At 37.6% G+C, this 57,671-nt stretch carries 47 protein-coding genes, 1 tRNA gene and 1 pseudogene (2 of these 49 only partly in view); 17 read left to right on the forward strand and 32 right to left on the reverse strand.

Annotated features, from left to right (window positions below; all coding sequences use genetic code 11):
- A protein-coding gene (aspS, locus tag DCC35_RS20145; RefSeq protein ID WP_137092504.1) for an aspartate--tRNA ligase crosses the window boundary here: on the reverse strand, positions 1–1,270 show its 5' portion. Its footprint begins 485 nt before the window's first position; only the first 1,270 of its 1,755 coding nucleotides appear in the window; its start codon is at positions 1,268–1,270; its stop codon lies off the left edge, out of view.
- A 175-nt stretch (positions 1,271–1,445) separates the two neighbouring features.
- Here aspS and DCC35_RS20150 point away from each other — a divergent pair, with 175 nt between their 5' ends.
- From DCC35_RS20150 to DCC35_RS20160, 3 genes are all read left to right on the forward strand, one after another.
- Positions 1,446–2,024 (forward strand): hypothetical protein, encoded by a 579-nt coding sequence (locus DCC35_RS20150; protein ID WP_137092505.1) that lies wholly within the window; start codon positions 1,446–1,448, stop codon positions 2,022–2,024.
- A 1-nt stretch (position 2,025) separates the two neighbouring features.
- On the forward strand, positions 2,026–2,475 hold the full coding sequence (locus tag DCC35_RS20155) for a nucleoside deaminase (RefSeq protein WP_137092506.1): 450 nt from the start codon (positions 2,026–2,028) through the stop codon (positions 2,473–2,475).
- Positions 2,476–2,648: 173 nt separating this feature from the next.
- Positions 2,649–3,254 (forward strand): superoxide dismutase, encoded by a 606-nt coding sequence (locus DCC35_RS20160; protein WP_137092507.1) that lies wholly within the window; start codon positions 2,649–2,651, stop codon positions 3,252–3,254.
- A gap of 74 nt (positions 3,255–3,328) precedes the next feature.
- Here the strand turns inward: DCC35_RS20160 and DCC35_RS20165 are convergent, their stop codons facing one another.
- From DCC35_RS20165 to clpB, 5 genes are all read right to left on the reverse strand, one after another.
- Positions 3,329–5,347, reverse strand: a complete 2,019-nt coding sequence (locus tag DCC35_RS20165; RefSeq protein WP_137092508.1) for a M56 family metallopeptidase — start codon at positions 5,345–5,347, stop codon at positions 3,329–3,331.
- A 2-nt stretch (positions 5,348–5,349) separates the two neighbouring features.
- Positions 5,350–5,733 (reverse strand): BlaI/MecI/CopY family transcriptional regulator, encoded by a 384-nt coding sequence (locus tag DCC35_RS20170; protein WP_137092509.1) that lies wholly within the window; start codon positions 5,731–5,733, stop codon positions 5,350–5,352.
- Positions 5,734–5,867: 134 nt separating this feature from the next.
- Positions 5,868–6,239 (reverse strand): DUF1801 domain-containing protein, encoded by a 372-nt coding sequence (locus tag DCC35_RS20175; RefSeq protein ID WP_137092510.1) that lies wholly within the window; start codon positions 6,237–6,239, stop codon positions 5,868–5,870.
- A complete protein-coding gene (locus DCC35_RS20180) occupies positions 6,223–6,855 on the reverse strand; it encodes a trimeric intracellular cation channel family protein (RefSeq protein WP_137092511.1) in 633 nt (210 codons plus the stop codon). Before DCC35_RS20180 ends, DCC35_RS20175 begins: the two co-directional genes overlap by 17 nt.
- 86 nt (positions 6,856–6,941) lie before the next feature.
- Positions 6,942–9,557 carry an ATP-dependent chaperone ClpB gene (gene clpB, locus DCC35_RS20185; protein ID WP_137092512.1) on the reverse strand — a complete coding sequence of 872 codons (2,616 nt, stop codon included), beginning with the start codon at positions 9,555–9,557 and terminating at the stop codon, positions 6,942–6,944.
- Between the two features lie 771 nt (positions 9,558–10,328).
- Here clpB and DCC35_RS20190 point away from each other — a divergent pair.
- Positions 10,329–11,873 carry a T9SS type A sorting domain-containing protein gene (locus DCC35_RS20190; protein ID WP_137092513.1) on the forward strand — a complete coding sequence of 515 codons (1,545 nt, stop codon included), beginning with the start codon at positions 10,329–10,331 and terminating at the stop codon, positions 11,871–11,873.
- A 218-nt stretch (positions 11,874–12,091) separates the two neighbouring features.
- Here the strand turns inward: DCC35_RS20190 and DCC35_RS20195 are convergent.
- From DCC35_RS20195 to DCC35_RS20205, 3 genes and pseudogenes are all read right to left on the reverse strand, one after another.
- Positions 12,092–12,289: pseudogene (locus DCC35_RS20195) on the reverse strand (Txe/YoeB family addiction module toxin); the annotation flags it as partial.
- Positions 12,290–12,342: 53 nt separating this feature from the next.
- Positions 12,343–12,594 (reverse strand): type II toxin-antitoxin system Phd/YefM family antitoxin, encoded by a 252-nt coding sequence (locus DCC35_RS20200; RefSeq protein ID WP_137092514.1) that lies wholly within the window; start codon positions 12,592–12,594, stop codon positions 12,343–12,345.
- Between the two features lie 329 nt (positions 12,595–12,923).
- Positions 12,924–13,523: a DUF2179 domain-containing protein gene (locus DCC35_RS20205; RefSeq protein ID WP_137092515.1), complete on the reverse strand. Its 600-nt coding sequence runs from the start codon at positions 13,521–13,523 to the stop codon at positions 12,924–12,926.
- Between the two features lie 123 nt (positions 13,524–13,646).
- Here DCC35_RS20205 and rlmN point away from each other — a divergent pair, with 123 nt between their 5' ends.
- On the forward strand, positions 13,647–14,705 hold the full coding sequence (gene rlmN / locus DCC35_RS20210) for a 23S rRNA (adenine(2503)-C(2))-methyltransferase RlmN (RefSeq protein WP_175402886.1): 1,059 nt from the start codon (positions 13,647–13,649) through the stop codon (positions 14,703–14,705).
- A 4-nt stretch (positions 14,706–14,709) separates the two neighbouring features.
- Here rlmN and DCC35_RS20215 read toward each other — a convergent pair whose 3' ends face one another.
- Complete coding sequence (locus DCC35_RS20215) at positions 14,710–15,705, reverse strand: membrane dipeptidase (protein ID WP_137092517.1); 996 nt, start codon at positions 15,703–15,705, stop codon at positions 14,710–14,712.
- Between the two features lie 103 nt (positions 15,706–15,808).
- The gene (locus DCC35_RS20220; RefSeq protein ID WP_137092518.1) at positions 15,809–16,651 is read right to left on the reverse strand and encodes a 1,4-dihydroxy-2-naphthoyl-CoA synthase; all 843 of its coding nucleotides are present in this window, start codon (positions 16,649–16,651) and stop codon (positions 15,809–15,811) included.
- Between the two features lie 163 nt (positions 16,652–16,814).
- On the opposite strand from DCC35_RS20220, the gene kynU reads away from it, so the two are divergent.
- Positions 16,815–18,095, forward strand: a complete 1,281-nt coding sequence (gene kynU / locus DCC35_RS20225) for a kynureninase (RefSeq protein ID WP_137092519.1) — start codon at positions 16,815–16,817, stop codon at positions 18,093–18,095.
- Here the strand turns inward: kynU and DCC35_RS20230 are convergent.
- From DCC35_RS20230 to DCC35_RS20240, 3 genes are all read right to left on the reverse strand, one after another.
- Positions 18,092–19,579, reverse strand: coding sequence for an MltF family protein (locus DCC35_RS20230; protein ID WP_137092520.1), 1,488 nt, complete (start codon positions 19,577–19,579; stop codon positions 18,092–18,094). The two genes, kynU and DCC35_RS20230, sit on opposite strands and share 4 nt — an antisense overlap.
- 36 nt (positions 19,580–19,615) lie before the next feature.
- On the reverse strand, positions 19,616–20,839 hold the full coding sequence (locus DCC35_RS20235; protein ID WP_137092521.1) for an alkaline phosphatase family protein: 1,224 nt from the start codon (positions 20,837–20,839) through the stop codon (positions 19,616–19,618).
- Positions 20,840–20,920: 81 nt separating this feature from the next.
- The gene (locus tag DCC35_RS20240; RefSeq protein WP_137092522.1) at positions 20,921–23,611 is read right to left on the reverse strand and encodes a TonB-dependent receptor; all 2,691 of its coding nucleotides are present in this window, start codon (positions 23,609–23,611) and stop codon (positions 20,921–20,923) included.
- A 547-nt stretch (positions 23,612–24,158) separates the two neighbouring features.
- On the opposite strand from DCC35_RS20240, the gene DCC35_RS20245 reads away from it, so the two are divergent.
- A complete protein-coding gene (locus DCC35_RS20245; RefSeq protein ID WP_137092523.1) occupies positions 24,159–24,374 on the forward strand; it encodes a hypothetical protein in 216 nt (71 codons plus the stop codon).
- A 290-nt stretch (positions 24,375–24,664) separates the two neighbouring features.
- Here the strand turns inward: DCC35_RS20245 and DCC35_RS20250 are convergent, their stop codons facing one another.
- From DCC35_RS20250 to DCC35_RS20260, 3 genes are read right to left on the reverse strand one after another with little or no spacing between them, the layout of a single operon-like run.
- Positions 24,665–27,208: a TonB-dependent receptor gene (locus tag DCC35_RS20250; RefSeq protein WP_137092524.1), complete on the reverse strand. Its 2,544-nt coding sequence runs from the start codon at positions 27,206–27,208 to the stop codon at positions 24,665–24,667.
- A complete protein-coding gene (locus DCC35_RS20255) occupies positions 27,208–28,113 on the reverse strand; it encodes a FecR family protein (RefSeq protein ID WP_137092525.1) in 906 nt (301 codons plus the stop codon). The genes DCC35_RS20250 and DCC35_RS20255 overlap by 1 nt, the downstream gene beginning before the upstream one ends.
- A 38-nt stretch (positions 28,114–28,151) precedes the next feature.
- Positions 28,152–28,682, reverse strand: a complete 531-nt coding sequence (locus DCC35_RS20260) for an RNA polymerase sigma factor (protein ID WP_137092526.1) — start codon at positions 28,680–28,682, stop codon at positions 28,152–28,154.
- 148 nt (positions 28,683–28,830) lie between these two features.
- Between DCC35_RS20260 and DCC35_RS20265 the strand changes: the two genes are divergently transcribed.
- Both DCC35_RS20265 and DCC35_RS20270 read left to right on the forward strand, forming a co-directional pair.
- The gene (locus DCC35_RS20265) at positions 28,831–29,823 is read left to right on the forward strand and encodes a hypothetical protein (protein ID WP_137092527.1); all 993 of its coding nucleotides are present in this window, start codon (positions 28,831–28,833) and stop codon (positions 29,821–29,823) included.
- 114 nt (positions 29,824–29,937) lie between these two features.
- Positions 29,938–31,101, forward strand: a complete 1,164-nt coding sequence (locus tag DCC35_RS20270; RefSeq protein ID WP_137092528.1) for a hypothetical protein — start codon at positions 29,938–29,940, stop codon at positions 31,099–31,101.
- Positions 31,102–31,151: 50 nt separating this feature from the next.
- Here DCC35_RS20270 and DCC35_RS20275 read toward each other — a convergent pair whose 3' ends face one another.
- Positions 31,152–32,555, reverse strand: coding sequence for a sugar porter family MFS transporter (locus DCC35_RS20275; RefSeq protein ID WP_137092529.1), 1,404 nt, complete (start codon positions 32,553–32,555; stop codon positions 31,152–31,154).
- 409 nt (positions 32,556–32,964) lie between these two features.
- Here DCC35_RS20275 and DCC35_RS20280 point away from each other — a divergent pair, with 409 nt between their 5' ends.
- From DCC35_RS20280 to DCC35_RS20305, 6 genes are all read left to right on the forward strand, one after another.
- Positions 32,965–35,040, forward strand: a complete 2,076-nt coding sequence (locus DCC35_RS20280) for an HYR domain-containing protein (protein WP_175402887.1) — start codon at positions 32,965–32,967, stop codon at positions 35,038–35,040.
- The gene (locus DCC35_RS20285) at positions 35,021–35,965 is read left to right on the forward strand and encodes a PorP/SprF family type IX secretion system membrane protein (protein WP_137092531.1); all 945 of its coding nucleotides are present in this window, start codon (positions 35,021–35,023) and stop codon (positions 35,963–35,965) included. The genes DCC35_RS20280 and DCC35_RS20285 overlap by 20 nt, the downstream gene beginning before the upstream one ends.
- Complete coding sequence (locus DCC35_RS20290; protein WP_137092532.1) at positions 35,965–37,572, forward strand: tetratricopeptide repeat protein; 1,608 nt, start codon at positions 35,965–35,967, stop codon at positions 37,570–37,572. The genes DCC35_RS20285 and DCC35_RS20290 overlap by 1 nt, the downstream gene beginning before the upstream one ends.
- Positions 37,573–39,639: a sensor histidine kinase gene (locus tag DCC35_RS20295; RefSeq protein ID WP_137092533.1), complete on the forward strand. Its 2,067-nt coding sequence runs from the start codon at positions 37,573–37,575 to the stop codon at positions 39,637–39,639.
- Between the two features lie 217 nt (positions 39,640–39,856).
- The gene (locus DCC35_RS20300) at positions 39,857–40,522 is read left to right on the forward strand and encodes an OmpA family protein (RefSeq protein ID WP_137092534.1); all 666 of its coding nucleotides are present in this window, start codon (positions 39,857–39,859) and stop codon (positions 40,520–40,522) included.
- Positions 40,523–40,559: 37 nt separating this feature from the next.
- Positions 40,560–41,171, forward strand: coding sequence for a porin family protein (locus DCC35_RS20305; protein ID WP_137092535.1), 612 nt, complete (start codon positions 40,560–40,562; stop codon positions 41,169–41,171).
- Between the two features lie 153 nt (positions 41,172–41,324).
- Here the strand turns inward: DCC35_RS20305 and DCC35_RS20310 are convergent.
- A tRNA-Arg gene (locus DCC35_RS20310) sits at positions 41,325–41,398 on the reverse strand.
- 147 nt (positions 41,399–41,545) lie between these two features.
- On the opposite strand from DCC35_RS20310, the gene DCC35_RS20315 reads away from it, so the two are divergent.
- Positions 41,546–42,256 (forward strand): outer membrane beta-barrel protein, encoded by a 711-nt coding sequence (locus tag DCC35_RS20315; protein WP_137092536.1) that lies wholly within the window; start codon positions 41,546–41,548, stop codon positions 42,254–42,256.
- Between the two features lie 50 nt (positions 42,257–42,306).
- Here DCC35_RS20315 and DCC35_RS20320 read toward each other — a convergent pair whose 3' ends face one another.
- Together DCC35_RS20320 and rpoN are read right to left on the reverse strand one after the other, a co-directional pair.
- Entirely contained in the window at positions 42,307–43,035 is a 729-nt protein-coding gene (locus DCC35_RS20320; RefSeq protein WP_137092537.1) for a hypothetical protein, read from the reverse strand.
- On the reverse strand, positions 43,032–44,474 hold the full coding sequence (gene rpoN / locus DCC35_RS20325) for an RNA polymerase factor sigma-54 (protein WP_137092538.1): 1,443 nt from the start codon (positions 44,472–44,474) through the stop codon (positions 43,032–43,034). Before rpoN ends, DCC35_RS20320 begins: the two co-directional genes overlap by 4 nt.
- A 245-nt stretch (positions 44,475–44,719) precedes the next feature.
- On the opposite strand from rpoN, the gene asnS reads away from it, so the two are divergent.
- The gene (gene asnS, locus DCC35_RS20330; protein ID WP_137092539.1) at positions 44,720–46,162 is read left to right on the forward strand and encodes an asparagine--tRNA ligase; all 1,443 of its coding nucleotides are present in this window, start codon (positions 44,720–44,722) and stop codon (positions 46,160–46,162) included.
- Positions 46,163–46,215: 53 nt separating this feature from the next.
- Here the strand turns inward: asnS and DCC35_RS20335 are convergent, their stop codons facing one another.
- From DCC35_RS20335 to DCC35_RS20385, 11 genes are all read right to left on the reverse strand, one after another.
- Complete coding sequence (locus DCC35_RS20335) at positions 46,216–47,706, reverse strand: NAD(P)H-hydrate dehydratase (RefSeq protein WP_246070100.1); 1,491 nt, start codon at positions 47,704–47,706, stop codon at positions 46,216–46,218.
- Positions 47,707–47,753: 47 nt separating this feature from the next.
- Positions 47,754–49,652, reverse strand: coding sequence for an ATP-binding protein (locus tag DCC35_RS20340; protein ID WP_137092540.1), 1,899 nt, complete (start codon positions 49,650–49,652; stop codon positions 47,754–47,756).
- A 232-nt stretch (positions 49,653–49,884) separates the two neighbouring features.
- Positions 49,885–50,970, reverse strand: a complete 1,086-nt coding sequence (gene leuB / locus DCC35_RS20345) for a 3-isopropylmalate dehydrogenase (protein ID WP_137092541.1) — start codon at positions 50,968–50,970, stop codon at positions 49,885–49,887.
- Complete coding sequence (gene leuD / locus DCC35_RS20350) at positions 50,967–51,563, reverse strand: 3-isopropylmalate dehydratase small subunit (RefSeq protein WP_137092542.1); 597 nt, start codon at positions 51,561–51,563, stop codon at positions 50,967–50,969. The genes leuB and leuD overlap by 4 nt, the downstream gene beginning before the upstream one ends.
- A 14-nt stretch (positions 51,564–51,577) precedes the next feature.
- Positions 51,578–52,969, reverse strand: a complete 1,392-nt coding sequence (gene leuC / locus DCC35_RS20355; RefSeq protein WP_137092543.1) for a 3-isopropylmalate dehydratase large subunit — start codon at positions 52,967–52,969, stop codon at positions 51,578–51,580.
- A gap of 10 nt (positions 52,970–52,979) precedes the next feature.
- Complete coding sequence (locus DCC35_RS20360; RefSeq protein ID WP_137092544.1) at positions 52,980–54,143, reverse strand: 2-isopropylmalate synthase; 1,164 nt, start codon at positions 54,141–54,143, stop codon at positions 52,980–52,982.
- A 234-nt stretch (positions 54,144–54,377) separates the two neighbouring features.
- Complete coding sequence (locus DCC35_RS20365; protein WP_394347713.1) at positions 54,378–55,601, reverse strand: NADH-quinone oxidoreductase subunit D; 1,224 nt, start codon at positions 55,599–55,601, stop codon at positions 54,378–54,380.
- Positions 55,573–56,097, reverse strand: coding sequence for an NADH-quinone oxidoreductase subunit C (locus DCC35_RS20370; protein WP_137092545.1), 525 nt, complete (start codon positions 56,095–56,097; stop codon positions 55,573–55,575). The genes DCC35_RS20365 and DCC35_RS20370 overlap by 29 nt, the downstream gene beginning before the upstream one ends.
- Entirely contained in the window at positions 56,097–56,621 is a 525-nt protein-coding gene (locus DCC35_RS20375; RefSeq protein ID WP_137092546.1) for an NADH-quinone oxidoreductase subunit B, read from the reverse strand. The genes DCC35_RS20370 and DCC35_RS20375 overlap by 1 nt, the downstream gene beginning before the upstream one ends.
- Positions 56,605–57,108 carry an NADH-quinone oxidoreductase subunit A gene (locus tag DCC35_RS20380; RefSeq protein WP_137092547.1) on the reverse strand — a complete coding sequence of 168 codons (504 nt, stop codon included), beginning with the start codon at positions 57,106–57,108 and terminating at the stop codon, positions 56,605–56,607. Before DCC35_RS20380 ends, DCC35_RS20375 begins: the two co-directional genes overlap by 17 nt.
- 50 nt (positions 57,109–57,158) lie before the next feature.
- On the reverse strand, positions 57,159–57,671 hold the 3' portion of the coding sequence (locus DCC35_RS20385; protein ID WP_137092548.1) for an LON peptidase substrate-binding domain-containing protein. It continues 120 nt past the right edge of the window; only the last 513 of its 633 coding nucleotides appear in the window; its start codon lies beyond the right edge, outside the window; its stop codon occupies positions 57,159–57,161.

A 57,671-nucleotide genomic window follows, 5' to 3' on the forward strand; every position in this document is an offset into this window, starting at 1 on the left:
GTGGAGCAAACACTTTATTATCTCTAAGGCCAAGACGTTTACCCATTTCCAGTCTCAACTCATTTAATTGTTTTCTTACCGTATTAGTATCTCCGGAAAGAATCAACAATAAATCACCAGCGGAAGCATTCATTTTTTCAGCCCATCCTTTCAGGTCATCCTGGCTAAAGAATTTATCTACTGAAGATTTAAACGATCCGTCTTCATTACATTTTACATATACTAATCCTTTCGCACCTATCTGTGGACGTTGAACCCATTTGGTCAACTCATCAACTTGTTTTCTGGAATAGTCCCCACAACCCTCTGCAACAATTCCAACTACAAGCTCTGCACTATCAAAAACTTTGAATCCTTTATTCTGGGCTACTTCGTTCAATTCAACAAACTTCATATCGAACCTTGTATCCGGTTTGTCAGAACCATAATACTTCATCGCTTCTGAATATGGCATGCGTTTAAAATCTTCCACATCCACATTAAGCACCTCTTTGAAAAGAGATTTTGTCATTCCCTCGAAGGTATCAAGAATATCTTCCTGTTCTACAAATGCCATTTCGCAGTCTATTTGAGTAAACTCCGGCTGGCGATCTGCTCTCAGGTCCTCATCTCTAAAACATTTTACAATCTGAAAGTATCTGTCATAACCTGAAACCATCAGCAACTGCTTGAAAGTTTGAGGTGACTGAGGAAGTGCATAAAACTCTCCGGCATTCATTCTTGAAGGCACAACAAAATCTCGTGCTCCCTCAGGAGTAGATTTTATTAATACAGGGGTTTCCACTTCTAAAAAGTCCTGACCATCAAGATAGCGGCGTGTAGCCTGGGCCAACTTGTGTCTTAAAACAAGATTTTTTCTAACTACGTTTCTTCTTAAATCAAGGTAGCGGTATTTCATTCTCAATTCCTCACCTCCATCAGTATCATCCTCAATAGTAAATGGAGGAACTTTGGAGGAATTAAGTATTTCTATGTCTTCAACGAACACTTCAACATCACCGGTTGGGATCTTGTCATTTTTAGAATAACGTTCTTTTACTTCTCCTTTTGCATTTATAACAAACTCCCGTCCCATTTCGCGAACCTTCTCAATAACTTCAGAATTAGTTTCGCCTTCCTGGAAGATCAATTGTGTAATACCATATCGATCGCGAAGATCAATCCAGATCATTCCTCCTTTATCACGAATTCTCTGTACCCATCCACTTAATTCAACCTTCTGTCCGGTATGTTCAATGCGCAATTCACCGCAAGTATGTGTTCGTAACATTTCAACTTTATTTTTATATTGGCTACAAATTTATAAAAGGAAATGACAAAATCTCCAATGGTTTTTAATTTCAGCTACAAACAAGTAAAATATATCATAGATTTGCAGTGTATTTTTCTCGTATATAAGAAATAAGAGAAAATATCGTTTAAATGCCTGAATAACTTTATAAAGAATGAAGAATCAATTTTTTGCCCTTATATTATTTTTCTTTTCTGTAGCTATAAGCTTCGCACAGGAAGGACTTAGCCTGGAAAAAGCTACAGTTAGTGAAAGCTTTCAGATAAAAATCCCTGAAGGTTTTACAAAAATGACTGACGATGAACTCTATGCAAAATACAGATCTGCAGATCCTGCAGCATTTGCATATATCAGTGCTGACAAACAATCTGAATTCATTATTAATAAATCAGAAACTCCATGGCCAGAAGAGGATATTGAATTATTATATGGCTTTTACAAAGCAACTATCTACGACCTTTTTGACGAAATAAATATTCTGAAGGAAGAGATAATTGACCTTGAAGGGAAAAAAGTCGCCGTTCTTGAAATGGAAACAGTGGTTTATCCACCGAAAAATTCGATGATCCCTCGTCCGACTATCCGAAAATACAACTACATACAATACCTTATTCATGATGGTAAATTATGGATCATGAGTTTTTCTTCACCTCAGGGAGCAAAGCAAAACTGGAAAGAGATCATTGAAATAAGTATGGAAAGCATAAAACTCAAAAAGCCAAAACAAAAATAATATGGGGCTAAGCGTACATTCGGATGAGCATTTCATGAAAGAGGCTTTAAAGCAGGCACAAATTGCTTACGAAGAAGGAGAAATCCCTGTCGGAGCTGTCATTGTTTGTAACAACAGAATTATTGCCAGAGCATACAATCAAACAGAAATACTCACCGATGTTACAGCCCATGCAGAAATGATCGCAATTACCTCGGCAGCCGAAAATCTTGGAGGAAAATATCTTACTGATTGCCGATTATTTGTCACTCTTGAGCCTTGTACAATGTGTGCAGGAGCATTGGCCTGGTCGCAAATCAGTGAAATTGTCTATGGTGCTCCCGATCTGCAGCGAGGGTTTCGTCGTTTAAACCCTTCACCCCTCCATCCAAAAACGAAAATTAAATTCGGTGTATTAGAAACCGAATGCAAATCTCTCATTCAGGATTTTTTTTCAGATCTGAGAAAATAGCGTCCATAAACAGGATTGGTTTATAAAAAAACAGTTAATTTTATAACACACATGCCAAACCACCCGGCATTCGCCTTGACCGTATTATAAAATCAATGTAACATTACATTGAATAAACAGTTTATATTATTATAAATAGTATTTGTTTAACCAATAATAAACCACGATTAATTATGGCATTCGAATTACCAAGTTTACCGTATGAATATGATGCGTTAGAACCAAATATTGACGCTCAAACTATGGAGATCCATCACTCCAAACACCATGCGGGATATACAAAAAAATTGAACGGAGCTGTGGAAGGTTCTGATATGGAAGGCAAAAGTATCGAAGACCTTTTAAAAAATCATTCAGATAACACAGCAGTAAGAAATAATGGTGGTGGTTTTTACAATCACAACCTATTCTGGGAAGTAATGAGTCCTAATGGCGGCGGCCAACCTTCCGGAGAGCTAGGGGATGCAATCAATGATGCTTACGGATCATACGACAAGTTCAAAGAGGAATTCTCTAGTGCAGCAGCTGGAAGATTCGGATCTGGATGGGCATGGCTTTGCGTTCACCCGGGTGGAAAAGTTGAGATCTGCTCTTCTCCAAACCAGGACAATCCATTAATGCCAGGAGTAGGATGTGGTGGATTCCCAATTTTAGGTCTGGATGTATGGGAACATGCTTACTACCTGAAATATCAAAATAAACGCCCAGACTATATTTCTAATTTCTTTAACATTATTAACTGGGACAAAGTAGCAGAACTTTACGCTGCTAATAAATAATATTATTTTAAACAGGTGAACAACGAAAAAGGCCGGAGTTAATTCCGGCCTTTTTCATTTATCTATACATGTGATCAATCAATATCTATATCCGGATCAATATCAATCATATCGTTTAATATTTTCTGATACTTCTTCTGATGTTGAGGTTTGATCTTCTTACCATTTACTTTTATCTCTTCATCATCTCTGACCTCTATTGTAGTTAGTTCATCTTTAGAATTTAAATACCCATCTTTTATAAGCTCTGCTTTAAGCCTGGCATTTCTTTCTTCCATCTCTTTTTCGAACTCTTCCATTTCAATTTTAAGCTCAGCCATCTCTCTTTTTAGTTCTCTTTGAGCTTTCTCTAACTCACGCTTTACATCTCTGTTAATTTTTTCCTGGTCGATCTCCACTTTGATCTCTTCCATCTCTCTTCTAATCTCCTCTTTTGCCTGGATTATTTCTTCTCTGGCCTGCTCCAGTTCCTGTCTCATTTGAGCTTTTTCTTCAGGAGTTAACATTGAGTCATTTTCAAAAGTAAAATCAAAATTCATTTTACTTAAATCCAGACTTTCCATTGCTATTTTCAAGCTCTTTTGAATATGCTCCTGGTCTATCTGTGCATCAGCCATGATTTTCTCAAAGTCAATGTTTTTCATGCTTGAGTAAGCGGCTTCCATAGAGCGCTTCACATTTTCAGAGATATCATTAGCATTGACAATTACAACCTTTTCGTTGTCGCCACTTCTGAATATATATTTCACTCCCTCCTCAGAACTTGGTATTGTATCAGGACTTACAAAATATACCTTATCACCTTGCTTATAAACCCGTGCAACATCATATATTCTAAATTTCCGCGGCTTAACTGGTGAGGTTAATGTTACCTCAGAAATCGCTTCAGGCGATTCTGGTTGCTCTGAAGGCTCTACCGGTTGAACAGGCACGATTTCTTTAACAGGCGAAGGATTTTCAGGCACCTCGGGTACTTGAGCCACCTCAGCCTCTTCAGGAAATTCTATTATTTTATTCTCCTTCGTAGTATCGAGCAATTCACTCATCTTTTGCTCGGCTTCTAATAATTTTTTCTTGCCGACATCCATAAAACTCATTGCCACTACAGCAACAACCAGGATTACTAAAGGTATTATTTTATCTTTCATCGTCTTTTTTTGCATTTTAGGTTGAACAATTCGTTGAATTCTAAGTAGCAAACTGTGTTTCGACTGCCCACCTAACTGCATCGCAGGACTCTGTTGATTTATTGCATATTCTTCAAGTTTAGTTAATAATTTCGCGTATTGTATTGATGATGGCTGGTAATTTAAAGCTACCGAATCACAGCAAACCTCTCTTTCATGGCGCAGGATATCACTCAGATACCACACCATTGGATGATAGAAAAATATCACTTCTACAAGCGACTGAACAAAGTTCACCAGGTAATCACTTCTTTTTATATGAGCAAGTTCATGAGCTAAGATAGCTTCGATTTGCTGAGAAGGAAGTCCTGTAGCCAATCCGACGGGAATTAGAATTACCGGCTTTAAGTGCCCCATGACCATCGGCCCGTAAATAGCCGCCGATTTCAAAATTTTAATATCCTTATTAATGTTAAGCGACTTCTTTAATTTATCTAGTACATCATTCCATTGACTATCGACTAATTCTGTTGCTTTATTTTTTAATATCCTCAGGTAAGCATAACTTCCAATCAATCTAAAACCAAGTAAAAATGCCCCTGCACTCCATACTATTACCAGCTCAGGTAAAAATGGGCGAATACGGTTAGCCAAACCTTCCCAAAAATTCATAACACCGGGATCATTCGCGGTGATTAAATACTCTACCTTGTTATCAAAAAGACTTAATGACTCAGATGTAGCTCCTGCCAAATCATTCCAGTGCATTATAAAAGTTTGAACGCTCCATCCAAGTCCGCCAAGTAGGGCTCCAAAGGTCAGCCAATACATAACTTTTGGTTTATTCCTTACTAATGGCCTGATCAGTAAAAATAAAATTCCAATCAGGGCAAATTGCCATAAAGCATGGACGAGGGTCCATCCAATCGATTCAATGATGCGATTATATGATTCGAATGTCAGCATTTTTAATTTTGTTGAGAATCTTCAATGTCGTCGAGGTATTTCTTGATCTTTTCCAGCTCTGCTTTATCAGTTTTATTATTTCCTAATAAATGCATCACAAGTTTTGCTGCCGACCCTTGAAAGGTCGTCTCCAGTAAACGGTCTATAAGCTTATCGCTTGTCTGCTTACGATCTATTTCTGCTTTATAAATATGTGTTTTTCCGTGCTTCTCTCTGGAAAGATACTTTTTCTCATGCATTAGTTGCATGATCTTCAAAGTTGTTGTGTATCCCGTATCTTTTTGCCTGGACAATTCATCATGTACTTCGCGTACAGTCGATGGGCCTTTGTCCCATAAGACACGTAAAACATCTAATTCAGATTCAGTGGGTTTTGAAACACTCATAATTTGCTACTACGATTAATTTCGTATTACAATTATATACGATTTTATTCGTAGTTAAAAATTATCTACGAAAATATTCGTAAAAAAGTGTTAAATGGTGGGTTAAATTGATGAGTGGCAGATAATTCCATCTATTACTTTTTAAGAATTTTATTGATCCTGATGGCCTCATCTATATAAAATGGTAGGGTTTCCCTGAAATCAACTATATCGTCAAGCATGAAATGACGAATCTGTTTTTGATCTCCTATTAGTAATCCAAAGGGATCTTCTATTCTGGTTCCTTTAGTAAAACCAATAATCAAATGATCTTTCTGAGGATTGAAATAAATTAGTGGACCGTGGAAATCGTAAAAGGGAATCTTATATTTAACTGCTTCTGAAATACCCGGAGTATCAAGAAGCCATTGCCTTATTTCTTCAGCTTTTATATATAATGATTTCTCCAGGTTATCTGCCAGGAGACTGGTAACATGATCCGATTTCTGATTAGGTGTTGCTTTCATCTGGTTGATCTGCCTGGATAACTGGTAATCCCAGTTGATATTTAATTGCGACAGTTCTAATTACAATAACAGTGGTAACACAGGCAACATCAGCCCAGTTACTTGTGATGGCAAATTTATCAAATAAAGCATATGCTAACCCGCCGATTATACAAGCGCCAGCATATATCTCCTTCCTGAATATCAGGGGCACTTCATTGATCAAAATATCCCTTGTGATACCACCTGCAATTCCTGTGATCATTCCGAGGATCATAGCTACCCAATAGGGATGACCATATAAAAGTGTCTTTTCAATTCCAATAAGGGTAAACATTCCTAATCCAATGGTATCGAAAATAAAGAAGGTATTTTCAAGCCTGACTAACCTGTTCCTGAAAATCACCACTGAAGCTGTACCTACTAATATGGTTATAAAGTATTTTGGATCATCCATCCAGAAAGGAGTGGCATTCAGCAGAAGATCCCTGATCGTTCCTCCTCCAACTGACGTAACAATTCCAATTACCACTGCACCAAAAAGGTCAACTTTGGCAGCAGCAGCAAGTCGAATTCCACTTATTGCAAGCACATAAGTTCCTGCGTACTCTATAAATTCAGGAAAAGTTAACATCATCGAGGCAATCTTTAAATTCGGCGCTAAACTAACAAAAAAAAACCGCTGCCTCATGGCAACGGTTAACTTTTTAATAATGAATTACTTTAATCTTCTAATTGCACCTTATCAAGGTTCATAAAGACTATTTCATCTCCCTCAATATCTATTCCTACGACTGAGTCTTTTTGAATATTTCCTGCAAGAATTTCTTTAGAGAGCTCGTTTAACACTTCTCGTTGAATTACTCGCTTCAATGGTCTGGCACCGAATGTTGGATCATAACCAGTCTTACCCAGGTAATCAAGAGCTGCATCAGTCGCCTCAAGCTTAATTCCATTATGCTCAAGTCTATTTTTGATCATATTAAACTGGATGCCAACGATTTTTCTGATATCCTCTTTCGACAGCGGTCTGAACATAATCAGTTCATCGATCCTGTTAAGGAATTCAGGTCTGACAGACTTTTTCATCAGCTCGAATACCTCGTTTTTAGTCTTCTCGATTACATCATCATGATTTAATTCATCCATCATTTCAAAATTACTTTGAATGATATTCGAACCAATATTAGTGGTCATGATAATGATGGTATTTTTAAAGTTTGCGACACGACCTTTATTATCAGTTAGTCGACCATCATCAAGCACCTGGAGCAGGATATTAAATACATCCGGGTGTGCCTTTTCGATCTCATCAAGTAAGACCACGCTATATGGCTTTCTCCTTACTGCTTCGGTAAGCTGACCTCCTTCATCGTAACCAACATAGCCCGGAGGCGCTCCGACCAGTCTACTTACCGCATGTCTTTCCTGGTATTCGGACATATCTATTCGCACCATGGCATTCTCATCATTGAAGAGATAATCTGCCAGTGATTTTGCCAGCTCCGTTTTACCAACACCTGTGGTACCCATGAAAATAAAACTTCCTATAGGTCGTTTCGGATCCTGCAGTCCGGCCCGGCTTCTACGCACAGCATCAGAAAGTGCCTGGATCGCCTCTTTTTGACCAGCGACTCGTTTACCCAATTCTCCTTCCAGGTGAAGCAGTTTTTCTCTTTCACTTTCGAGCATTTTACTCACCGGAATACCAGTCCAGCGAGCAACTACCTCTGCAATATCTTCTGAATCCACTTCTTCTTTTAACAGACTTTCTTCGCCTTGCATTTCAGAAACCTGCTTTTGCAGCTCCTCAAGTTTATTCTGAGTCTCTACCAGCTTGCCATACCTGATCTCGGCTACTTTTTCATACTCTCCAGATCGCTCAGCTTTTTCTGCTTCCAGTTTCAGCTTATCGATTTCTTCCTTAGCATGCTGAATTCCCTGGATAACGCTTTTTTCGTTTTCCCACTTAGCCTTCAGACTATCGCGTTGCTCACTAAGCTCTGCAATATCCTTATTTAGTATCGTTTCCTTTTCTTTGTCTTTTTCACGCCTGATGGCCTCGCGTTCGATCTCGAGCTGCATGATCCTCCTGTTCAACTCATCGAGTTCTTCCGGCAGTGAATCTATTTCTATTCTAAGCTTTGAAGCGGCCTCATCCATTAAGTCAATGGCTTTGTCAGGCAAAAATCTATCAGAAATATACCTGTTAGACAATTCTACTGCAGCAATAACCGCATCATCTTTTACCCTCACACCATGGTGAAGCTCATACTTATCTTTAATACCACGGAGAATGGAAATAGCATCTTCCTCACTTGGTTCATCGACAGTGACCGACTGGAATCGTCTTTCCAGTGCCTTATCCTTCTCGATATACTTCTGGTATTCCTTTAGCGTTGTCGCACCAATTGCATGCAGTTCACCCCGCGCCAGAGCAGGCTTTAATAAGTTAGCCGCATCCATTGCGCCTTCACCACCACCTCCGGCACCGATCAGCGTATGGATCTCATCAATGAAAAGAATGATCTCACCATCGGAATCCTTTACCTCTTTAATAACCGATTTTAGTCTTTCCTCAAACTCACCTTTGTATTTGGCTCCTGCTACGAGCAGTCCCATATCCAGAGAAATAATCGTTTTCGACTTGAGGTTTTCAGGTACGTCTCCATCGACGATTCGCTGAGCCATTCCTTCAACTATAGCCGTTTTACCTACACCCGGTTCACCCAATAACATTGGGTTATTCTTAGTTCTTCTGGAAAGAATCTGAAGAACCCGTCTGATCTCTTCATCTCGTCCGATCACGGGGTCGATTTTACCCTGTCTTGCCTGCTCGTTCAGGTTGATCGAGTACCTGGAAAGTGCCTGATACTTATTTTCAGCGTTCTGATCAGTTACCTTAGATCCTCCTCTCAATTCTTTAATTGCTTTGACTGCATCAGACTCGTTAAATCCGTGATTTTTCAGAAGTTTGGCAGTATTATCCTTTCCTTTTAATAGCCCAAGGATGATATGCTCAACCGCAACATACTCATCGCCGAAGGTTTTTAATGTTTTATTTGCTTCTGTAAGCGTCTGATGAGCATCATTAGATAAATAGGGTTTACCGCCTGACACTTTTGGATAAGCTTTGATGAGATTATCAAGTTCATCATTTAGTACAGGAGTATTTACATTAAGCTTTTTAGCCAGGTACGAAAACACATTTTCGTCAGTTGAAATGATTCCTTTGAGCAAATGGCCAGTCTCTACAGCCTGCTGTTCGTGGGCCAATGCTATCTCGGTAGCCTTTTGAATGGCTTCCTGTGATTTTAATGTATAATTATCGAATGTCATATCTATTTATAGTTTCTTATGTCAATTTCCTGTATGTAATAATCAATAATTCTACCAATCGGCATTTTTAGACTTAAACAAGAAAAAACTGCAGTGTCGAGTGATAAAATAGCATTATTTTAAGACATTTTGTCTGAAATTGAATTGATTTACTCATGAATACTGCCGTAATGACAGAGGGTTTAGTCTCGTTTAGAAGAGGTGGCCCTTTATTAATTTAACAATTTATTAGGAGAGGGAATAGGGTAGTTATTGGTTATTGGGTTATTGGTTTTTAGTTTTTGGGACTGCTATTGAAAATATAATTTCATTCGCTTGCAGCTGTTTCGTGGAGACACGAACCAGGGCGGAAGTAGAGTGAGAGATGAAAAAGTGCAATGTATAAAAATGGAATTTCAAAGGTAGGTTAAGAATTACCTGGTTAACCACCTGGCATCAACCACCACTCTAGAATGTCATAACCCCCGCTGTTGGGGGTGTTCCGCAGGACAACTTCAAACTTTTTATGAAATGCAGAGTCTGTGACTTGGTCATTCCACAACAAAATAACATCAATTAATCCTTGTCCCATGTCGCAAGTATTCACTAATATCTCATTAAAATCCAGACAGCTTCGCAAGAGTATTCCATTAAAAAAGACAATTACCTCTCACTTTTTTTATATTTCAATAAGTCAGTTATATTTATATAGGAGGTTAAATGTTTTTGGTATAGCAGATCTGGTGGGTATTAACCTTTATGACAAAACATTAGAAATCAACATTCAGGATTATGATAAACAGATACACATTAATCACCAACTGTAAAATTGCGCTCACCTGTATTTTGCTCTCAATAGTTAGCAGTTCCGGTTACTCTCAATGTACACCGGTCGATTGCTTAAGTTCCCTGCCAACTTACGGTGGAATATGCGATTCATCATTTATAGCCGGCAATGTAAATGAAGCTTATTCAGACTTTGAATCGTTTCATATTACAGATAATTGCTTTGATGCAGGGTTACTGGATCCTTCCTTTAGCGGGACCAATGTTCGAGTGGACGAATTAGATAATATAAATTTTGCCGGATTACCAAATGGCATTACCGGAACTTCGAATCAGTCCCTATATTCTTCACCTGCAAATGGATGCATAAGTGTATCAGGAACTCCGACAGAAGCGGGTGAGTTTGAAGTAAGTGTTAGTGTTCTTGTCGACGTTACACTCTTTGATAATAATTGCACATCGGCAATTGCTCCGCAAAACGATAATCAATTAAGTTTCCCTTTAACTTTAACAATATTGCCAGATCCATCATTTACAATTCCGGCAACTTCATTTGCTGTTTGTGATGAAGCTGTGTCATTAACAATAACTGGTACAGCAGGAGGAACTTTCTCTGGTCCCGGTGTATCCGGAAATACTTTTGACCCTGCGGCTGCAGGTGCCGGTTCTCATACTATAACATATAACGTATCCGCTCAGGAAGGAGCTGCAGTCAGACCTGCAACAAATAGCTCCTCAATCACAATTAATGTTACGGATACACCTGAAACAGGAATTGATACACAAACAGCCTGCGATTCCTTTACCTGGATTGATGGTAACACTTATACTGAAAGCAACAATACAGCTACCTTTAACATTGAAGGAGGAGCCTCTAACGGATGTGATTCTTTAGTTGCTCTAAACCTGACCATTCTAAACTCTGCTACTGGAACAGACACACAAACCGCATGCGATTCCTTTACCTGGATAGACGGAAATACATATACTGAAAGCAACAATACTGTAACTTATAATATTGAAGGAGGAGCTGCAAATGGCTGTGATTCCCTGCTTACTCTAAACCTGACTATTGAAAGAATTTCAGATTTAACGACTACCACAGATGGTTCAACGATAACAGTTAATAACACCAATGTCACCTATCAATGGCTGGATTGTGATAATGATTTTGCTGTAATTCCCGGAGAGACGAATCAGTCATTTACTGCTACAGAAAATGGTTCTTACGCAGCACAGCTCACTAAAAACAGTTGTGTGGACACTACGGCCTGCATAACTATTTCACCCCTGGGCATTGTTCAAAATGAATTTGGAAACGATTTAAAAGTATATCCAAATCCAACTGATGGCAACTTTTCTATAGAAATGGGATCTTACTTCAATAAGGTTGAGATTTCAATTTTCGATATCAAAGGAGGACTCATCCGTTCTGAGTCTTTCAAGCAGCAACAAAGAATAGATCTTGCTCTAACAGAAAAGCCCGGAACATATTTGATTGCCATAAATGCAGATAATAAAAAAGCAACAATCAGGCTATTGAAAAGATAATATAGCACTTTACTCAAATTAAAAACCTCCTTAAGCTGATTCTTAAGGAGGTTTTTAGCTTACTACGTGTCAGGGGAGATTAGTTATGGGGTTATTGGTTATTAGTTTTTGACTGCTATTGGAAATGTGATTTCAGTCGCCTATAACTTGTTCGTGGAGACACGAACAAGGGCAGTATTCGTGGAGACACGAACAAGGGCGGAAAGCAGAATTAACTACTAATAGTGATAGCGACATGCAACTATTGTTAATGTTTCTGCTTCAAAAGAGTACACCAGCCTGTGTTCTCCATCTATTCTGCGGGACCAAAATCCCTGAAGATCATGTTTTAATGGTTCTGGGTTTCCAACACCCTTAAACGGATCTCTAAGTGTAGCTTTAATCAGCTGATTAATACGTTTTAATTTCTTTTTATCTGCAGATTGCCATTAAATATAATCTTTCCAGGCTGTGGAGGTCCAGGTAATTTTCATTCTTCTATTAAGTCATGAGTTTCAGTATTACCATCTTTGGCCTCATTTACTGATTTCATCAAAACATCCCTGTTTTTACCAGAAAGCAAATAACTTGTTTCTTTTAAGGAATTATATTCCTCCAGAGAAATTAAAACCAGGTCTTTATTATTCTTTCTCTTTATTATTAATTCTTCAACATCATCAACGACTAAGTCCAGCCATTTTTTTAGGTTACCCCTTAAGTCAGTATAGTTAATTACTTTCATATCAACTCTTTTATTAAAATTGCTAAAAAAGCACTTAATTAATAACTTAAAACTTATAAAAATACAGCCTGCTTATATCACCAGATTTGTTTTTCCTGCTCACACCGGAAATTAAATTCAATTATTATGCCTTTTCTGGATAGTGAAAACACAATCCAGGACTAAACGGTTAGATTGGAACTGGTTCGTGGAGACACGAACCAGGGCAGTATTCCACGAACCAGGGCAGTATTCGTAAAGACACAAACCAGGGCGGTATTCGTGGAGACACGAAGCAGGGCGGTAATTATATTGTGAGAAGAGGAACTACGGCGAATGAATTAATGATTTCACTTCACCTTCAAAAACGGACTCTTTAAGAAAGACTTTGGGATTGGAGCTTCCATCATTTCGTCAAATTCTTTAACGCTCTTTACTCCCTCCACTGTCATAAAAGCTTTTGGATTGTTATCCTTGATTAATCCTTCCAACTCATGAAGTTGCTTTCGGCTGGCTATAACGAAAATAACACTTACCTCGCCTTTGCTGCCATGGGCCTCGACTTCAGTGAATTTATAATCTTTTGATTTTAGAGCTTTCAATAATTTTGAGGCATTTCGCTGGGTTATAATCCTGATCACTACATTTCCTATAGCAAGTTTTTCCTCGATTCCCATCCCAACATAAATTCCTGCTGCAAAACCACCTGCGTAAGCGATATAGGATATCGGATTTGACAAATGCTGCATGATCTGACTAATTGCTATCAACCAGATCAAGGCTTCTAAAAATCCAAGTGCTGTTGACAACCCTCTTTTCCCCTGGAGCATGTATATCACTCTCAAAGTATTTAAGGGCACATCGATAATTCTTGCCAGAAATATGATCACCGGGAGGACCACAAATTCAAACACTTCCTGACTGATACCTAGAACTGCTGCAAAATCCATTTAACCTAAATCTTTTTTTGGTTTTAGAAGTAATTTCTTTCTTTTCACTCAAATTTATATCATTCACGGCAGGATAAGTTGATTTTTTAAAACACTATCGTCTATTCTACGTACATTTGCATCATGGCAGTAGTGAAGAAAAAGGATATCAGGTCGTTAAAGCCTGACGAACTAAAAAAAGTTTTTGTTGAAAACGGGGAGAAAGCCTTCAGAGCTAAGCAGGTTCATGAATGGTTATGGAAAAAGTCTGCCCGTACTTTTGACGAAATGACTAACCTATCGAAAGACCTTCGCGAATGGCTGAAAGAGCAATTCGTAATTAACCCGGTCACCATTGCTAACCAGCAAAAAAGTAATGACGGGACGATCAAAATCGGATTCAAACTTCACGATGGCCATTTAGTAGAAGGAGTACTGATTCCAACATCCAAAAGAATCACTGCCTGTATTTCTTCACAAGTGGGTTGTTCTCTTTCATGTGCATTTTGTGCTACCGGATTTCTTGATCGAAAGAGAAATATCGAAGCTGCTGAAATTTATGATCAGGTAGTGCTGATCAGGCAACTGGCGGAAGAATTGTATGATCGCCCATTAACGAATATTGTTTATATGGGAATGGGTGAGCCTCTTTTAAATTATAGCCATGTATTCAAATCTGCCGAATACGTTACCGCAGAATATGGTTTAAACATGGCCTCAAAAAGAATTACAGTTTCAACTGCCGGTATCCCCAAAATGATCAAAAAACTCGCAGATGATGATGCGAAATTTAATCTTGCCCTGTCTCTTCATGCAGCGAATGATGAAAAGCGGGATAAGATCATGCCGATCAATGAGTCGAATACTCTTGAAGCCCTGGCAGATTCATTGAAATACTATTACGAAAAGACCAAAATGATGGTCACGTATGAATATATCGTTTTTAACAATTTTAATGATAGCCTTGAAGATGCAGAAGAACTTTACCAGTTCACTAAGGTCGTTCCTTCTAAAGTAAACATCATTGAATACAATCCGATCGACCAGGCTGACTTCGTAAATACCGAAGAGGACAAGCTCGATAAGTTTGCTGCCTACCTGGAGCGTAAAGGTGTCAATGTAAATGTACGAAGAAGTCGTGGTAAAGATATTGACGCAGCATGCGGACAGCTGGCAAATAAAGGCCACAAAGAAACTGCCTGATCAGTTATCCAATATAATTTTCAGAAAGAAACTGCATCCCGGTTTTATTCATATAGCGTTCGGCAAAGTCTGCCCCGAATTCCTTTGCGATTTTCTTAGTCACTTTCGGAAACTTAGATGAATCTGCCAGGTCAGGAAAAAACAATGGATGTCTTTCAGGTTCATAATCTGCCCAATAAAAGAAATCCGCTCCCTGAACCAGGTAGTTTTCCCCGCCTAATTTAATTCCATGCTCAATATGCTCTAAATAATATTCGGGCTTTTCTTTGTGCATGTAATCCCTTAGATAGGTGATACCGATTATCCCGTTATTTTGAATGATATATTTAGCATGCTCATCGGTCAGATTTCGGTCGTGTTCATAGACTTCCCGAAAATTTGAATGGGAAGCTATTACCCTCAGATCAAGGCCTTTTTTTTCTTTATAGTTTATAATATCTTCAGCAAGCTGATAGCTGGAATGTGAGAGGTCAATGCAAATGCCATACTTTGCTAAAATTTCCAGCAGCGTTTCACCATCTTCTTTTAAACCGATGCCCTGGGCCTTGTTGCCACCACCAAACCTGTTTTCTCCATGATGAGTCATTGACACATACAAGGGGGTTCCGATCCATTGTTTCATAGCCAGCAGGTTCATTTCCGTTTGTACTTCCGCATCACCTTTTTCCAGGCATAAACCTGAAGCTCCTTCTATCGCCGGAATCAACGTGATATTCTTCTTTCTGAATTTACCTTTCCATTTTTTAAAGGGAAAATCTCTTTGAAAGAGCTCAAACAGGATTCTTGCCTGCCTGAAAGCATTGACCACGCTATCATCACCCGGGGCGGTAAAGATCGCACAGGTCTGCACTTTCACTTTCCCGGCTTCCATTGCAGGAAGAGAAGCCCCAATATCATCAGTTTGCTCTAATGCATCATAAGATAATGCAGGCATATCCTGAACGTGTAAAAGGTAACTTAACAGATCACAGTGAAAATCGACTACAGGTAATTTTTGCATGGCTTGTTTTTAATTTCCTTTATTATGGAATTGCTCAATTTAGATAAAAATAAAAAAAGCAGTCGAAAAACTGACTGCTTTAAACTTTATTTCGGTGAATCTATTATGGAATCCACTTGATATCTTTAAAATCAGGCTTTCTTTTCTCAAGAAATGCATTACGACCTTCCTTGGCTTCTTCAGTCATATATGCAAGCCTGGTAGCCTCACCGGCAAATACCTGCTGTCCAACCATTCCATCATCAGTCAGGTTAAAAGCAAATTTCAACATCTTGATCGAAGTAGGTGATTTCTCCAGGATCTCCTGTGCCCACTGATAAGCCGTATCCTCTAATTCTTCATGAGGAATCACGGCATTGACCATTCCCATATCGTATGCTTCCTGTGCAGAATAATTACGACCGAGGAAGAAAATCTCTCTCGCCCTCTTCTGGCCTACCATTTTTGCCAGGTATGCAGAACCATAACCACCGTCAAAAGAAGTTACGTCAGCATCGGTTTGTTTAAATATTGCATTTTCTTTACTGGCAAGGGTCAGGTCGCATGTTACGTGAAGACTATGACCACCTCCAACAGCCCAGCCCGGTACTACAGCGATAACTACTTTAGGCATAAATCGCATTAATCGCTGAACTTCCAGGATATTAAGTCGTGGCATTCCGTCATCATCAACATATCCCTGGTGACCCCGTGCATTTTGATCTCCACCACTACAGAATGCCCATTTACCATCTTTTGAAGAAGGACCTTCACCTGATAGAAGAACTACTCCAATAGAAGTATCTTCCCTTGCATCAAGAAAAGCCTCAAATAATTCACCCACAGTCTTTGGTCTGAAGGCATTTCTCACATCAGGCCGGTTGAATGCGATACGAGCAACGCCATCACATTTTTTATAAGTTATATCCTCGTATTCCTTTACGGTTTTCCAGTTTATTTTACTCATTTGATCTTTCTTTTATATCGATTATGCAATGTAAAAATACTTCTTGATTATAAAAATCTGATATTTTTCGCGGAAAGTATCAGTATAAGCCTGAATTTTCGTCTCAGGCTGCCTCAGTTGGACAGAAATCGTTAATTTAGCCGCGCAACATAAAACTCAAATAATGAATTACGAAGCTACCCTCGAATTTGCTCATAAAATGGATCGTGAAGATGCTCTTTCGCGATTCAGGGATGAATACCATATACCAAAAGTCAATGGACAGCCTTCTATTTATTTTTGCGGTAACAGCCTGGGCTTACAACCAAAAAGAACTCAGGAATACCTTGAACATGAAATGAAGCAGTGGCGTGAGATGGGTGTCGAAGGACACTTTGAAGGGGATACTCCATGGTATGAAAGCCATGCCAGGTCAAAACCTGCTTTGAGTAAGATCCTCGGTGCAAAAGAGCACGAGATCGTAGCGATGAATAACCTTACTACTAATCTTCACCTGATGATGGTTTCCTTTTATAAACCTGAAGGAAAAAGAACCAAGATCATCATGGAGGGTGGAGCTTTCCCATCGGATATGTATGCAGTGGAAAGCCAGGTGAAATTTCACGGACTGAATCCTGAAAATCACGTGATCGAAGTGAGCCCTCGAGAAGGAGAATACCTGATCAGGCACGAGGACATCATTGAACAAATAGAAAAACATGGAGATGAAATAGCCATGGTATTATTTCCGGGCATTCAGTATTATACCGGACAGGTTTTTGATATGAAATCAATTACCGAAGCCGGTCATAAAGCTGGAGCTAAAGTTGGGTTTGACCTTGCTCATGCTGCTGGAAATATCATCATGAAACTTCATGACTGGGATGTTGACTGTGCTACCTGGTGTTCTTACAAATATATGAATAGTGGCCCCGGAAATGTATCGGGGTTATACGTCCATGAGCGATATGCTGACGACAACGAACTTCCGCGTTTTGCCGGATGGTGGGGACATGATCAGGATGAGCGTTTCCAGATGCTCAAAGGTTTTAAGCCCATGCACGGGGCAGATGGCTGGCAACTTGCCAATCAGAACGTTCTTGCCCTTGCTGCTCACCAGGCAGCACTAAGTTTATTTGAAGAAGCAGGAATTAAGAATCTCAGGGAGAAAAGCGTTAAGCTGACCGGCTACCTGGAATTTATGCTAAATGGCCTTAATGACTCAGTTGATGAGCCAATAGTTGAGATCATCACTTCATCTAAGCCCGAAGAAAGAGGTTGTCAGTTGTCTTTATTTGTTCATAAAGGAGGCAAAGAGTTGTTTAAGAAACTTCAGGAAGGTGGTCTAATAGCAGATTGGCGCGAACCTAATGTGATCAGACTCGCGCCAACGCCAATGTATAATTCGTTTGAAGATGTTTATCGACTGGTAACTCTTATGGAAAAAGTTTTCAAGCAGTTCTAATTTCTCATTGCGACTCGCTCAAGCTTAGTTGAATCGTTATAGATCTGTTGATACTGTTCGTATAGTTCCATAATATTTCTCACATAGGCTACTGTCTCAGTTCCACGGCAGTAGCCATTTCTTACCACCTCGTCCTGGTGATATTTAGGCTGTGACTTTAGTAATAGATACTTTTCTACGTTGTCTTCCCATACTTCAGGATCAGCCCCGTATTTACGGGCAAGCCTTCTGGCGTCTAAGATGTGTCCCTGACCAATATTGTATGAGGCAAGGATAAATTTTTTCCTTTCGACACTATCAGCTACGCGATCTTCCCAGTAATTATCAAGCCACTCAAGGTGAGCTATTCCAGCCTTTATATTTTCAGCAGGATTAAATGTATCTGTAACTCCATATGCTTTTGCGGTCTCAGGTAATAGCTGAAATAAGCCATGAGCCCCGGCCCATGAGGTTACATTCGGATTAAATCTCGACTCCTGGTATGCGACTGATGCCACGAGCAGCCAGTCCCAGCCAATTTCCTCAGCTCCTTTTTTAAATTGATCATCATAAGGAGAAAGCTTTTCACTGGAGAAAGAAGCGTACTCACTTTTCACCCATTTACGATTATATTTCGGATTTTCGAAATACTTCCTGTAGATGACATAGTAATCGTTGGTTTTCCGCATTTTTCTCACCCATTGATTGATAGTCGTTTCCAGGGAGTCAGCATTTCTTCTCACTGCCCATGAGATGCGTTGTGGAAAACTGACAGCAGTCTTGACATCGATACCCGGGTAATAAGTGGCATTAGCTTTCGCCATGTTCTCATCAGCGATGGTATAGTCGATCTCTCCGTTAGCTACACTTCTGATAAGATCTTCCGTAGTAGTGCCGGTTTCTGCTTCGACTATAAAGATATCGTCACCGATTTCTTCAGAAAGGTTCTGGAGACGAGTCAGGTAAGCGCTGCTACTTCTCACATAGACTTTCTTACCGATCAGTTCTAAAGGCTCACGAACGAGCTTATTTTCGATCTGATGCCATTTAAGTTTACGCCAGTTATCAGGTTTCCGCTGAACAAGCACCTGTCTTTCTATTGAATGATGCTCAGTAAAGGTGGCATATTTTTTTCTTTCTTTAGTAACAGAAAGATTATAGGCAATAATATCTACCTTACCACTGTTGAGCATATCAAATGCCTCCTCAATGCTATCAGAAATTCTAATCTCTAATTTGATATCCATGTCCTTAGCGAGACGCTGAAGGAGTTCGTATTCATATCCCATCGGTTTACCCCTGTAGATGAAATAACCCGTTGAGCTATTATCTACAACAGCACGTAACACTCCCCTTCTTTTAATTGTGGGAAGATCGAGATTAACAACCTGGATGGAATTAGCGCTGTCTTTGGATACAGTATTCTGCTTTACTCCTGATTGTCTGCAAGAGTAAAAAGTGATTGACAAAAATAATACAGATAAAAATAATACATACTTTCCCAAAACATTATTGGTTGGTGATAGGGTAAAGTACGTAATTTATTGCTCTTGGTTTAAAGTTTTTTCGAGAAGAAAGTCATTTCCATCGATAAATTCATATGGTTCAAGGGACAAAATATTAACTAACAAAGAAAATATATGAATATTCTGGAATGATTTTATTTTTTCTCCATGTTTGAAAGATGGTCCGTTTGCATAGAAAATTCCTTGCATACTCTTCATATCAGAGGTAAAACCATGGGTTCCCCCTCTTTCAAAACCATTTGGAAACTCATCTTTTCTTTCAGAATCGAGAAAAATGTGTTTTTTTGGAGCCGTAATGATCAGATCAGGAGTCCAGGGCTTTTTTTCTCCCTTAAAGGATTTATACTTTTGGGGCACCTCAAAAATCAGCTTATCGTGATTAATCGATTCAGAAAGCTCTCTTTTTGCTTTTTTAACGGAAGTTTTTTGATCAATAAAGTACACATAAGCAAAAGGCCCGGCGTTTAAAACCACATATTTACCTTTAAAGGCTTTACTTTCAAAATCTATATAAATAGGTTCATAGTCGCTTAAGTCTTCCATTCCGTGATCAGAAACCAGTATGAGATTGACCGGAATACCGGATTCTTTGATCTTTTCCCTGAAATAGCCCAGTTCTTTATCAAGTTTTTCAGCAGCTTTATGAGTTTCAGGGGCGTTTGGTCCATACTTGTGACCAAAGTCATCCATTGTGCTAAAATATCCCAGAATCAGCCTTGGGCGTTCATCCTTGGGTAAGTTAAGCCATTCGATCATTCCATCTATCCTTGCCTTGTTAGATAGACTGTGATTATAAGGGCGTACATAGTCAGGTTTACAACCATCAATAGAAGCCTCAGACCCGACCCAGAAAAATGAGGCGGTTTTTAATCCATTTTGCTGGGCATAACACCAAATTGGAAGTCCGGAATAAAATCGCCCATCAGTCACGACATCCTTATCTCTTATTTGATATAGTTTTCCCAGTTCCCGGTTATAAAAAGTATTGGCGGGTAGCCCGTGGTGACCGGGTTCGAGTCCCGTTACAATGGAGTAATGATTAGAAAATGTTTTTGAAGGATAAGATGGGATTATTCCATCAGCAGCAACCCCTTCTTTGATCAGTTCCTTAAAATTTTCAAGATCAAATTTTTCAACGTAATCGTGACGAAACCCATCATAAGAAATAAGGATGGTTACTGTATCGGATTGGGAATAAATAAATCCCGGAATAAGAAATAATAAAAACAATAAACGCATGATCGAAAGAAAGTTACGCAATGCAAAAATAAAAAAGGCCGTCAAAATTGACAGCCTTTTAAAATATTTATTTTGAGGAGATTAGAATCTCATCTTCAGTCCGGTGTTCCAAGAACGACCCCAGCCAAAATAAACTCTATTTGAGATATCTGCATTTGCTGTACCTGGTATAACACGAGAAGGATCATCTGTCAAATTATTTGTAAATGCTTCAGATATATACTCCTCATTTAATAAGTTATTGACGTTAAATGTCCAGGTAAAATCTAACTTATTGATATTAAAATTATAAGAAAAACCTGCATCCATTAATCCGTATGAAGGAATTTCCCATACCTGATTTCCTGGTTCAGTAAAATCCTCTAAATCAAATCGAGCATATACATCATCAGCATAAAAATAATTAGCATAAATTTTTGCGCCTCTTATAATTTCATAGGTAGCTCCAATTGAAAATGTTGTCTGGGCTGCATCAGCTACTTTAACATCTTCCATAAATAAGCTAACATCTGATCCGATAACTTCATTAGCTTCATTAAGAACCAGCGCTTCAAAATTATTTGAATAAACCCAATCACCCAGAGAAACCATTCCGTTAATGCTTAATCCTTTTACAGGATTAGCAGTAAAGTCTAATTCAATTCCCTGATGTAATTGTTCTACATCATCAAATATTGCTCTATCATTATCATCACCATCATTATCAAAATCAACCCTAGTTATACTAAATTGTCTATTACCCCATTGGGTTCTATACAGGTTTAAATTAGCAGAAAACATCTTGCTTCTGAAACCATATCCAATTTCCAAAGCATTAACCGACTGATTCGCCGCGTCATCATTAATTGTATTATCGAATGTTGGGAAAACGTTATCGAAAATAGGTTGACGACTAAAATACCCTCCATTCATATAAACATTATGATGATCATTTATGAGGTAATTAACTCCTGCTTTTACTGTTCCTCCTAAGAAATTTTGCCAGTCGGTTTTTTGTTCAGGATCACTATCTAGATAGTTAAAATAATCTATTCTTCTAAACCCTTGATTTGAGCCTGAAAATGAAGCGAATGCTGATATTTTATCTTTTGTATATTCAATTTGAGAATACAATCCTAACCAAGATACAACCCCAACGTTATTATAGAAAATAACATTATCATCATCTCTTCCCTCAGCTGTAATATATCGAGAAGGGTTATTTCTATCGTAAATATCATAAGTTGCATCAAGCCCCATTAAGTCTTCTACTCTCCTATAGTGTAATCCTCTATAATGTCTAAAATCCAACCCTCCAACAAAATTCCAATTATCATTAATTTGATGGGTTAAGTTTGAAATGACTCCATACCAATTATGTTCATTCATTGATGCCCTTTTGAAAATACCTGGGCCACTTCTTGCATTTTCAACATACTGCCCTGCAAAAGGACCACTATAATTAGGGTCATTATCAGGCCCTAACCAAGTCGTATTATCATCACCAAAATCTGGAACAGACTCACCTTGATTCCATGCAACTATATCATCAATCCTTAATAGTCCGTTTTCTGTCTTTGGCAATTGATAATATTCAGAATCATTAATTTCTCCTCTTTCACCAGATCCTCCACCTCTTCCGAAGGATACATATGTCGAAGTAGATAATGAAGTTCTTTTATTTATATCCCAATAATGATTTAATGAAATTTGTGGTTTATGATAAAAATTATCTTCCATGCTAAATTCTTCTCCATCTAGGTATCCCCATTCCGAATTATACCTTATCCCATATTCCTGATATGCAGAATATGGGTTTGCAAATGCTCGTTGATTGTGTTGCTGTGGAGCTCCAAATGCTGTGAAATGTAAAGAGTGCTTTTCATTAAAAACTTTGGCCATTGATAAAAAATAAGACCAACCTCTAAATTGCGTTCCATCTACATATCCATCACCTCTTGTATGTGTCCCCTGTACCGATAATGCAAAGCCATTTTCCATAAGGCCAGTAGAATACATTAAACCATATTTTTGATACCCATCATTACCGAAAGACACAGAAGCATTCCCTCCCTTATCCATTTCGGCTGCGTTTGTAATTATGTTAATTGACCCACCTACAGAAGGTACTGCTAGTTTTGATGCTCCAAGACCTCTTTGAACCTGCATTGAAGAAGTTACATCAGATAATCCAGCCCAATTTGACCAATAAACCCAACCGTTTTCCATATCATTAACCGGAATACCGTTGATCATCACTGCTACGTTTCTCTGATCAAATCCTCTTACGTTAATTCTAGAATCTCCAAATCCACCACCTTGTTTTGTTACATAAATAGAAGGTGTATTTCTAAGTATTTCAGGAAATTCCTGGTTTCCAACTTTTTGCTGGATTTCTTTTGACTTAATAGTAGAAACAGCAACAGGAGTTTTTCTATCTACAGCAACTGAAGCTATTACCTGTACTTCACTTAATCCTACTGCTGCAAGTTCGAGTTTAATTGTCCCGACATTTACAGTTCCTCCTTCTGGTACTGTTACATCAATTTTTTTAGTTTCATACCCTATATAAGAAATATCAAGGGTTTTATCTCCCGCTGGAACATTATCAATTGTGAAATTACCATCAAGGTCTGCTATAGCACCTGTAGTAGTTCCTGCAACAACTACATTGGCACCAAGCAACCCTTCTCCGGTTTCACTGTCAATCAGCTTTCCGGTGATTTTTCCGGTCTGCCCGAATGCGGTTAGTGAGGCAAACACGAATGCTAAAACGAGTAAACGTTTAATCATAATAGTTATAGTTTGGTTTGAATAATTCGGCGACAAAGATAATTTCCCGACATTAAGTGTCATGTTTGTTAAGGTTATCTTTCTTTAAAAACATCCCGACATTGTTAACAATTTCTTAACATTAGATTATCGAGATCATTTGCCTGCAAAAAGGAAGGGCATAGGTCGTAACACTTTGAATTAAAGCGTTTCAACATTTTCCTTGACAAATATTAAAAAATATTCTCATAAATCATATTTCACCTTATTACCGTTTTATTAACATTTTTTTGCAAAGCAAGGGAATGAGTTATTAGATGATTAGTAAAAGGTTATTGGTTTGTTGAATTGTAATATTTGGTTATTGGGCATTTAGTTATTAGTTATTTGGTTATTAAGTTATTGGCTAGGATTAGAATATAGCTCAAAGTTGATTCCGTTTCGTGGGGTATTCCGGTACGTGGGGACACGTACCAGGGCGAGAAAGAGTGAGATTGAGAGCGAGGGTGGGAAGGCAGTTGGTTATGGTTATTAGTGATTTGTTATAAAGTTATTGGTTAGGATTAGTATGTGGCTTTTGATTCTGGTACGTGAGGACACGTACCAGGGCGATGGCAGAGTGAGAATTGAGGGCGGAGAGGGGGAAGGATCCTGTGAAAATGGCACCTTTGGTCAAACATCCTATCATCACCCTACATCGTCATATCGATCGGTGACCAGATTTAAAGATAGTCTCAATAATCATTATATGACATTTAAAATGAGTGTTGCAATCGCAAAGTAAGAGAGATATCTGTCTGTTTAGGGCAGTTGGTTGAGGTGATTAGTGATTTGTTATAAAGTTATTGGTTGGGAATAGAATGTGGCTTAAGATATCACTTAAGGTATATATTCCTGTACGTAGTAAGTTCCGGTATTTGGGGACCCGTACCAGGGCGGGCGGAGAGGTTGAGTATGAAGAACGGGAGTGTGAATAGAGGTTTTCTCTGTGTTCTTTGCGTTCCCTTGACGACTTCCTACCTCGGTGTCAGGGTAAAGGATCTGTGGTAAAAATAAACAGCTTGCTGTTTCCGGTCACCAAAAAACTCTAAATGACAAATTAGGCGTTATACCCAATCCATAAATTCGATTGTCGATTAACTGATTATCTATCCCGGGAGTGGTTCGAAACTCACGGTTTAGCAGGTTTTCCCGATCATATAGGTTTAATACTGATGCTCCTACTCGGTACCTGAGATTATTTTTCTTACCGGTATAAAACTCATAAATTATAGAAAAATCAAGTCGGTGATAGACTGGTAAATTCCTGCCGTTTAAACTTCCATAATTTATTAGTAATGGTCCGGCACCATCATCCTCCACAGTGACATTTGTAAAGGTTTTACCCGTATGCCAGGTCCAGCCCAATGAGAATTCCCAGTCTCTTAATTTATAATAGGCTGTCCATTTTAAAGTATGCTCAATATTCCAGTTACCAGGGAAAGGCTGATCATCATTTAATCCCATAAACTTATTTTCACTAAACAAATACGAATAGCTGGCCCATGACCTGAACTGGCCAATCTGTTTTTTTATCAACACATCTGATCCCCTGATACTGCTACTCCCCAGCCTGAATTGATTGTCTGTCGGATTCAGGAATCCAAATGTCAGAGTAGTTATATTATCTATTTCCCGGTAATACCCTTCGATATCAATTAGCCAACCCTTATTGTCATATGCAAAGCCGGTAGAAAACTGGTAGGATTCAATCACAGGGAAGCCGTCCGTTGAAGCCATTGACCAGATTTGATTTTCTAATGAAAGATCACTGACCACTGATTCGCGTATCTGACTCACTGTTTGGGTTCGATATTCTGCAGTTGCATTAAAATAAAAATCATTGGCTAAACTCTGCTCCAGCGCAATTCGAGGCTCAAAATACGTTTGATTAAGTTCGGTATAATGATTAATCCTGATTCCGGCCGATACAGAAGATTTATTTGCCTTCAATTCATATTGCCCAAAAAGAGAGTGAGTATTTAATGTTTCATCTGCCTGATCCAAAATCAGGTTATAGCCAGGTCCTGAATTTTTAAACTGGTATTGAACCCTAGTATTGGCAAACTGGTATCCGGCTTTTAATTCGGAATTATCGTTTAAATTAAATTTGACAAAACTATTAATCCCTTGATCATCGATGGAATTGTTCTTAAAAGAACTTTCAATTACAGAGGTAAGCTGGCGTTTAAACTGATAATTAAGCAAATAACCAGTATAATACCCCTCTATCCCGAGTTCGAAACCTGAGGCTTTATGTAGCCATTCGAGATTGTATCCCTCATTTTTGGTATTAAGAAAATCAGTATACCTGACATCCTGATCATCGGACTGAAATTGAAGGTCATTTTCAGTATAAAGCGAATTGAAAGTAATCTTATTTTTATTATCTACCTGGTAGTTTATTCCTGTAGTAAAGTCATTAAAATAAAATTTATTATCAGAAGTTTGATTTGTTGAAGCAGGCAACTCCCCAATCTTTGTATTTTGAAATACCCTTTTGGAATAGCTATCATAGGTAAATGTCTCCAGGTAATCGTTAAAAGACCGGCGAGCTGAAACTGTTGCTGACAATTTATTTTTTATTACCGGAATATTAAAATTAACATCCCCGTAGATCATATTTAAGCCGGCACTGCCTTTGAATTCATCATTTATTTCTTTATCTGACTTCAAATCGATCACTCCTGAAATTCGATCTCCGTATTCAGGACTTACGCCGTTTTTTACAAACAACACTTCCTCAATAACATACGGATTAAAAGCTGAAAGCATTCCGAAAAAATGGCTTTGGTTGTAAGTCTTTATTCCATTCCACTTCACCAGGTTCATATCAGGAGATGTTCCCCTAACATATATTCCGGATGCTGTCTCAAAAGGCCCGTTTACTCCCGGCAATTGTTGGATACTCTGCAAAATATCCGGCTCGATTAGTCCCGGTAATGTTCCAAGTTCGTCGGGCTTAAGAATTATTTCGTTATTGACTTTAGACATTCCCCCAACCAGGAAATCACTATAAACTAATTCAGGTAATTTATTTACCTGGTCATCCAGGTTTATTTCAGGACATTCATTTTGATAAATATTTTTTACAGATAATTCAGTTTTCGCAAACCCTAAATGTTGAATAGATATTTCACCACCGAAGTGAACCTCGTTAAATTCAAAATATCCTCGCTTATCGCTTTGAGTGGATTTCTTTTGTCCTTTTATTTTAAGAAAAGCATTATATACAGGTTCGCCGAGATCGTCTTTCAAATAACCACATACTTCTACCTTATCTTCATCTGCAAAAGGTCTGATAACGATATTATTTTCATTCACCCTTATGAAATTAAGAGTTAACACCCGTTCCAGTCTCCATATTATATCTTGGAGACGTTGACCTTCGTAGCTAATCGGTTCTATTGTTTTGTCAGTAATAACCGAATCGATATAAGAAAACCGAACCTGGTGAATGCTTTGCAGGTCGGAAAGAACTGTTTCGAGCTTTACTTCAGATACCTGAGAAGTTTCCGATTGCCCGCAGACACAACAAATCGAAGTTACAAGAAGGCAAATAGCAAAAAATACTCTCATTAATTTCCTGTAAAAATTATTTCACCTTGTTTTTGTTCGTATTCAATTCCAAGTGAACCAGATATAATTTCCAGCGCAGTATTCAAATCATCATTAGGAAAACGACCGCTAAATGTTAGTTCTTCAGAAATATTTTCTGCTCTGACTTTAACTCCATATTGATTTTCAAGGGTTAGAAAAACATAATTGATCGGTGCATTATCAAACTCACTGTAATCAGACAACCAGGCCGGTGAATTCAAATCCGTATTCTTTTGATTTACCTTATCATCACTAATCTGCACCATCATTCCCGGACTTAGCTCAATACTTTTTGCTCCTGATTCGACCAGAACCCGCCCTTCATAACAGGCTACGAAAAAATAGCCATTAAGCTGAGATACATTAAACTCCGTCCCCAATACAGACACCTGGCCTGATGATGTTGAAACTGTGAATTTCATACCCTTTTCGACATCAAAGAAAGCTTCTCCATTAAGAGTAACCACCCGATTCTCATTCCATTTATCTTCATTAAATTCTATCTGCGAGTTTGCATTGACCATTACCTTTGAGCCATCAGGCAATACCACTTCAGAAATTTCGCCATACCCTGTTTTTATTTCTGTGGTGGGATGGTAAAAGAATAAAAATGCAGCAAAGATTATTGCTACTGCAGCAGCGGCACTCCACCACCACACTGATGTTGTTTTACCTGAAACACTGGCTTTTTGTGATGTTTGAGCTTTAATTTTTTGCAATACCATTTCTTCGTCAAAAGATTCACGCTCAATATTTTCAGTAGCGGCGATTATCTTCTGATATTTTTTAAAATCCTCACTTTCTTCAAAAGCTTTTCTCTCCTCTTCGGTGAGTTCATTGTTTAGCCAGCGGGCCAGAAATGTATCGTCAAAATTTTCACTCATATTTTATCTGCTTATAATAATAACGAACAGGACCTTATTTACCCTACCCCCTCATCCAGAATTTTTTTAATCTTAATTAACGCTTTGTGCATTAATTTTTCAATTGCCTTTGGGCTGACCTCCATAATTTCTGCAATTTCTTTATAAGTCTTTTTTTCTACCCTGTTGAGAAGATAGGCTGTACGTTGTCGATCCGGCAGGTTATTTATCGCTTCGGTTAAGTGATCCATATATTCTTTTTCAATGATCAGGTATTCTGGCGATACGTTGTTTTCCTTATCCGAATCGATTTTAGAGACCTTTTCATAGTATTTTAATTTGACTTGTTCGTGCCGCTTTACGCTTGTCATCAGGTTACTGGCTGCCGTATACAAAAATCCTTTTGCCTTTTCGTATGGAATCTCTGCGCATTTTTGCCAGAGCTTCACAAAGGCATCCTGGACTGCATCATTTGCCTGTTCTTTATCTCCAAACCGATAACTTAAATAAGAAAACAGAGATCTTGCCTCCTCTTTAAAAAGAGAATCAAAATTCTTTTCATCACATACAGATCTTTTTTTCTCAGGCATAATTGAAACCTAAAGCTATACGATTTTACTTTTTTCTCAAATCATTTAATTTTTTTTAGTTGAGGGGGTAGGGTATGGATATGGTTCATGCGTCTTAATGGCAAAACGGGGAATCCCATATTTTTTCAACCCATAAAAAATTATTAAAATGAAGACTAACTTTAGAATTCCAGCTTATTTTACAGCATTTCTACTTTTACTGGCAACAGCCTGTTTTGAAGAAAGCGAACCGGTAAATGGTGACGATCCAAACGAAGATAATGGTGTTGTTGACAATGACTCAACATCTTCGGACAGCACAGAGTGTCCTGAACTACATTTCACCTATGAACATGATTCTTTTGGTGTTTATGTTTTCACAGCAGATTTTGAAGGAATAGATGAAACACCCTTTTTGTGGTATGTTGACGGTGAGCCTGTCGGACAAATCGCAGTGGACTCCACATCAGACACACTTTATTGGCAGTTTAATCCTGGCCAGCACAGAGTATGCATTAAAGCGAATACCGATGAATGCAGTGAGCTTACCTTTTGTGAATCTATCACCTATGATCCCATTAACTATGGTTGCCCAAACCTTTCATTCACAAAAAACATCATTAGCTCGAGAAACTATGAATTTTTTGCAGAAATCAGCAATCCAGATACACTTGCATGGTATGGCTGGATGGTCAATGGGGAAATTGTTGAAAGCGAGGGATATCAGCATGATGGTGACAACTACCTCAATTATATATTCGAATCTGAGGGAACTTATGAAGTTTGTCTTATCACAGAAACTCCAGAGTGCCCTGAAAGCATTAGTTATTGTGAAAATTATACTATTCAATTTGATGATACTCCTAATGATTCGTCGGGAACGGTAGCTGAATGCAGAGACCTGCGTTTTAGTTATGCAAAAGACGATAATGATTCAACTTATACTTTTACGGCAGATTTCCAGGATAGAGATTCAATAACTTACAGCTGGTCTGTTTACATCAACGGAGATTACCAGGGAGGTAAAACCAGGCAGGCCGGTAGTGAAAGCGGGCATACATTCACCTTGTACTTCCAGCCTGATGATGATTACGTAGTATGTCTGAAACAAGTAGATGGTGATTGTGACAATTACCAAACGTGTGAAGAGATTAGATTTTAAGTTGCTTTTTTGTTCATAATTCGAAGGCCGCTTCTGATCCCGGCGGCCTTTATTTTCTTCTTTATATAAGGCCCGAATTGTCAATAAATATTATCTTGGTGCTTGCTTAACTTTATGAAAAGATCAATTACAAATATTATCCTGTTGCTCACAGCAATTATCACGTTATATTCGTGCGTGGATAATGATCTTGATCTTCAACCTCAGCAAGATATCCAAACCACAGAAAGTACTGCCTTGCTCACCTTTTTAAATGCATATAATGATCCATTCGAAGGAATCGCTGACAATGGAATCACCTTTGTTTTCCCCATCTATGTAACCTACACCAACGGAGTTATCGTTGAGATCATCGATGAACAAGGGCTAAATTCGGTTTTGCAAGGCCAATCTGCTGATTTTTATGTAAGTGAAATCAAATTTCCAGCAGAAATTGATGTAGCTGGAACCATCAGGGTTATAAATAATGAATCGGAGTTTAATAATTTTCTTAATGAAATCGGCATAAAAACATTCGAAGAAGATTTTTTAAATAAATTCCTCCAGTGCTTTGATTTTGGATACCCTGCCAGGGCAAATGATACACTATTTGAAAATGCCGGTCAGTTTCTCGATTTTATAGACAGAAAACCTGAAAATACCCCTTTGAGTCTGAATTTTCCACAAAATTTATTGATTTACAGCTTAGACTCTGTAATAGTTTTTAATAATGAATTCGAGGTATTAAACCTTCTTAATAATTGTGAGGGCTGTCCTCAGTTGTCATTTACAACCAGAACAGATAACATAACTAATTATACCTTTATTGCAGATTTTCCTCAAGTCGATAGTATACCGGGATATCAATGGTATATAAACGGGGAATTTATAGAAAATGATGGAGTTGACTATCAGGGTGACAATCAATTAACGAGAACTTTCGAACCAGGTGAATATACAGTTTGCATAGCTGCAAGTACCGATGATTGCATGTTGGGTACAGAGTATTGCGAAACGATTTTTGTCGAAGATCCATGCCCTCAGCTTTTCTTTAACGTGAGTGATTCTACCGAAAACAACTATACGTTTATGGCTGATTTCGCTCAAATGAACAGCATAGGTTACAGCTGGGAACTTTACCAAAACGGCGATTTGTTAGCATCCGAATTTGAAGATGGTAATGGAGACAATCAGTTTTTCTACCAATTTACTCAGGGCACTTATAATATGTGCATGACAGCTGAAACACCTGAATGCCCTCAAGGAACTTCATATTGCGAAGAAATCGTTATCCAATAAAAAAGCCCTGTCAAAAAGACAAGGCTAATTCTATTAAAAGTAATAATCTTTTATTCAATCTTACCGTATTTCTCAGCCCAGATATCTTCAAGTTCTTCCAGACTACGGCCTTTAGTTTCAATAATAAATTTCCTGGTAAACAATATCAATAAGATTATGCAAATCGAAAATATGAAATAAGGAAGTGATTTATTCCATGGGCCTTCAACATTTACTTCACTGTTGGCAATAATTGGGAAGGTCTGAGAAACCAGGTAGTTACCGGCCCATTGCACAGCCACTGCTATAGACATAGCAATACTTCTGATTTTATTAGGAAACATTTCTGATAGAAGAACCCAGGTCACAGGACCCATACTCATTGCGAATGAACCAATGAACATCAATACTCCGATTAATGACACCAGGCCTACCTGGTTCAAATAAAGCGAACCACCGAGCATGATGAATCCTAACAACATACCAAAACTACCAATAATAATCAGAGGCTTTCTACCTAGTTTATCGACAGTGAACATTGCGATAAAGGTAAAGATGAAGTTTACTGCAGCTAAGAGAATCTGCTGAGCCAATACATCTTCTTGCTTGAAACCAAGTGCCTTCTCAAAAATATCACTACCATAATATAATACAGCGTTTATTCCCGTTAATTGCTGGAATAACGAAAGCAATGAACCTATAATGATAATCGCAAGAGCAGACTTCTGAAAAATTGAAACTTCCTTTTTCTCCAGTGACTGTTCTTTTTGAAGTGATTGCTTTATTTCTGTGATTTCTCTTTGTGCGGCTTCCGGTTCGTGAAGTTTGTTTAATACTTTCAACGCATCATCTTCACGTCCTGCTAGCACTAACCATCTCGGACTTTGAGGAATAAAAAAAGTTAATATTAAGAACAATGAACAAGGAATTAACTCTGACCAGAACATCCATCTCCAACCAACCTCAATATTTTCTGTTGGAGTAAAATTCTGTCCAATAAAATAAGTAGCCAGGAATACTACGAAGAAACCGGTTACAATAGCCAACTGATAAAAAGTAACTAATATACCTCTACGATCTTTTGGTGCTATCTCAGCGATATAAGTTGGCGCTGCCATTGATGCCAGACCAATACCTAAACCTCCTAATATTCTGAATGTCACTAATAATGGAATAGATTCAGGTAAAATTTCTGGCAATCCTGATCCCCAGGCAGACATCGTAAATAAGACTGCCGATATAATCAAAGTGATTTTCCTACCGATAACCCGAGTCGAAGGGCCAGCTAGCAAGGCTCCAAAAAAACATCCTATTAATGCACTGGACACAACCCATCCTTGCATTACGGAATCTAATTCAAAGTATTTAGTGAAGTAAAACTGGGAGCCATTGATCACCCCGGTATCGTAACCAAAAAGTAGTCCACCAAGAGCAGCGACTGATGTTACGAGAATCAATAATCCATTTTTTGACATGTCTGATTTCGGTTCGTTGAAATATAGTTGTTCAAATAATAATTTCGAATATAATAAATAAATATTGAATCAAGACTTCAGGGGCATTTATTAGTTTTTAGAATTAACACCCTTTCGACATATGATATAAACGTCTTGCTATTTTGTTCTGAATGTCCACTTATCAAAAACTCATAAACTAATTCAATTTAAATAATACACACATTATTTATCATCGTAAAAAGTAGATTAATTCAATATATTTTTCGAATATTCATATTTTATCTCTATATTGTCTTCGTGGGATAAATATTTTTTTGTGGATTTTTTATGAGTGAAGGGATTTTACCCGTCATTTTGAATTTTTATGACAAATTATAAGTTTAATAGCTTTTTAAAGATCGTATTCTTTCTATTAACATCGCTTTTTTTGCAATCGAATGTAAAAGGCAATTGTATTGTTGACTTCAATAATAATTCACATCTAAAAATTTCCAATACTTGCTCTTTACCAATACAAAATCTTGAACTTGGAAAAAATATTTCATTGAGCACCAGTGATTCATTTACATTTGACGCTCCGGAAGATATATTTATTGATGGTTCCTTAAAACTATTTTCTTCGGGCAACGGACAGGTGATCATACCTTCCGGAGTTCATGTTTATATCAAAGGAAACCTGCATGCTGAAAGTGCCGACAGCCAGTGTGAAGCTGGCAATCCTTGTAGCTTAAGCTTTGTTATTAATGGAAGTTTAACTGTAGAAGGCAATCTTCATAATAAAATTAATGAATTAAAGTGGGAAGGTATCGGGACAGTCAATGTACTTTCAAATTTCGACAATACTAATAGTGGATGCATGAATTGTGGCAATACATGCCCTGCATTTAATGATAATGGAAGTTGTAAAGATGATGGCAATTGTTCAGAGGATTTTTGCATTACCAACTATGGCAGCGAAGCCATAAAAAAAGCGGACACCGAGCCTCCGGTTTTTGAATATTGCCCGGGAAATCAAACAATTTATACTTCAGAAACAGGTTGTACAGCTACTGCCGGATGGAGTGATCCAATTGTAAGCGATAACAGCGGAACTTTTACTTTAAATTCTAATATTGAAAAGGGAAGTATTCTTGAAAAAGGCTTTCATACCGTAACCTATACTGCAACGGATGAGGCTGGCAATTCTTCAACATGTTCATTTTCCATAATTGTATCAGATAATATTTTCCCATCCTATAATACCTCTTGCCCAAACGATATTTACAGAGAAGGATATCAAAGTATTTCCTGGACTGAACCAAAATTTACTGATAATTGCTCAATCAGCAGGGTTGAGCGGTCACATAATCCGGGTGATTATTTTAATGTAGGAAGTCATGTTGTTACATATAAAGCCTACGACGAAAGTAACAATCTTACGACTTGCTCATTCAATATTATTGTACAAGGAGTTTCAGGTCCTGAAATTACTTACTGTCCGAATGACGTGATTGTCAGTGTAAATTCGAATTGTGAAAGTCAGGCATTCTGGAACGAACCCGAAGGTGATTTCGAGAATATCTTCTCAAAAACACAAAACTTCTATTCAGGAGACATATTTCCTCTAGGCAGAACTAACGTTGAATACATTTATACAGACATACAAGGAGCAAGTGTCTGCTCTTTTGATATTATTGTAAAAGATGATACACCTCCTGTAATCAATGGAATTCCCAATGATATTATTATAAATACAGATAAAAGAGGTTCAGCAGTAACCTGGGCAGACCCAACAGTTGTTGATAATTGTGCTGCTACTTTATTTTCCAGCCATAAACCAAATGATAACTTCCCTGAGGGCAAAACACTTGTCAGATATACTGCAACTGACAATTCTCAAAATAAAACAACAGAAGAATTTACTGTCAGCATAGTGGTCAACCATCCTCCGATTATACAAAATGATACCCTTGAAGTAATTAAAAGTGACCGGGTTGAAGTTTGCCCGGTTATCTCGGACCCAGATCAGGATAATATTTTTATTAACGACTATTCTATCAATTCAACAGGAGGTCAGATCACTAATCGGACCCAGGCAAATCAATGCCTTGAAATATCAACTGTTGATTTACAATCACAATACTCGAAAGTTAATATCGAAGTATGTGACGATGGTATTCCAGCCCTGTGTACTTCGGGAGAGTTTACAGTAAAATTTCTACCTCAGGAGGATGTTTCATCCAACATCAAACCCTATAAAATTTTCACTCCTGACAACGACACTTATAATGATGTCTGGATAATTGAAAATATAGAGTCCTATCCCGATAACCGGGTTTCGATTTTTGATCGCTGGGGAAGGGTGGTCTACGAGGCAACTGGTTATAATAATACTTCAGTTGTTTTTAATGGGAAATCCAATAGTTCAGGAAATAATGCAGATGTTCCTACTGACACTTATTTCTACAATATTGTAATAGGTAATAACATTAAAATTCAGGGTTATGTGGAGCTTCTCAGATAAGATCTTAAGGCGGATAGGTAAGATATCTTTTTTAGTATTTCTATTGAATATCTCTTTCTATTCAATTGCTCAGAATGGTCCCTTTACACAATATTTGAATAACGAATTCATTATAAACCCTGCTTATGCAGGATCAGATGATGCATTAAGTCTTACAGCAGTTTATCGAAGCCAATGGTCTAATATTGAAGGAATGCCAGTCTCTCAAACACTGAGTGCCCATTCACTTATTAAAAGCCAAAATAGTGCAATGGGAATAATCCTTAACAATGATAGAATTGGAATTCACAAAAACTTCACTGCATTGGCAGCGTATTCATACCGAATAAACTTCACAGGAGAAAAGTACTTAGCGTTAGGTATTCAGACAGGAATCAAAAATATTCAGTCGAATTATAGTAGTCTTTTACCTTATGCTCAAAATCCACTAGATCCAAAAATCTCTTCTGCAGATTTTAATTTAACACGGTTTGAAGCTGGGTTTGGTATACTTTACACCAGTGATAGATTTAATTTCAGTCTTTCAATCCCTTCCTATCCAGTTAATGGTGAAGTAAAAACAGATAGTTTAACATATTACCTAGATAAAACGAGTGTTTTTCTCTTAAGTAATTACAAAATAACTGTTTCCAACAATCTGAATATTTATCCGGGTGTCTTAATTAACTATACGAAAGGACTACCTGTAACCTATGATGCCAATTTACAAGCAGAAATAAATGAAGTCCTTACTTTTGGAGTTTCCTACAGGCATCAATCTTCAATAAATTTTTTAATGCAAGCAGTAATTCTACCTCAATTAAAAATCGGGTATGCCTTCGATTACCCAACAGGCAAAAATTCCATATTTGAGAAAGGCTCTAATGAATTAATGATCAATTATATATTTAATAGTAAGAAATCTGGTATAAGAAATCCGAGGTGATGAAAAAGAGAATTTTTACATATTGTTTTATTTTGATCATATCAGTCAATTATTCCTTTGGCCAAACGATATTTTCAGAATTAAAGTCTGATGAGAAAAGAGCTGATAAAGAATTTAATCAAGGGAATTATAAAGAGGCACTTCTATTATATCTCGATGTAAATAAATCTGACCCTGGAAATAAGAATATAATTAAAAAGCTAGCTATTACATATAAAGGACTTGATGCACCCTTAAAAGCTGCTGATTATCTTTTAAAGTATGCTGATACAAACTTGAATCTTTCTTCAGCGGAAATGTTGATGCTGGGAAATTACTTAACTGATGCCGGAAAATACAACCAGGCTATCAATTGGTTTAAAAAGTATCAAAATACCAATCCATCTAATGAACTTGTCGCTAAACAAATATGGCAATTAGAAAACAGGGACTTTTTATATGAAGATTCTGTTTTGTATGAAATTAAAAAATTACCAATCAATACAGACCAAAGAGAATTTGGTGTTTCTATTTCTGAAAAGGGAATTGTGTATTTGAGCGATCAGCCTACGTATGGTGGGTTAAAAGTAGTTGACGGACAGACTAACAGGAATTTTTTAAGGTGGTTTATTTCAGAACAAAAATATGACTCACTATTAGATTTGGCCTACTATGAAAAACCTAAAGAGTTTTTAAAAGGAATCAAATCAAAATACCACAAAGGAAATATTTATATAAGTGAAAATAGTGACACTATTTTCTATTCAAAAAACAGCCCTGTTTCTACTATTGCAAAAAAATCCCGGTTAGAAATAGTAATGATAACCAGGAAAAAAGATAAATGGTCTGAGCCAATTTCTCTGCCAATAAATAACCCTGGTTATTCTACAAATCACCCTTATTTTAACTCAACAGAACAAAAGTTATATTTCTCTTCTGATATGTCCGGGGGTTATGGAGGTTTTGATCTTTACTATTCGTCTTTCAATAACGGAAAATGGGGAAAGCCTGTAAACCTCGGTTCTTTAGTCAATACAAAAGGAAATGAATCTTACCCTTACAAAAACGGAAATTCATTTTATTTTACCTCAGATGGCCACACCGGCCTGGGAGGAATGGATATTTATAGTGTCATAGCAATTGAAAATGAATTCAGTAACTTAAAAAACCTTGGTTATCCGGTAAATACTAATTTTGATGATTTTGGACTCGTGTTATTCAATGAAGGGCAGAAGGGATATTTTTCATCTAATCGAAATAAAAATGCTCTCGATGACGACATATACCATTTAAAAATATCTCTTCAATCTTTTCCACTACTTATATCAGGGACTCTAAGATTAAAAGATCTTAATAATGTAGATGAGAACACTTCATTGCTTAAAAACGCAACACTATTATTGATAGATAAGAACAGAAAAAAGGTAGTGAGCAATTCAAAAAGTGATAATGATGGTCAATTCGAGATAAACATACCATATGATGGAGATTTTTACATAAAAGTAAGTGATAAATACCTTGGAGAAGCCCTCATAAACCTGGACATTCCCAGAAACCGTGAAGAACAATCAACTTATAAAATAGTGATTGTTAAAGAATTATTTAGTGTAAATAATAAAATCAACTAAATGTCAACTCATTCCATAATCGATAATATTATTCTTTTGAGCGGATGTAAACTTCGTCAAATTATATTGTTATTGATTATTTCAATCAGCATTAATGCACAAACAACTACCATCCAGGTACATACTTTAGATAATTCTCTCAATCCCGTTGATAATATTGAGGTTTCCGTTGAAGGAATGGATTATATACCTACAAATAGTAAAGGAATCGCATTTGTAAGTCTTGACTCTGAATCACTCCCTCCTGAAAAGATCAAAATTAAAAATCCGGAACTGGAAGCTGAATCATGGAGCTATTCCAGGGGAATTTTAGAAATCATTTTAAGAAAAAAGAATTACGAAGAAATAACCTTCAGATTAGTAAATTCTGATAACAATCCTGTCGCAAACAATGTAGTGATACTGGAAGGGCCTCAAAAAATCACCAGGAAATCAAATGAAAAAGGATATGTAACCATACCATATCCTAAGGACAGCCAATTAAGAGATCAGTATACGCTAATCGTCCCCGGCTATAATGTCACAACAAATAAAATCGAATCAAAAACTTCTCAACTTGTAGTTACCAGCCTGGAAAAACCATCTACTAAACAAATAGTAGAAAACGATGAAAAAGATATAGAAATCAATAATGACAATCCTGAATTAGCTTTTCTTGACACCATAACCACTATAGAAAGTTTTTACAGGGCCTTAATGCTTCAGGACATTAAAGCGTTTAATAAGGACGAAAAAAAGCTTATAAATGAAAAATTCTACAGACTATATCAACAATCTTCTTTTCTAAGTTCTAAAAGACCTGAACCTAAAATAGCTCCGGATGGAAATTCCACCATAGAAAGAGAGCTTGAATTGTTAAAAAGAAGTGCCGAAAATGAACAAGAATCTATTATTCAAAATAAAAATGATTTTCAGCTAAGATTAAGCAGGGTAAATGAACGATTAAGTGGACAAACCGACAACTTAACCGAGAACCAAAAAAGAGATCTGGCTGCTGAGGTTGACGCTATTGAGAATGCTTTACTTACCAGTCAACAATTGTTTACAGGTTATCAATCTGATTATCTGAAGATAATTAACGAATTAAGAGCTAAACTAGAAAACCTGGAAGGCATTCAGGGGCAACTTAAAAAGAGTGAAGAACTTAGATTAAAAGAACAGGAAGAGTTTCAGAATAAACTTTTAAAAATTACTTTAATATTTGTTGGACTCATCATATTCACTTTCATTTTAGTACTACTGGTCAGAATTTACATAAGGCAAAAGAACGAGCTTAAATCAGCAAATAATGAAGTTGCCAGAATCAATTCTCAACTTGAAAAATTAGTGAGTGACAAAACCCAATCACTTGTTAAAATAAATAATGAGTTGGATCAGTTTCTTTACCGCTCAGCACACAATTTAAGAAGACCACTTTCTTCGATTTTGGGGCTGCACAATATTGCCAAGCTTACGCTCGAGGGGGATTCCCTGGTTTTATTTGAAAAAGCTGCTCAAACTGCTTTTGAAATGGATGAATTGCTACAAAAACTTCAAATGATCAGCCATATTCATTTACCTGATTCAGCTGAATTAGTAGACTTTGAAGGAAGCGTAGATTCTATATTAGATTCTTTTGAAAAGGAAATCTCTGAAAACAACATTCGAATAAAAAAAGATATAGAGCCAGGTATGACATATATTATTTCTCCAATACTGGTTTCTATTATTCTTTCAAATCTGATTGAAAATTCAATCCGGTTTTGCGTCTATAGCAAAAAGCCTGATCCACAAATTATAATAAAAATAAGAGAGGAAAATAAGAAGGTGAAAATTACTATCAGAGACAATGGCACTGGTATTTCCAAAGATGTTTGGGACAAGATCTATGACATGTTCTTTGTTGGGTTTGAATACGGTAAAGGAAATGGTTTAGGACTGTATATTACCAAAAAAGCTGTTGAAGTTTTAAATGGTGAAATAGCTTTTACTTCAGAAGAACAAAAATTCACTCAATTTGATGTCCTTATAGCTGACAAAGCTATATCCCCAAGAAGTACTAAGAAGAAACTAGCTATCGAAGCCTGATATTTGTGGAAAACATTCCCCTTACTATATAATTATTCTACACCCTACAAATTACCGAAAGCCTCTGTAATATAATTATTTCAACACTAGAAATAACTATTTAAATAAAGCGCTTAACTACTAGTCAAACATCTGACCATAGACAGATAAAACAACTATTTTATTTCATTGGCAGGCTTCTTGTTTTTTTATAGGATAGAAAAAATGAGAAGTAATTATGTATTTAAAAACAATATCAAAAGTACTATTAAGTATTTCCATTATAGTATTTCTCGGATGTAAAGCTAACAACACTCAAAAAGGAGCTGCAATAGGTGCAGGTAGTGGTGCCGTAATCGGAGGAATTATAGGGAATCAATCTGATAACACTGCTATCGGTGCAATTATCGGTGCAGCAGTTGGTGGTACAGCTGGTGCTTTGATAGGAAGACACATGGACAAGCAGGCTGAAGAACTTAGAGAAGATCTTGAAGGCGCAGATGTTGAAAGAGTAGGTGAAGGGATTAAAATTACCTTCGACTCAGGTTTAATGTTCCCTTTAGATGAATATACTCTTACTGAGGCAACAAAAGACAACCTTGATGAAATGTCTGAAACTCTTAAAAAATATGAAGACACTAACATATTAATTGAGGGACACACAGATGCCACAGGAACTGAATCTTACAATCAGGCTTTGTCTGAAAAAAGAGCAAATCGAGTAACTGAATATCTCGCTGCGCATGGAGTAGCTACAGATCGTCTTCAAGCCGTTGGTTATGGTGAAAGTCAACCCATTGCGACTAATGATACCGAAGCTGGTCGTCAACAAAATAGAAGAGTTGAAGTAGCAATTTTCGCAAATGAGGACATGAAAGAAGCTGCAAAAAATGGCGAGCTTTAATACAACCAAAAATTTTATAATCTAAAAATCGACTAATATGAAATCAAGAATATTAATAATAGCACTATTTATATTATCAGTCACAGCGATAGATGCTCAAATCTATGGTGTAAAAGGAGGATTTAATGCATCAAACTTTTACGCAGACGAAGTAGATGATAAAAATGCCCGATATGGTTTCCACGCAGGTTTTTTTAGCCAATGGGAAATTAATGAAGGTCTGGGATTACAGGCAGAGCTGCTATATTCCGGTAAAGGTAACAGCTCTACTTATAGTGGAGGAACTTTAGATCAGGAAGTAGATTTTAACATGCATTATATTGATTTACCAGTTATGGCTGTAATCAAGTTAGGCGATGCTGCTGAAATTCACGGTGGTATTTATGGTGGATATCTTGTCGGATCTGATGTAACTTCAGATGGGGACCTTGGAGAATTTTCCGAAAGTGTTGATAAAGATAATTTCAATTCCTTTGACTGGGGATTCCTTGCAGGTCTAGGAGTTAACATTGGTGAAAATTTCCAGGTAGGCGCCAGATATAATTTAGGTATGGCAAAAATTGCAGACAGTGATGATGCTAAATTTTTACTGGGAGATGCAAAAAACAGCTATGGGCAAATCTACGGAGCTTTTAGATTTGGAAACTGATAAAAAATTAATTTTGTAGTTAAAAGGATTGCCTTATGGTAATCCTTTTTTTATTACATCTTTTAACAGATTTTTTGATAAGAAAAGATTTCTTGAATTTATATTGCAGGCAATAAAAAAACCCTGACGATGCTAAGCATATCAGGGTTGTAGTGAACTCGGAGGGAGTCGAACCCCCAACCTCCTGGGCCGTAACCAGGTGCTCTATCCAGTTAAGCTACGAGTCCTTGGTTTTAATCACTCTGCACTGAGGTGCAGTTGACCAAATGGGAGTGCAAATGTAATTAAATATTTGACTTATTTAAAAATTATGCCCAAGAATTTTACAATTATACTATCTTTGTCCACGTTTTAAAGCACAAAAAACTAGCAACATGCGTTTAACCATTTTCAGTTTACTTTTTATATTCATTAATACTGTTTCATTTGGTCAGGAAGAGGAAAAAACCTCACCCTGGAATAGTGTGCCTGGTAATTTATGGACAGAAGTTGGATTTAACTTTACTTTTGACAAACCTGACTCTATCGGTTCTAATTGGTTTGCATCTAAAAGAATCCAATTTAATTACCAGCTACAGTTTAATTTGGGAGAAGAATCAGGACTGACTTTTCATCCCGGCCTAGCATTAGCAGTTGAAAAACAATCTTATGACGGCAACAATGTTTTTGTCGATATTGGTGATGAAGCAGTCTTTGCCCCTGCTTCTAATTTAGTTCCCGGTAGCATTAACAAAACAGGTTTTTTCACAACCTACATTGATGTCCCGGTAGAATTCATGTGGCACTTAAATAAATCTGACTATAGAAGAAGTTTCAAGGTCGCTCTCGGAGGATACGTTGGTTATTCTCTAGGTGGTAAAACAAAAATCAAATATGAGTTTTCAGGAGATACACGTAAGTATAAAGAAAAGTCAGATTACGGTCTTGAATCATTCAGGTACGGTGCAGTATTTAAAATTGGATTTGGAGGGGTAATGGGTTATTACAGACACAATTTCTCTAAAATATTCCAGGATGATGAATCACCGGCAGAATTTATTAACGCGACGCAATCTTCTGCAGGTGTTGCATTGAGAATATTCTAAATAAGAACTTTAATATTATTTTAAGAAAACCGGATCCTCATCCGGTTTTTTTAATGTAAAATCATTGCCATCAGGCCAACGCCATATCCAAGAATCAATCCTCCAATTACTTCTTTAAGGTTATGCGATCCCAGGGCAAGCCTGGCAGTAGAGACTATCCCACAAATAGCCACGATTACAGCTACGTACCAAAAATAATTTGTTATTACAGGATAGTATATCCCATATCCAAATGCGATACCAACAGAAGCCGATAATGTGGTTGCATGTATAGAGATTTTAAAAAAAATTGTGATGATCGTGACCAGGATAACCAGCACAGTCATGGCTATAAAAATTGCATTTGTAACCGAGTTGATACTAAACCTGAAAACAAACAAATAACATGACATGCAATAAATCAGGCTGATCATCAAAAAAGGAAAGATTCTTTCATTTCTTAGAGGCATAGTAAAAGCTTTACCTTTTTTATGCTTTCTAATAGAAACCAGCAAGGGTTTATTTTGGAGTAAAAAAGAAACTACTGACTGGTTTTTAATGATCCTGTAAAAAAACAATCTTGTCAGGAAAGCAATATAAGTCATCCTCAGTAACAGTAGCAAAATCAAGGGAAAAACTCCTGTCATTAAAAAAACCACGCGCAAATAGACATAAAAGCTTTCACCAGTGAGCGGAGTTACAATCATCGGGCTTATCAGGTACAGGCTCCAGATCAATAGTCCCGGAACTAATAGCGGATGAAATATCGTTGAAAAAATCAGTGCTAGTTTTTTATTCAAACAATCTCCTTTCTTAAGCGGGCAACCGGTATGTTCATTTGCTCTCTGTATTTCGCCACCGTTCTCCGGGCAATATTATACCCTTTAGACTTCAGTAGTTTTTCCAGTTTATCATCAGAAAGCGGTTTACGCTTATCTTCCTTTTCAATAAGCTCTTTTAAATCGTGTTTGACCTGACGACTTGATACATCCTCTCCACTTTCAGTAGAAATACCTTCTGAGAAAAAGTATTTTAAAGGAAAAATCCCGAATTCAGTTTGAACAGCTTTACTATTTGCTACTCTTGATACTGTGGAGATATCCATTCCAATCTTATCAGCAATATCTTTTAGAATCATCGGGCGAAGCTCAGACTCGTCTCCCTCCTGAAAATAATCATATTGATACTGAAGAATGGCGTTCATTGTAGAAAGTAATGTATTCTGCCTTTGTTTAATAGCATCGATAAACCATTTGGCTGAATCAAGCTTTTGCTTTACAAATGTGACTGTTTCTTTAAGTTTCTTATCCTTTTTGTCACTTTTATCATAAGCATCAAGCATATCTGAATAAGACCGGCTGATTCTCAGGTCCGGTGCATTTTTACTATTCAGAGACAATTCCAGGTTTCCATTGTTATTGGTTACAATGAAGTCTGGCATTAAATATTGAGTCCGCGCAATTCCTGAAGATGCTCCTCCGGGCTTTGGATTCAATTTGGTAATCAGATTTACAGCCTCCTTGAAAAGATCCTCATCCTCAATATTAAGTTTTTTCAATATTTTAGAGTAATGTTTCTTTGTGAATTCATCAAAGCAAACCAAAATGATCTTTTTAGCTAGCTTAACCTCAGGTATATCTTCATTTTTTCTTTCCAGTTGAATAGTCAGACATTCCTGCAAATCTCTTGCCGCTATTCCCGGAGGATCAAATTCCTGGATAATCTTCAATATCTCCTCCAGTTCTTCAACTGAGGTTTCAATATTCTGACTAAAAGCAAGATCATTTCTGATTGCTTCAAGATCTCTCCTTATATATCCATCACTTTCAATACTACCGATAAGTTGAAGGCCGATCTGGTACTCCCTGTCTTCGAGATCAGTAAACCCAAGCTGGCTAATCAATTGTTCTGACAGTGACGATTGCCCGACTACAGGCATTGATTTATCTTCTTCGTCAGGACTTCTCCCATCTCCTTGCATCTTATAGCCTGCAAAGTCATCATCTCTTAAATAATCGTCAATATCAGGACCATCATCATAATCATCCTCATAAGTATCTTCATTTAGCGAGTCATCGGTATTTTCTTCCTTCCCTTCTTCAAGAGCAGGATTTACTTCAAGCTCTTCTTCTATTCTTGATTCAAGCTCGGCAGTAGGCACCTGCAACAGTTTGATAAACTGTATTTGCTGTGGTGATAACTTTTGTTGTAGCGCCTGTGATAAGCCTAACTTTTGCATATATTCCGTTTAAAAGTAAAATCTAATATACTAATAATGTGATAAATCAGCTTTTCATTGAAAATAAGCTGAATTTATACTTTTTTTGCGAAGTTTAAATTACTAAATCACCTCTTTCTTCTGATAAATCTTACTTGAGGTGATTCAGAAAATTTAGCTAAAAATACGCATTTCATTTATAATTGTGTATCCTTTTTATAAAGAAGCCAAATAATTGGCACGCATAAAATCTAAAAAGAAAGATCGTGGAATATATTCGAATTAAGGAATTGCTGGACCAGCCAAAAACAGGGGAAACTGTTACAGTGAAAGGCTGGGTTAAAACCAGAAGAGGAAGTAAGCAGGTCAACTTTATTGCACTTAATGATGGCTCAACTATTCACAACCTTCAAATAGTTGCAGAAACTGAAAAGTTCGGTGAAGAAGTGATCAAAAAAATAACCACCGGGGCATGCCTTTCAGTAACCGGAGAAGTGGTAGAATCAAAAGGATCAGGACAGGCAATTGAGATCCTGGGAGAAAAAATAGCGGTACTCGGAGAATCAGACCCGGAGAAGTTCCCTCTACAACCTAAAAAGCATTCACTGGAATTCTTAAGAGAAAAAGCTCACTTAAGAGTCAGAACTACAACTTTTGGTGCGATCTACAGGATCAGACATGCAATGATCTTTGCTGTTCATAAATTCTTTAATGACAGAGGGTTTTTTAATGTCCATACTCCGATCTTAACATCTTCTGATGCTGAAGGAGCGGGTGAAATGTTTAGAGTAACTACGCTGGATCCTAAAAACCCACCACTTACAGAAGATGGGAAAGTCGACTGGAGAGAAGACTTTTTTGAGAAACAAGCTAACTTGACGGTTTCCGGTCAGCTGGAAGGAGAGTTGTCTGCATTGGCTCTGGGTAATATTTATACTTTTGGACCTACATTCAGAGCAGAAAATTCGAATACTACCAGGCACCTGGCTGAATTCTGGATGATCGAGCCTGAAATGGCATTTCATGATCTAAAAGACAATGCTGAGCTTGCTGAGGATTTCCTCAAATACCTGGTTAATTATGCTCTTGAGAATTGCGAGGATGATCTGAACTTCCTTGCGAAAAGAGAGGAAGACGAGAATAAAAACAAACCTGCAAATGAACGCCCTGCTTTAAGTCTTCTTGAAAGGCTTAAAATGGTAAGAGATAATGATTTTGCATTCTGCACATATACTGAAGCGATTGATATCCTGAAAAATTCTAAACCAAATAAAAAGAAAAAATTCAATTATCCGGTTGATGAATGGGGTGTTGACATGCAGTCAGAACATGAAAAATACCTTGTTGAGAAACATTTCAAGAAACCGGTTATCGTCACAGACTACCCTAAAGATATCAAAGCCTTTTATATGAGGGTAAACGACGATAACAAGACCGTAGCAGCAATGGATATTTTATTCCCCGGAATTGGTGAGATCGTTGGCGGCAGCCAGAGAGAAGAAAGAATGGATGTTCTTACCAGCAGAATGAAGGAGTTTAATATCGAAGAAGAGCATATGCAGTGGTACCTAGACACAAGAAGATTTGGCTCATGTGTTCACAGTGGTTTCGGCCTGGGATTTGAGAGAATGATGCTGTTCGTAACAGGTATGACAAATATCAGAGATGTAATTCCATTCCCTAGAACTCCGGGAAATTGTGAGTTCTAAAATGAGATGCAAACAAACTATATAAAGCTAAGGAGGAAACTTCTTAGCTTTTTTTATCTCATTTCTACATGTCTGAATGCGTCCGGAAGATAATCGATAATATCCGTTGCAGTCATTGATATGCACCCAAGGTCCTCAGCTGCTTCATCACCTGCAAGGCCATGTATAAAAACCCCTACTATTGCAGCCCATTTAGATGAATAGCCCTGCCCCAGTAAGGCAGTGATAATTCCAGTTAGTGCATCGCCACTACCACCTGTTGCCATACCCGGATTACCCGTTGAATTAAAGTAAACACTCCCTTCGGTATCAAAAACTGCAGTATACGCTCCTTTTAATACAATTATTACCTTATGTTTTTTTGCATATTCCCTGGCCATCTCCAGCCGCTTAAATGAGTCCTCAGCTTCGCCGGCAAGCCGGCTAAATTCTTTTGGATGAGGAGTAAATATAGTTCCTTCGGGAACATGCTTAAGTATATCAGGACGTGATGATATCATATTAAGACCATCAGCATCAATTACAGCGGGAACCTCAAGTTGTTTGATCCACTTTCTCAAGGCCATTTCTGTCTGGTCCTCTGTCCCTAATCCGGGACCAATTCCCACGGCATCCATCCCTTTAAAATTAGCTTCCTCAACATGATAGTCCTGAAAAGTTGATACCATGGCCATTGCCTCCGGAACGGCAGTCTGAATTATATTTTCACCAACAGCTGGAACATAGCAGGTAAGTAACCCGGCACCTGATCTTAGTGCTGCTCTTGCTGCAATGATACAGGCTCCCATCTTCCCGGAAGACCCGCATATCAACATAGATCTACCCATATTTCCTTTATGAGAAAATTTAGCAGGCTTTTTCAGGTAAGACCTGACATCTTCCAAAGTCACCATGTGAATTCTTGAGTCAGTATGATCAATAAAGTTCTGATCCAGACCTATATCAACGACATGCCAGTCACCAACAAATTTTTCATTCTCAGCCATGAAAAAAGCTAGCTTTGGGAGTTGAAAAGAAACTGTGTGTGTAGCCTCTACTACATGCTCTCCATCAACCGGATTATCTGCATAAACTCCTGAGGGAATATCAATGGAAACTACCTGGCCGGCAAACTGGTTGATCTCTTTTACGATTTTAGCATATCGTCCTTCTATGGGCCTGTCTAAACCTGATCCAAATAATGCATCTATAAGTACTCCTGTCTCAATAGAACCCAGAGAATCATCTACTACCTTTCGTTCTATGCCTTCCGGTAAACGGTGAAAGTTTATATTAAAATCTTCACTACCTTCATCAGAGGTTGTATAAACCTTTACTTCATACCCATTTCGCTTTAATATTCTAGCTACTGCGAGGCCATCTCCACCATTATTTCCCTTACCTGAAACAACATGAACTTTACATTTGCCGGGAAATTCTCCAATAAACCATTTTGAAAATGACGCTGAAGCTCTTTCCATGAGATCGATCGATTCGATGGGTTCGTTTTCTATGGTGTGTTTATCAGCGTCCCGTATTTGCGAGGAAGACAATATTTTTATCATGAAGTAGCAGTTTTCAGAAAGTTAATCAAAAAGATCTATCTATAAAACTAGCTATTATGCTGGAATCGAAGATAAAATTCCGACCCCACACCCTTCTCACTTTGCACCTCAATCCTTCCATTCATCGCTTCTGCCTGAAGCTTTACCATGTAGAGACCCATTCCTTTACCTTCAACATTAGTAGTAAACCGCTGGTAGAGCCCAAAAATCTTTGACCTTACTACATCCATATCCATACCAATTGCATTATCAATTATATCGACACCTAGCTCTCCCCCTTCTATTCCAACATTAATTTCTACACGGATTTTTCTGTTCGCATCTCGATACTTTAAAGAATTGTTGATCAAATTTTGAATAATACTTTTAAAATATGCCGGAATCAGATTCCATTTAATTCCATCGGGTACATTAACGATAAGCTCTCCATTAACACTAACAAATTCCTTTTTGAATGGCTCAACTAAATTTAAAATGAATTCTTTGATATCAATTTCCTCATATGCTTTTCCGGCACCTTTCCGAATAGATAATATCTGGTTAAGATCCTGAACTATCTGATCCAGACTCTTTGCTTCTCCCCTTATATGGCCCAGAATTTTTTCCTGCTCACTTTTTTCCTGTCCGTTCAAAATTTGGATAAGTCCAATCATCCTTGCTATGGGAGACCGGAGATTATGAGCAGTAATAAATGCATATTGCTCCAATTGATCATTTTGAGTTCTAAGCTCATTATTTGCACCCGTAAGAGCCCTGGTTCTTTTTTGAACCTTTTCCTCTAAATCTCTGTTTTGCTGTTCTATCTTTTTATTTTGATCAATTATTAATTCTCTTGAATTGATTAATTGTTGATTAGTCGTTCTTAATTCAGTCCTGATCTTTTGAGAACGATAAAGAATGAAAGCCAGAACAACAGATAAACCCAAAAATATCCACGTATATATTGTCTGTCTTCGTGCAGCTGCATCCTTGAGTTCAGCCAGTTCCAGTAATCTTTGATTCTCCTCAGCTTGATTAGCTAGATCAAAGCCCATTTGCAATGCCTGAATTTCTCTTTCCCGATTAGTTCTACTGTTTACTGTTAGTAGTTCAACATATTTCTTAAAATATTCATCAGACCTGTCTTCTAACCCTTTACTTTCAAAAAACTCGGCAAGCAATTTATAGATATCCTCTGTGTAATTATACAAATTCATTTCCTCAGCCTCTTTTTCAATCGACCGAAGTAAAATAAAAGCACTATCCATATCTCCCGTATTCATATATGCTTTAGCAGCTGCAAGCTTAACAAATACTCTGGCCAGGGTTTCACCTGAGGAATCTACCTTAACTCTGTATTTTTCATATAAGTCAATAACCTCATTGTTGTTACCCAGTTTTAAATTTGCATTCATTAGATAACTTGCTGAAAACAGCTCGTTATTATGTTTGCCAAATTCAATATTTATCTCATGCGCTTCTTGAATATACTGTAGCCCTTTTTCAATTTCACCTAAATTTATGAGGCAATCGCCAATGTGTCCTAATGAAAGAGATCTCTTGCTTTTATCAGCGGATCCTATTTGATCCAGGGCTTTTTGATAATATTCAATTGCCTTAGTGTAATAACCGAGACTTTTATAAACCAAACCTGCATTAGAGTAGACCACTCTTTTTGCATTTTGATCTTGGATCTCATCCAATAAAGCTAAACCCTGATGAGTCAGTAAAACAGCTCTTTTATAATCACCGGTTTCCGTAGCAGATATCGCCATATAGCCTTTGATGATTATTATTTCTTCATTATTCCCGATCTCATTAAGGTAATCAATAAGAATTTCCCCTAATAAAAACGCGCTATCAGGATCTGTATGCAGATAGTCACTGGTGAGAGACTTATATATAGGATAATTAATTTCATTGATTACAAGAGTTGTGTCACCCTGTGCTATTACAGAGCTTATCATAGCATTTATAAAAAGAAATATAAAAATTAGCCTCTTAATATATGAATTGATTTTTTCTGACACTCCTTTTGTAATATTATAAAAAGTTAAAAATAAGGCTTTTATATATGTATGTTCAACCTCGAGTAATATTTTAACATAATTACTACTTTTTAGAGTATATTTTGTTTTAAATAAAAAAAACCGGAAAAGCAAAAGCTATTCCGGCGCAATCAACTAAGAATTAATATAACTAAACTTTTTCTTTCTCCAGAATTTTACCAGCAATATAATCGCCAACCTCATTTGTTGTACTGGGGTTGGATTTAAATAAATCTTCTGTTCCTACTCCTTCATTAAGGGAATCCTGAACTGCTTGCCTAATTAAACTAGCTTCTTCCACCATGTCAAAAGAAGTTTCCAGCATCATGGCAGCAGATAATATTGTTGCTATCGGATTGGCAATATTTTTACCTTTGGCCTGAGGATATGACCCATGAACCGGCTCATATAATGCAGAGCTATCTCCAACAGATGCACTTGGTAACAAACCAAGAGACCCGCCTATTACAGAGGCCTCATCTGATAATATATCACCAAACATATTTTCGGTCAGTAATACATCAAATGAAGAAGGATTTAGGATTAACTGCATTGCTGCATTATCAACAAATAAATAATCCAGTTCAACATCTGCATATTCCCTTTGGTGAAGATCTTTGACCTCATCTCTCCATAGTCTTGAAGTAGCCAAAACGTTTGCTTTGTCTACCAGTGTAACTTTATTCTTCCTCTTTCTGGCAGCTTCAAATGCTTTTATAGCTATTCGTCTAATCTCTTGCCTTGAATATAAACTTGCATCAAATGCCTCCAGGTCATTTTCACTTCGACCACTGGGCTTGCCAAAATATATCCCTCCGGTAAGCTCTCTGAAAATCACAAGATCTGTACCTGCAATTCGCTCATGCTTTAGTGGAGACGAGTCCAGCAATGCTTCATATGCAGTTACTGGCCGTATATTAGCATAAAGCCCAAGGGCTTTTCTCATTCTTAACAATCCCTGTTCCGGCCTAACCTTAGCATTTGGATCATTGTCATATTTCGGATCACCAATAGCCCCGAATAATATTGCATCTGAATTCAAACACAGACTATGAGTTTCTACCGGGTAAGGGTCTCCTGTTTCACCTATTGCTGCAGCCCCGACAAACCCTTTACTGAATTGAAAATTATGCCCCCATATTTTACCTACAGCCTTAAGTACTTTTATTGCTTCATCACAAACTTCAGGGCCTATTCCATCACCTGCTAATACGGCAATTTTTTTTGTCTCACTCATGAAAATCTTACTCTTTGTTTTTCGAAGTCTATTATTTCATTTTTAAGGGTAAGGATATAATCTATATCATCGAACCCATTTATCAGACACTTCTTTTTATAATCGCTCACTTCAAAATTTTCTGACAAATCTAAAGAATTGAGGGTAACCTTTTGCTCAGGTAAATCTACTGTAATTGCTGTTTCCGGGTCTTTTTCTATTTCAGCAAAAATTTTACTCAAAAATTGCTCGCTGACCTGTACAGGTAAAAGCCCATTATTTAACGCATTACTTTTAAATATATCAGCAAAAAAAGAAGAAATCACTACTCTGAATCCATAATCATAAAGAGCCCAGGCAGCGTGTTCACGACTCGAACCGCTGCCAAAATTTTTGCCGGCAACAAGAATCTCCCCCTGGTATTTATTATTGTTCAGTACAAAGTCTTTCTTAGGAGATCCATCACTTTCATATCTCCAGTCTCTGAACAAATTATCTCCAAATCCCTCTCTGGATGTTGCCTTGAGAAATCTTGCAGGTATTATCTGATCTGTATCTACATTATCCTCCGGTAAAGGAACCGCTGTCGATTTAATTATTGATATTTTTTGCATGTCAAATGAATTAATTATTCAGCAATAGATATAAATCCATTGATAGCAGTTGCTGCGGCAGTCAATGGACTAGCTAATAAAGTCCTTGCTCCGGGTCCTTGTCTACCTTCAAAATTTCTATTGCTGGTTGAAACACAATACTCTCCTTGTGGAACTTTATCCTCATTCATTCCCAGGCACGCTGAACAACCGGGTTCTCTCAGTTCGAACCCGGCTTCAGAAAATATTTTATCTATACCTTCCGCCTTAGCCTGAAGCTCTACCTGTTTTGATCCAGGAATAAACAATGCAGTAATATTTTCCGCTTTTTTCTTACCTTTAACGTAATTGGCTACCAACCTCAGATCTTCAATCCGACTATTCGTACAACTTCCAATAAAAACATAATTAACAGGCTTTCCGAGTAATTTTTCTCCCGTCTGTAGCCCCATGTAGCTTAAAGATTTGGCAAGGCTTTTTTTCGCATTTTCATCATTAAGATCGCTTTCTGCAGGAACCAAATCATCAATTTTAATACCCATTCCAGGGTTAGTTCCATAGGTGATCATCGGCTCAATGTCTGCTGCATCAAAAATATATTCTGAATCAAAATCAGCATCCGAATCACTTTTCAATTGAGACCAGTCTTCAACTGCCCTTTCAAAATCCTCTCCCGCAGGAGCAAACTCTCTACCTTTTACGTACTCAAAAGTCGTTTCATCCGGAGCGATCATTCCTCCTCTGGCCCCCATCTCAATACTCATATTGCAGATAGTCATTCTTGCTTCCATACTTAGACTCTCGATTGCTGAGCCAGCGTACTCCACAAAAAAACCTGTTCCTCCAGAAGAAGAAATTTTGCTGATGATATATAATATAATGTCTTTTGAAAGTACACCATTCTTTAATTTACCGTTAACCACTATGCGCATGGTCTTCGGCTTTTTTTGTAACAAGCACTGAGTGGCAAAAACCTGCTCAACTTCGGAGGTTCCGATACCAAAAGCAATAGAACCAAAAGCACCGTGAGTACTCGTATGACTATCGCCACAAACAATTGTCATTCCTGGTTGAGTGATACCTAATTCAGGCCCAATAACATGAACAATACCCTGGTAAGGATGTCCGAGACCATAAAGTTCAATACCGTGATTTTTACAATTTTCAGAAAGTTTTTCGACTTGCTTACGACTTAATGCTTCCCTGATAGGCAGGTGCTGATCTTTAGTAGGTACATTATGATCAGCTGTCGCAACAGTATTTTCGGGCCTGAATACTTTAAGTCCCCTCTTTTCTATGCCAGAAAAAGCCTGCGGACTTGTCACTTCATGAATCAGGTGTTTGTCAATGTATAAAAGATCTGTTGATGGGGATACCTTATGCACAACATGACGTTCCCACACCTTTTCAAAAAGGGTTTTTCCCATTAGTCTAATCTTATTTATTTATAATTTTTGTTTCAGTTTTTGCAAGGATATGCAGATGCTCATCGTCTATTTGTTTATTCTGATCTGCCATATTTAAAAATTCTACATACAGAACTTCAAGTTCGTCTTTTTCAAAAATATATCCCAGTTTTTCAAGTCTGTGTTTAAGCGCATGACGCCCACTGCGTGCGGTTAATACAATGTTTGAATCCCCAGCACCGACATCCTCCGGATCGATGATCTCATAATTTTCTTTATTTTTCAAAAACCCATCCTGGTGTATTCCCGATGAGTGCGCAAATGCATTTGCACCAACAATTGCCTTATTCGGCTGAACAGGCATATTCATCAACCTGGAAACCATATTACTCATCGGAGTAATCATTTTAGGATTTACATTGGTTTCAAAATCAAGGTGCGGATGACTTTTTAGGATCATTACGATTTCTTCCAAAGATGTATTTCCAGCCCGTTCTCCAATACCATTCATTGTTACCTCTACCTGCCTGGCACCGTTTTGAATTCCTGACACCGTATTTGCGGTGGCAAGCCCCAGGTCATTATGACAATGAACAGATATAATTGCTTTATGAATATTAGAAACGTTTTCAAAAAGAAACTTGATCTTCTGACCAAACACATCAGGAAGATTATACCCTGTGGTATCAGGAATATTAACTACTGTTGCTCCCGCTGCTATTGCCGCCTCAACCATCTGCGCCAGGTACTGGAGGTTTGCTCTACCTGCATCTTCGCAATAAAACTCGACATCCTCAACGAATTTCTTTGCGTATTTAACTGCAGAAACTCCCTGTTCAAGAACTTTCTCCCTGCTAGATTTGAATTTATGCTGAATATGAATATCAGAAGCTCCGATACCCGTATGTATTCTGGGACGTTTGGCGAATTTCAGTGCCTGTGCAGCAAGGTTTATATCCATTACTTTTGCCCTTGTCAGAGCACAAATTACTGGATCTGTCACTGCCCTGGATATTTCTACCACTGAATTAAAATCGCCGGGACTACTAACCGGAAACCCGGCTTCAATTACATCAACCCCCAACTTTTCAAGCCCTTTTGCTACCTCTACCTTTTCTGTTGTATTTAACTGACAGCCCGGGACTTGCTCACCATCCCGTAAGGTTGTGTCAAAAATTTGAATTTTTTCGCTCATGATTTTCCGATTTGCCCATTAATAACCCTAAAAAATATCTTTCTTTCTCGTTGTTAGAAATGATTAGGTAACCACAAATAATACAATTCAAATATGGTCTCCAAATAGAATTGAAAAATTAAATAATAGGTTGAAATCGGAAATCAATATTGACAAATAATCAAAAAATAGGCGGTATTTTAAAAATTTTTCACTTACAACCGTTAGCTAGTGAAACTAACAAGTGTATGTTAATTATCGATCAACTTCTCCAAGTACAAAATCAAGTGAACCAACTATAGCAATCAAATCAGCTATGTAAGCTCCCTTCGAAATTTCAGATAAAACTGAAAGGTTGGAATAACAGCAAGACCGGACTTTACAACGGAAAGGGACATCACTTTTACCATCTGCTCTGAAATAAAAACCTAATTCACCTTTCGGATTCTCAGCTCTCATATAAAGATCCTGTGCTTTCGGACGAATTTTCTTTGGTACCATCGCCCAGGCATCAAAATCCCTCGTTCTCCGATGATCTTTTTTGAGTTTATCCAGGCATTGAGTAATAATTTCTATAGACTGTTTACATTCTTCCAGCCTTACCCACATTCTGTCCCAGCAATCTCCCTGAGTTCCCATTGCTCCTTTGCCGATCGGCACCTCAAAATCAATTTCAGGATAGACCGAATAACCATCGACTTTCCGGAGATCATGCTTTAAACCGGAGGCTCTTAGCAGTGGCCCGGTGACACCAAAATTAATAGCAGTATCAATTGACATCACCCCAACTTTAGCGGTTCTTCCGACAAATATCTTATTGTTGATAATCAGTTTTTCAAGCTCTTCAAGTTTTGGTTTCAAATACCCTATAAGTTCAAAGCATCTTTCTTCAAAACCAACGGGAAGATCATAATACAAACCTCCTACCCATTGATAATTATATAATAACCGGGCACCGCTAATCCACTCAAACATTCTCAGAATAATTTCCCGGTCACGCATCAACCAAAAAAAAGCAGTCATCGCACCGATATCCATGCCATAAGTGCCCATCGCGATAAAATGAGAAGCCAGGCGGTTGAGTTCAGCTGTGAGCACCCTGATATATTCTATCCTCTTTGGAAGTTGACCTTCCAGACCTAAAAGCTTTTCGACCCCCATTACATATGCATGCTCATTATTCATAGCAGCAACATAATCCAGGCGATCAACGTACGGAATGATCTGGTTATAAGGGAGCGCTTCAGCATGTTTCTCAAAACATCGGTGAAGAAACCCTAAATGAGGAACTACATCTTTGACAATTTCACCGTCAGTCAGAACCTCCAGTCTTAATACTCCATGAGTACTCGGATGGTGTGGTCCGATATTAATTATCATCTCCTCACGCTTGAGGTCTTCCTCCTTATATTTTCCGGGTGATGACCTTTTCAGGTTCTCAGGATGAAATTTATACTGCAGGGTTTTCTCTGTCATCATAAGGTACTTTTACTCCATGATATTTTTCCATATCCACGTAATCTTTACGAAGCGGATGTCCTTCCCAATCCTCCGGCATGAGAATTCTTCGTAAATCAGGGTGATTTTCAAATTTTAATCCGAATAAATCAAAAACCTCCCTCTCATGCCAGTCAGCTGTTTGCCAAATATTTGTTACGGAAGGAACTGTAGGGTAATTATCCTCATTTAGATCCCGGGACGCTTCAACTTTTAACATTAGCTGATGTCCATAAGGAATTGAATATAGATTATAAACCACCTCCAGAGTACCTGCTTCAGGACCGTTATCAATCCCGGTCAGACAGGAAAGCGAATCAAAATAAAGGTTGTTATTTATATTGCATTCCCTGCAAACATCAAAGATTTTATCCTTAGCGACTTTAATGCCCTGTGGAGATGAGTTTTCTATTTTCTCAATAATAACCTCTTCTCCAAACTTATTGAGCAACAACAAATATATTTGCTGGAATTCCATCAGTGTGATTTTTCTTTTTTTAAAAGCTTCAATAATTTTTTAGGAGCTAACATTTTTTCAGTCCTGATCTTTTCCTGGAGCTTAATAAATCCTCCGATCAATGCTTCAGGCCGTGGAGGACATCCAGGGACATAAACATCAACAGGAATTACCCTGTCAACACCTTTTACAACATGATATCCATGTTTCCAGTAAGGCCCTCCACAATTTGCACAAGAGCCCATGGAAATAACATATCTCGGTTCAGGCATTTGTTCGTAAAGACGTCTAACGCGGTCAGCCATTTTAAAAGTAACGGTGCCGGCAACTATCATAACATCAGACTGTCGGGGTGATGCCCTGGGCACGATCCCTAACCTGTCCAGGTCGTAAGGAGTTGCTCCTGCCGACATAAATTCTATTGCGCAGCAGGCAAGACCAAAACTCATCGGCCACATACTTGATAGCCGGGCCCAATTGATCAGGTCATCTAATTTGGCAATAATTACTCCGCCTTGTCCGAAAGCATCACTTTTTTCTGCCATATTCCTTTTCAGTCATTCTTTTATTGAAGTCCTCATACAATTTTCCTGGTACCGGAGATTTAAACAGATATACAGACTGCCTAGGTTTTTCCCAGGCAATAAATCCCTTACGCCATGCATAAGCAAGACCCAATACCAGGATAAATATGAATATCATCATTTCAAACCATACTAACCAACCCCATACTCCATCAGTTTCAGCAATGAGTTGCTTATCCCCGAATACAGTTGCCCAGGGAAAAAGAAATATCAATTCGACTTCAAACAATAAAAACATAAGTGCTACCAGGTAAAACCGCAAGTTAAATTGCCCCCAGGCATTACCAACAGGCTCTTCACCACTTTCATAGGAAGTATTTTTCTCCTCATTAGGTTGATCATTGCGGAGCAAGCGGCTGGTAACTATTCCACCAATGGTAAAGATTGCTCCTCCTACCAGAAACAGCAGTAATATTGAAAGGTCTGACAGATTAACGTTGGTAGCCATATCTAAATCAAAAGCTAATTTTATAGCAATATAGTTAAAACAATATTACCTTAAAACTTGGGAGGTTTAAGGTGTTTAAAATGGCCGTTCATTTTAATTATACCTCGTGCTCTTTCGTATTCACGGATCACCGGTAAAGTATGCTCCAAATGATCTACTATAAACTTCTTTCGCTCACTTTCTCTAGTAAATTTTAAAAGTTCATATTCCTGACTGATCGAAAGACCAATTTTATGCGCCAGGTCGTAGCTATGAATCTGTTCCAGAGCAGGATCGATCGGTTTTAAATTAAGTAATTCAAAAAGTTCGTTTATAAGCGTGTAATATTTGTCTTTAGTTATTGGATCAGTTGGGTCAAATTCATTTTCAAGGTAAGATACATGCCCTCCTGCATATAATTTTCCCGGCCAGGGATTTTTGTATTCTTCAACTTTAAAGATCCGTTCACCCCGGGTTTTAATATCCATTCGCCCATCTTCATAAGTTTTAGAAAGTTCTTCGATTTTTACCTCTATCCCATATTCTATAACCCCCGTAACATATCCAGGAATGCCAAATGGTGT

The organism is Mangrovivirga cuniculi, assembly GCF_005166025.1.
Classification (GTDB): domain Bacteria; phylum Bacteroidota; class Bacteroidia; order Cytophagales; family Cyclobacteriaceae; genus Mangrovivirga; species Mangrovivirga cuniculi.

Bases quoted from the DNA above. Each gene is read 5' to 3' on its own strand.
- DCC35_RS20150 (WP_137092505.1), top strand. From the start codon at position 1,446: ATGAAGAATCAATTTTTTGCCCTTATATTATTTTTCTTTTCTGTAGCT.
- DCC35_RS20155 (WP_137092506.1), top strand. From the start codon at position 2,026: ATGGGGCTAAGCGTACATTCGGATGAGCATTTCATGAAAGAGGCTTTA.
- DCC35_RS20160 (WP_137092507.1), top strand. From the start codon at position 2,649: ATGGCATTCGAATTACCAAGTTTACCGTATGAATATGATGCGTTAGAA.
- DCC35_RS20165 (WP_137092508.1), bottom strand. From the start codon at position 5,347: ATGCTGACATTCGAATCATATAATCGCATCATTGAATCGATTGGATGG.
- DCC35_RS20170 (WP_137092509.1), bottom strand. From the start codon at position 5,733: ATGAGTGTTTCAAAACCCACTGAATCTGAATTAGATGTTTTACGTGTC.
- DCC35_RS20175 (WP_137092510.1), bottom strand. From the start codon at position 6,239: ATGAAAGCAACACCTAATCAGAAATCGGATCATGTTACCAGTCTCCTG.
- DCC35_RS20180 (WP_137092511.1), bottom strand. From the start codon at position 6,855: ATGATGTTAACTTTTCCTGAATTTATAGAGTACGCAGGAACTTATGTG.
- clpB (WP_137092512.1), bottom strand. From the start codon at position 9,557: ATGACATTCGATAATTATACATTAAAATCACAGGAAGCCATTCAAAAG.
- DCC35_RS20190 (WP_137092513.1), top strand. From the start codon at position 10,329: ATGATAAACAGATACACATTAATCACCAACTGTAAAATTGCGCTCACC.
- DCC35_RS20200 (WP_137092514.1), bottom strand. From the start codon at position 12,594: ATGAAAGTAATTAACTATACTGACTTAAGGGGTAACCTAAAAAAATGG.
- DCC35_RS20205 (WP_137092515.1), bottom strand. From the start codon at position 13,523: ATGGATTTTGCAGCAGTTCTAGGTATCAGTCAGGAAGTGTTTGAATTT.
- rlmN (WP_175402886.1), top strand. From the start codon at position 13,647: ATGGCAGTAGTGAAGAAAAAGGATATCAGGTCGTTAAAGCCTGACGAA.
- DCC35_RS20215 (WP_137092517.1), bottom strand. From the start codon at position 15,705: ATGCAAAAATTACCTGTAGTCGATTTTCACTGTGATCTGTTAAGTTAC.
- DCC35_RS20220 (WP_137092518.1), bottom strand. From the start codon at position 16,651: ATGAGTAAAATAAACTGGAAAACCGTAAAGGAATACGAGGATATAACT.
- kynU (WP_137092519.1), top strand. From the start codon at position 16,815: ATGAATTACGAAGCTACCCTCGAATTTGCTCATAAAATGGATCGTGAA.
- DCC35_RS20235 (WP_137092521.1), bottom strand. From the start codon at position 20,839: ATGCGTTTATTGTTTTTATTATTTCTTATTCCGGGATTTATTTATTCC.
- DCC35_RS20240 (WP_137092522.1), bottom strand. From the start codon at position 23,611: ATGATTAAACGTTTACTCGTTTTAGCATTCGTGTTTGCCTCACTAACC.
- DCC35_RS20245 (WP_137092523.1), top strand. From the start codon at position 24,159: ATGTGGCTTTTGATTCTGGTACGTGAGGACACGTACCAGGGCGATGGC.
- DCC35_RS20250 (WP_137092524.1), bottom strand. From the start codon at position 27,208: ATGAGAGTATTTTTTGCTATTTGCCTTCTTGTAACTTCGATTTGTTGT.
- DCC35_RS20255 (WP_137092525.1), bottom strand. From the start codon at position 28,113: ATGAGTGAAAATTTTGACGATACATTTCTGGCCCGCTGGCTAAACAAT.
- DCC35_RS20260 (WP_137092526.1), bottom strand. From the start codon at position 28,682: ATGCCTGAGAAAAAAAGATCTGTATGTGATGAAAAGAATTTTGATTCT.
- DCC35_RS20265 (WP_137092527.1), top strand. From the start codon at position 28,831: ATGAAGACTAACTTTAGAATTCCAGCTTATTTTACAGCATTTCTACTT.
- DCC35_RS20270 (WP_137092528.1), top strand. From the start codon at position 29,938: ATGAAAAGATCAATTACAAATATTATCCTGTTGCTCACAGCAATTATC.
- DCC35_RS20275 (WP_137092529.1), bottom strand. From the start codon at position 32,555: ATGTCAAAAAATGGATTATTGATTCTCGTAACATCAGTCGCTGCTCTT.
- DCC35_RS20285 (WP_137092531.1), top strand. From the start codon at position 35,021: ATGTGGAGCTTCTCAGATAAGATCTTAAGGCGGATAGGTAAGATATCT.
- DCC35_RS20290 (WP_137092532.1), top strand. From the start codon at position 35,965: ATGAAAAAGAGAATTTTTACATATTGTTTTATTTTGATCATATCAGTC.
- DCC35_RS20295 (WP_137092533.1), top strand. From the start codon at position 37,573: ATGTCAACTCATTCCATAATCGATAATATTATTCTTTTGAGCGGATGT.
- DCC35_RS20300 (WP_137092534.1), top strand. From the start codon at position 39,857: ATGTATTTAAAAACAATATCAAAAGTACTATTAAGTATTTCCATTATA.
- DCC35_RS20305 (WP_137092535.1), top strand. From the start codon at position 40,560: ATGAAATCAAGAATATTAATAATAGCACTATTTATATTATCAGTCACA.
- DCC35_RS20315 (WP_137092536.1), top strand. From the start codon at position 41,546: ATGCGTTTAACCATTTTCAGTTTACTTTTTATATTCATTAATACTGTT.
- rpoN (WP_137092538.1), bottom strand. From the start codon at position 44,474: ATGCAAAAGTTAGGCTTATCACAGGCGCTACAACAAAAGTTATCACCA.
- DCC35_RS20335 (WP_246070100.1), bottom strand. From the start codon at position 47,706: ATGATAAAAATATTGTCTTCCTCGCAAATACGGGACGCTGATAAACAC.
- DCC35_RS20340 (WP_137092540.1), bottom strand. From the start codon at position 49,652: ATGATAAGCTCTGTAATAGCACAGGGTGACACAACTCTTGTAATCAAT.
- leuB (WP_137092541.1), bottom strand. From the start codon at position 50,970: ATGAGTGAGACAAAAAAAATTGCCGTATTAGCAGGTGATGGAATAGGC.
- leuD (WP_137092542.1), bottom strand. From the start codon at position 51,563: ATGCAAAAAATATCAATAATTAAATCGACAGCGGTTCCTTTACCGGAG.
- leuC (WP_137092543.1), bottom strand. From the start codon at position 52,969: ATGGGAAAAACCCTTTTTGAAAAGGTGTGGGAACGTCATGTTGTGCAT.
- DCC35_RS20360 (WP_137092544.1), bottom strand. From the start codon at position 54,143: ATGAGCGAAAAAATTCAAATTTTTGACACAACCTTACGGGATGGTGAG.
- DCC35_RS20365 (WP_394347713.1), bottom strand. From the start codon at position 55,601: ATGATGACAGAGAAAACCCTGCAGTATAAATTTCATCCTGAGAACCTG.
- DCC35_RS20370 (WP_137092545.1), bottom strand. From the start codon at position 56,097: ATGGAATTCCAGCAAATATATTTGTTGTTGCTCAATAAGTTTGGAGAA.
- DCC35_RS20375 (WP_137092546.1), bottom strand. From the start codon at position 56,621: ATGGCAGAAAAAAGTGATGCTTTCGGACAAGGCGGAGTAATTATTGCC.
- DCC35_RS20380 (WP_137092547.1), bottom strand. From the start codon at position 57,108: ATGGCTACCAACGTTAATCTGTCAGACCTTTCAATATTACTGCTGTTT.